Source organism: Sphingomonas carotinifaciens, assembly GCF_009789535.1.
Lineage (GTDB): Bacteria > Pseudomonadota > Alphaproteobacteria > Sphingomonadales > Sphingomonadaceae > Sphingomonas > Sphingomonas carotinifaciens.
This window is the reverse complement of record NZ_WSUT01000005.1, coordinates 1065464-1123134: the sequence shown is the minus strand read 5'-3', so window position 1 is coordinate 1123134 and position 57671 is coordinate 1065464. Positions and strand designations below refer to the sequence as shown.

Below are 57671 nucleotides of genomic sequence, written 5' to 3'. Positions count from 1 at the left end.
CGCCGACGACATGCGCGGTGCAGCGGAGGCCGGGCTGGCGGGCGTGGTGATCGGCGCGAGCCGGGCGGACGGCACGCTGGACACCGATACGCTGGCCGCCTGGGTGGCGCTGGCCCGCGAACTGGGGGCGGCGCGCGGAAGCGCGCTGTCGCTGACGCTGCACCGGGCGTTCGATCTGGTGCCGGACATGGCCGCGGCCTTGGACGATGCCATCGCACTCGGCTTCGACCGGGTGCTGACCTCGGGCGGGGCGGTGAAGGCGGTGGACGGCGCAGCGGCTCTGGCCGCGCTGGTCGAACGATCGGCCGGGCGGATCGGCATCCTGGCGGGCAGCGGCGTGTCCCCCGCCACTGCGCCCGCGATCCTCGCGACCGGGGTGCGCGAACTCCACGCCTCGTGCCGGCGCGCCGTGGCGCAAGGCGACGATACGCTGGTGCGGTTCGGCTTTGCCGCCGCACAGCGCATGGAAACCGACGCGGGCATCGTCGCCACCCTGGCGCAGATGGTGAAGTCCGCTTGAATAATACCAATATATGACTTACGCTTCCCAACGAGCGGTTTGCCACGGCGGTGACCGCCTGCGCGTCGTTCGGCCCGAGGCTTGTCGCCAAGCGCCTGCCGGTCGCCCGCGCACCCCATTCTTGGCCGACAAGGAGCCAGCGCGCCTGCCATGACGGATGATCCGCAGATCGCAACCCGCAGCGAAACGGACACGCTGATGCACGCCGAGGCGGCCGAGGCGAGCGCGGCGGTACGTCGCCTGATCGCCGCCAATGGCGACACGCTGGCCGCGCTCGGCGCCCGGCTGCGCGCAGCACCGCCCGCCGTGGTGGTGACGTGCGCGCGCGGCTCGTCCGACCATGCCGCGACCTATGGCAAATATCTGATCGAAACGCTGGTCGGCGTGCCGGTCGCCTCCGCCGCGCCGTCGGTCGCGTCGGTGTACGAAGCCAGCGTCACCAGCCCGGCGATGCTGTGCATCGCGATCTCGCAAAGCGGGCGCAGCCCCGACCTGCTGGCCAGCGTCGCGGCGCAAAAGGCCGCGGGCGCGCATGTCGTGGCGCTGGTCAACGACACGACCTCGCCACTGGCGGAGGCGGCGGACACGCTGGTGCCGTTGATGGCCGGCCCCGAAAAATCGGTCGCGGCGACCAAGTCGTACATCACCGCGCTCGCCGCGCTGGCGCTACTGGCGGCGGAATGGGCCGGGGACGATACGCTGAAGGCCGCCGTCCGGACATTGCCCGATCGGCTGGCCCAGGCCTGGAGCTGCGACTGGAGTGCTGGCCGCGAGGCCCTGGTCGATGCCACCAACCTGTTCGTCATCGGCCGCGGCTTCGGCCTGGCGATCGCGCAGGAAGCGGCGCTGAAGCTCAAGGAAACCTGTGCGCTGCATGCCGAAGGGTTCAGTGCGGCCGAGGTGCGCCACGGGCCGATGGAGATCGTCGATGCCGGGTTCCCGCTGATTGCCTTTGCCACATCCGACAGCGCGGGCGACGGCGTGCGCGAGGCGGCGGCGGAGTTCACGACGCGCAGCGCCCGCGTGCTGCTCGCCGATGCCAAGGGCGGCGGCACGCTGCCCGCGCTGGCCGACCATCCGGCCATCGAACCCATACTAATGATCCAGAGTTTCTATCGCATGGCCAACGCATTGTCGGTGGCCCGCGGGCTCAACCCCGATGCCCCGCGCCATTTGAGCAAGGTCACCCGCACGCTATGACGCTGCATCGCTTCACCAACGGCCATATCGTCACGGCCAGCGGCGTGTTGACCCGGGCGACGATCGACGTCGAAGGCGGCGTGATCGTCGCGGTCACCGGCGATGTCGGCGACGGCGAGGACGCGACCGACCTTCGGGGCGGCTGGCTGATGCCGGGCTTCATCGACACGCAGGTGAATGGCGGCGGCGGCGTGCTGTTCAACGACGAACCCACGGTGGAGGGCATCGCCGCCATCGCCGCCGCGCACGCACCCTATGGCACCACCGGCCTGATGACGACGCTGATCAGCGACCGGCCAGCGGTGGTGGCGCGCGCGCTGGACGCCACCGATGCGGCGATCGCCGCCGGCGTTCCCGGCGTGCTGGGCACCCATGTCGAGGGGCCGGTGCTGGCGCTGAGCCGCAAGGGCATCCACGATCCCAGCCGTTTCCAGCCGCTGGACGACGAGTTGATGGCGATCCTGACGCAGCGCCGCACCGGCCGCGTCATGGTGACGCTGGCCCCGGAACGGGTGTCGCCCGCGCAGATCGAGGCGCTGGTGGCGGCGGGCGTGCTGGTCTGCATCGGCCATACCGATGCCGACTATGCCACCACGCGCGCCGCGTTCGATGCCGGGGTGACCGGCGTGACGCACCTGTTCAATGCGATGTCGCCGCTCGTCCACCGTGCGCCGGGCGTGGTCGGCGCCGCGCTGGACGACCAGCAGGTCTATTGCGGGATCATCGTCGACGGCTTCCATGTCGATGACGCGGCGCTGCGCATCGCGCTGCGCGCCCGGCCGCTCGACCGGTTCATGCTGGTGTCGGACGCGATGCCCTGCGTGGGCGCCGCTTCCAAGGACTTCGTGCTGCAGGGCAAGCCGATCCATGTCGAGGACGGGCGCTGCGTCGGTGCCGACGGCACGCTGGCCGGCTCCGACCTGGACATGGCGGGCGCGGTGCGCGGCGCGGTGACGCGTCTCGGCCTGTCGCCCGAACAGGCGGCCGCCATGGCGGCGACCAGCCCGGCGGCGTTCCTCGGCCTGACCGCCGAGCGGGGGCAGATCGCCCCCGGCCAGCATGCCGACTGGGTGTGCCTGACCGCGGACCTGACCCCGGCGGGTACCTGGATCGGTGGCGAGCCGATCGCCGCCCCGGCGGCGCTGCCGCTGGACGAACCCGTCGCCTGACCACCCCTTATCGCGTTTCCCGGAGATATCATGGCCACCATCCCCCTGTTTGCGCCGTTGGAGGGCTGGGCCGGCCCCATTCGGGACGTCCCCGACGCGGTCTTTGCCGAGGCGATGCTGGGCGACGGGATCGCGATCGATCCGGTGGCGGGCATGCTGGTCGCGCCGTGCGACGCGAAGGTGGTGACCGTCCAGCCGACCGGCCATGCGATCACGCTGGTGACGCCCGAGGGGGCCGAACTGCTGATCCATATTGGGCTGGACACGGTGGCGCTGGCCGGGCGCGGCTTCGAACCGGTGGTAAAAGCCGGTGACCGCGTGGCGTGTGGGGCGGCGCTGATCCGGTTCGATCTGGACATGGTGGTGCGCGAGGCGCGCGCGGTGGTGACGCCGATCGTGGTGACCAACGGCGAACGCTTCGCGATCGAACACCGCGCGGATGCCGGCATGGTCGCGGTGGGCGATCCGCTGATGACGCTGGTGTCGCGCGCCGACGTGGCCGCCACGACCGCCGCGCAAGGGGGCGCCAGCGCCAGCCGGGTGATCGCGGTGCCGCTGGTCCACGGCATCCATGCCCGTCCCGCCGCGCGCATCGCCGACCTCGCCAAGCGGTTCGCCGCCGAGGTGACGCTGGAAAAGGACGGCACCGGCGCCAGCGCGCGCAGCCCGATCGGCCTGCTGGCGCTGGGGGTCGGGCATGGCGACACGGTGACGATCACCGCCACCGGCCCGGATGCCGAGGATGCGGTGGCCGCGCTCGCCGAACTGATCCTGAGCGGCATCCATGAGGACGCGCCCGCCCCTGCCCCACCGCCGCCGCCGCCCGCGCCCGTCCTGTCCGCGCTTCCCGAAGGCGCGCTGGCGGGGGTGACCGCTGCGCCCGGCCTGGCGATCGGCACCGTCGCCTTGTGGCGCGCGGAGGACCTGTCTCTGCCCGTGGAGGGTGCCGGCATCGCCGCCGAGGAAGCCTGTTTCGACGCGGCACGCCGCGCGCTGGCCGAGGAACTGGCGACGCGCAGCGCAAGCGCGACGGGGCCGGCCCGTGCGATCTTCGAGGCGCATGCCGCGATGCTGGACGACCCTGTGCTGATCGAGGCGACTCTCGCCGGCATCGCGCAGGGGCAGAGCGCCGGCCATGCCTGGCGCGGCGCGATCCGGCCGCAGGCGGATGCCCTGCGCGCCGGTGGCGACCGGCGGCTGGCCGAGCGCGCGGACGACATGCGCGACCTGGAGCGGCAGTTGATCGCGCGTCTGATGGGCGTGGAGGACAGGCGCGCCGAACTGGCACCGGGCACGATCCTGGTCGCCGACGATCTGTTGCCGTCGCAATTGATGGGGCTGGACCTCGACCGGCTGGCGGGACTCGCGGTGGAGCGTGGCGGGCCGACCTCGCACGTCGCGATCCTGGCCGCCTCGCGCGGGCTGCCGGCGCTGGTCGCGATCGGCGCGGGTCTGCGCGATGTGGCGGCGGGAACGCGCGTCGTGCTGGATGCCAGCGGCGGGCTGATCCATGTCGCGCCGTCGGCCGACACGCTGGCATCTGCCGAGACGCGGATCGCAGAGGCGCAGCGCCGCCGGGCCGATGCGCTGGCGCGGGCCGGTGAGGATTGCCGGACGCGCGACGGCACGCGGATCGAGCTGTTCGCCAATTGCGGCTCCGCCGACGATGCGCGGGTCGCGGTGGCGAACGGCGCGGAGGGCTGCGGCCTGCTGCGCACCGAACTGCTGTTCCTGGAACGCGACACCGCGCCCAGCCTGGACGAACAGGTTGCCGATTATCAGGCGGTGGCGACCGCGCTGGACGGCCGGCCGCTGATCGTGCGCCTGCTCGACATCGGTGGCGACAAGCCTGCGCCCTACCTTCCCATCCCGCCAGAGGAAAATCCGGCGCTGGGCCTGCGCGGCATCCGCGTCGGCTTTGCCCATCCCGAAATCCTGGAGGACCAGATCCGCGCGATCCTGTCGGTCGAACCGGTCGGGCAGTGCCGGATCATGGTGCCGATGATTGCGGGCGTCGACGAACTGCGCCGGGTCCGCGCGGTGCTGGAGGGGATCGAGGCGGGCTCCCGCGTCCAACTGGGCGTGATGGTGGAAACGCCCGCCGCCGCCGTCACCGCCGACCTGCTGGCGCGCGAGGCGGATTTCCTGTCGATCGGCACCAACGACCTGACGCAATATGCACTGGCCATGGACCGCGGCAATGCCAGCGTCGCCGGCGCGCTCGACGGGCTGCACCCGGCCGTGCTGCGCCTGATCGGCGAAACGGTGAAGGGCGCGGACGTGCATGGCCGCTGGACCGGCGTGTGCGGCGGCCTGGCCTCCGATCCGCTGGCGGTGCCGATCCTGGTCGGGCTGGGCGTGACCGAGCTGTCCGCCGCGCCCGCCGCCGTGCCCGAGATCAAGGCGCTGGTCGCAGCGCTCGACATGGCGGCCGCCCGCGCGCACGCACAGGCGGCGCTGGCCTGCGCGACCGCCGCCGAGGTGCGCGCGCTCGCACGCAAGTTCGAAGGGGAGTTGGGCGCATGAGGGCCATCCTGGGAGCGTTGCAGCCACTGGGCCGCGCGCTGATGCTGCCGATCGCGGTGCTACCCATCGCCGGGCTGCTGCTGCGTCTCGGTCAGCCCGACCTGCTCGACATCGCGTTCGTCAGCGCGGCGGGCGATGCCATCTTCGCGCATCTGGGCCTCCTGTTCGCGATCGGCGTGGCGACCGGGTTCGCCCGGGACGGCAACGGCGCGGCGACGATGGGCGGCCTGGTCTGCTACCTCGTCGCCACCGCCGGCGCGCAGGCGCTGTTCGTGGTGCCGCCCGACGTGCTGGCCACCGTGCCCGAGGGCTTGCGCGCCACCGTCGAGAAGGCGTGGAAGGCGACCACCGTCGCCAAGTTCGACGTACCCGTCGGCATCATCGCCGGCGCGATCGGCGGCAGCTTCTACAACCGCTTCTCCAACCTGAAGCTGCCCGACTACCTCGCCTTCTTCGGCGGACGCCGCTTCGTCCCCATCGCCTCCGGCTTCGCCGGCCTCGGCCTCGCGCTGATTCTAGGCGTCAGCTACGCCGGCATCAGCGCCGGCATGGACGCCCTGTCGGCGGGGGTGGTCGCGGCGGGTGGCGCGGGGCTGTTCGCCTTCGGGCTGCTCAACCGGCTGCTGCTCGTCACCGGGCTGCACCACATCCTGAACAACGTCGCCTATTTCTCGGTGGGCGAGTTCCAGGGCAAGACCGGCGACCTGACGCGCTTCTTTGCGGGCGATCCCACCGCGGGCGGCTTCATGAGCGGGTTCTTCCCAGTCATGATGTTCGGCCTGCCCGCCGCCTGTCTGGCGATGTATCACGAGGCGTTGCCGGAACGGCGCAAGGCGGTGGGCGGGTTGCTGCTCAGCCTTGCGCTCACCTCGTTCCTGACTGGCGTGACCGAGCCGATCGAGTTTTCGTTCATGTTCCTGGCGCCGGCGCTTTATGCGGTGCATGCGGTGCTGACCGGTACGGCGGAGGCGGTGATGAACGCGCTGGGGGTGAAGCTGGGGTACGGTTTCTCCGCCGGGCTGTTCGACTATGCGCTGAACTTCGGCAAGGCGACCAAGCCATTGATGTTGCTGCCGGTGGGGGCCGCCTATGCCCTCGCTTATTATGCGATCTTCCGCTTCGCCATCCGGCGCTTCGGCTTGCAGACACCGGGCCGGGAGCCGATCGCCGAGGGCGCGGCGACCGCGGTCGCACCGGTCGCGGCCGGCGAGCGCGGCACGGCGTTCGCCCAGGCCCTGGGCGGCGCGGCGAACCTGCGCGACGTGGGCGCGTGCACGACCCGGCTGCGGCTGGTGGTGAACGATCAGGACGTGGTGGACGAGGCGGCGTTGAAGGCACTGGGCGCGCGGGGGATCATCCGCCCGTCCGCCACCGCGCTCCAGGTGGTGGTCGGCCCGATCGCCGACACGGTGGCGTCGGAGATACGCGATGCGCTGGCGGGAGGAGGTGGCGCCATGGCCGTCGCTCCGGTGGCTGAGGCGGAGACCAGCAAGGCCGTGCAACTGACCCCGGCGCTGGTGCACGCGCTGGGCGGCAAGGTCGGTGTCGCCAGCGTCCATGCCGGGCGCGTGCGGGTCGAGGTTGCGGGGGCCGTGGATGACGCGGCGCTGGCGAAGCTCGGCGTGAAGGCGGTGGCGCGCCCGGCGACCGGGGTCGTGCATCTGCTGGGCGATGCCGACCGGTTCGTCGCGGGTTGAGATTTCAAGCCCTCTCCCATCTGGGGAGAGGGCGTAGTCTGATCACTCCACCGTCAGCGTCACCGGGCCGGTGATGCCGGCACCTTCCACCACCAGCAGGATCGTGCGGGCGCCAGAGCCGGCCGGAAGGCGCGCCTCCAGCGGGCCGGCGGTGGTGCTATCCTTGGTGGCGAGACGGCGGCCATCGGCATAGAGTTCGGCACGGCCGGTAATCTCGCGGAAGCGGAGCATGCCGCCCTCTGCCGCGATACGCTTCCACGGAGTGACGGTGATGCGCCAGGCGCGCCAGTTGCCGGCGGGATCGGGCTTGGCGCCATTCCCGGCGCGGGCAAAGGCCCAGCTGTTGTTGTCGCCGTCGGGCGGCGCGGCGTCGGGACCCGGCTTCGTCGCGGAGGCGGGCGAGCGACGCCATTCGCGCAAGGCCTGCCCGCCGAAGCTTTCCGGCCATTGCGCCACCTCGGCCACCGGGCGGCGCGTGATGATCAGGCGCGCGGGCGACAGGCCCTCCGCCTCGGCACGAAGGCTCACGCGGCCGTCCCCCCTGTCCGCGCGAACGATGATCTGGGCAAGGCCGTTGAACAGCGAGCGGGCATTGCCCTTTTCGGGTTCGTGGCTGTTGGGATCGCCATTGCCGATGCCGATGATCTCGGCACCCTCGACCGAAAAGCGCGTCGGCAGGTTGGCGGTGGGTACGTGGCGCCCCCTGGCATCGACCGCATCGATGGTGATCGCCTGCGCATCCTCGCCGTCACCGGCCATGACGCTGCGCGCGGGCGTCAAGCGGAGCGCGACGGGCGGCCCGGCGGTTTCCTGCGCCGCCGTCGCCACCACGCGGCCGCCACGCATCGCGATCGCCTCGACCCGGCCGGGGGCGTAGGGCACGGTCCATTCGTTGCCCATGATCCGGTCGACCTGTTGCGGTTCGAGATCGCGGCCGTTTACGCGCAGGGCCACCGTTTCCGCGTTGCTCGTCACGAACACGCGGATCGGCTGGCCTTCCTTGCCGCCCCAGGTCCAGTGCGGGGCGATCGCGACGACGGGGCGGTCGTCCACCCAATGCGCGGCGTGGATGTCGGTCGCGGTCTTGGGAAAACCGCACAGGTCCATGACCCCGAAGAAGCTGGAGATGGTCGGCCAGGCATAGGGGGTCGGCTCGCCATGATAGTCGAAGCCGGTCCAGACGAAGCCGCCCGCGACGAAGCGACGCTCCATGATCTTGCGCCAGGTATTGCGATGCGTGTCGCCCCAGCTTGCCGCCTCGTCATCATAGGAACTGATGACATGCGCCTTGGGATCGCTGTGGAAGGCGCCGCGCGTTTCGTACGCGCTGGTATCCTCCGAACTGGTCATCGCCCGGTCGGGAAAGAGGCGGTGGAACTGGTCGTAGTCGTTCTGGTAATAGTTGAAGCCGGTCACATCGACGACGCTGGACACGCTGTTTGGTTCGAAGAACGCGCCGTTCATCGCCGCGGTGACCGGGCGGCTGTCGTCCAGCGCCTTCACCTCATGCGCCATGCGGCGGACCATCTCGACGCCGGCCTCCGTCCCCTGCATCGGTTCCTCGTTGAACACCGACCAGAGGATGATCGAGGGATGGTTGCGGTCGCGCCGGACCAGCCAGCGCAGTTGCGCCATATAGTCGGGCGCGGGGTTGAACTGCCGGTTCTCGTCCATGACGAGAAAGCCCATCGCGTCGCACAGGTCGAGAAATTCGGTCGACGGCGCATTGTGCGAGCAGCGGATCGCGTTGCAGCCGATCGCCTTCAGCCGTTCCAGCCGCCAGCGGTGCAGGCTGTCGGGGATCGCGGTGCCGATGCCGGCATGGTCCTGATGCAGGCACACGCCCTTCAGCTTCACCGGCCGGTCGTTGAGGAAGAAGCCTTCGCCTGCGTCGAAGCGGATGGTGCGGAAGCCGATGGGGGTGCGGCGCTCGTCGACGGCCGTGCCGTCCACCAGCACGCGGGTGACGACGGTGTGGAGCGTCGGCGCCTCGACCGACCACAGGACCGGGTTTCCGGCATCCAGCATCAGCGTCGCGACCGCTTCGTCCAGGGGCGTGACGGTGGCGGGCGTCTCGGCACGGGTGAGCAGACGGCCATCGGGGGCGAGCAGTTGCGCCTCCACCGTGACGGTCGCCGCCTCGCGTGCAACGCTGTTCAGCGTGACGGCGACGGGCACCTGCCAGCGCCCGGCACCGCGGCGCGGATCGCAGTGGACGCCGTCGGTCGCGATCGACACGGGCGCGCGGCGGACCAGCCAGGCATGGCGGTAAAGCCCCGCGCCCTCATACCACCAGCCCTCCATCGCGTTCGCATCGACGCGGATGGCGATCGTGTTCAGTTCCTCGCCGAAGCGGGCGAACGGCGTCAGGTCGATATAGATGCTGTTATAGCCCGACCAGTTGTGCGCCACCGTGCTGCCGTTCAGCCAGATCGTCGCATTGGTGGCGATGCCGTCGAAATGCAGTTCGAGGCGCTTGCCCCGATCGGCAGGGTCGAGCGCGAAGCGGCGGCGGTACCAGCCGATGCCGCGACGGCGATAGCCCTGCGAGACGTTGGCGCTTTCCTCGAAGGGTTGCGCGCTGGCCCAGTCGTGCGGCAGGCGGATGCGCGCCCAGTCGCTGTCGTCATGGTCGATCGCCGCGGCACCCTGAGCATTGCCGGCCTTGACGCTGAGATAAGTGGCGTTGTGCGTATCCAGCACGGGATCGCCAATGTCGCCTTCGTGGAACAGCCAGCCGCGCTCCATCCGCGTCTTGTTCGCATCATGGACGGGCAGCGGCGGGGGCAGCGCATTGCCCGGTGCGGGCATCGGCAGGGCACCCGCCTCCCCCATCCGACGATGGCGGGGGGCGGCCCGGACGGGCAGCGCGAGAACGGCACCGGCACTGGCGCCGGTGAGGAGCAGTTGACGGCGATTCAAGAACGGAAACTCCTCGGGCATCGACCCCTACAGGTCGGACAGTTCGGCAACGAAGTCGTAGGCGTCGCCGCGATAATAGGACCGGGTGAACTCGGCCGCGCGACCGTCGCGCAGGAACCCGCGCCGCTCGATCAACAGGCCGGGCTGGCCGGCATCGACGCCCAGCATGCGCGCATGTTCGGGGCCGAAGGGCACGGCGCGGAGCCGCTGGAGCGCGCGCACCGGACGGCTGCCCGCCTGATCCAGCGCGACATACAGCGAGTCGCCGACCGCCTGGACCGAGGGCAGGCAATAGCCGGCGATGGTGGAGAATTCGAGCGCCATGGGCTCGTCATCGGCATAGCGGATGCGCTGGAAGCGATACACGGGCGCGCCCGGCGACAGGCCGAGCGCCATGGATTCCTCCGGGCTGACGGTGCCCGCGGCACGGCTGATCCATTCGCTGGACGCCGCCTTGCCACGCGCGGCCATGTCTTCGGAAAAGGAGGAAAGCTTGGAAAAGCTCTTTTCGACGCGTCCTGCCACAAAGGTGCCGGCGCCGCGGCGACGGGTCAGCAGGCCATCCTCGACCAGGCCGCCGATCGCCTTGCGCACGGTGATGCGCGACACGTCATATTCGGTGGCGAGATCGCGTTCGGCGGGGATCGCATCGCCCTGCACCAGCACGTCGCGGCCGATCGCCTCGCGGATCAGTTGCTGAAGCTGGAGATAGAGCGGAGATGGATTGCCATCGCGGAACCGCCCCACCTCGTCCGAAAAAGCCATTCCCGTCTCCCTTTGTCCCACCGCCCCCACGGCGGGTGTCGTGCGATCGCGATGCGCCGCCATGAAGGGCGAACCTACCGAATGGCACGCCGGGGAACAACTGCTCCGACGGATCCGGCGAGCATTCCAATCCAACACACATTCGCCGAAAGGCTCATGTTGCGCGGCGGATTAATTCGTTTCCCACCAACTACTTATTATTACCTGCCGATTTTAAGTCAATTTGATGAATTTTTGTAGCGCATATGGTATATTTTGGTTATACCGTAGGTCGGATCCCTGACCGCCAAGAACCGGCAGGGAGAGCCGCCAGCCATGCGGCGATAGATCGGGGAGCAGCGCGGCTGGGCGCCTCTCCATGGAAGGGGAATGACGATGCGGTTGCGCCACTGGATCCTGATGACGACGGCCATGACCGGACTGGCCGCCACGGCCGCGCAAGGCCAGGAGGCGCCGACAACACCGCCCAGCACCACCGCCCCGAGCAACGCCGCATCCGGCCAGGACCCGGCGGCCCAGGATGGCACCGCGGGCGAGGACGGCGAAATCGTCGTCACCGGCTATGCGCGCAGCCTTCGCCAGGCGATCGAGGTGAAGCGCAACGCGAACGCCGTGGTGGACGCCATCTCGGCCGAGGACATCGGCAAGTTTCCCGACCGCAACGTCGCGGAATCGCTGGCGCACATCCCCGGCGTGTCGATCGACCGCCGCTTCGGCGAGGGTGAGAAGGTCGCCATTCTCGGCACCGACCCGGCCCTGAACCGCATGCTGCTCGACGGGCACGGGCTGGCATCGGCCGACTGGGGCGGCAACGACAACGACCCCAGCAGCCGGACCTTCAACTATTCGCTGCTCGCCCCCGAACTGGTCGACCGGCTGGAAGTATACAAGTCGCCGGAGCCGCGGATCGAGGAAGGCAGCCTGGGCGGCACGGTGATCGTGCGCACCCGCCGGCCGCTGGAACTGGAGGCCAATTCGATCTTCGCGTCGGGCGGCTATCTGTACAACGACCGCGCGGACAAGGGGAATATCCGCGGCTCGGGCCTGTATAGCTGGCGCAACGATGCCGAGACCTTCGGCGTGCTGATCGCGGCGACCTATGACAAGCAGAACATGGTGCGCGCCGGTGTCGAATTCTTCGGCTACGACAATATCGCGCCCAATGTCGACGGCACGCGCAACAGCCCGTTCGTCAACCGCGACGCGACCACCGGCGCGCTGTCCCTGAAGAACCCGAACGCGACGATCAACGGCGGCACGATCCAAGATCTCTATGCCGCTGCCTCGCCCTTCGGCATCAACTACGCCTATTTCCAGCAGCAGCGCCAGCGCGCCAGCATCGCCGGCACGGTGCAGTATCGCCCGGCCGAAAACCTGACGCTGACGCTGAACGGCCTGCACATCGACGGCAACTACAACAATTACAGCCAGGCGATGTACACCATCCCCGGCGCATGGACCGGTGACGTGCTGCAATCCGCGACCGTATCCAACGGCGTGGTGACGCAGGCCAGCTTCGGCGCAGCGAACAGCCAGAGCGCGCAGCTCGATACCCTGGTCCGCCGCACCAAGCTGAAGACCGACAATCTGAACTTCTTCGCCGATTGGGAAGGCGATGACGGCGCCAAGGTGTCGTTCGCCGGCGGCTGGAGCAAGGCGACAGGCGGGCGCAATCCCGAATATCTGTTCAACGTGCAGACCCGCCTGCCGTTCAGCTACGCGATCACGCCGACATCGGCGGAGGTCAATTTTACCGGCGACCTGACCAACCCGGCGAATTATTTCACCAACCCCAACAACAACCCGGCGCAGATCGAGGGCCGCCCCGTCATCATAAACGGGACGCAGCTGAACGCCGCGCAGATCGGCGGGCTGGATTACAGCGTCACCACCGACCGCGACATCTTTGGCGGCTTCGACGGCACGGTGCCGCTGGGCGGCGTGTTCACCGAGCTGCTGATCGGCGCGCGCGTGACCGATCACGTCAACCGCATCAACGCCCGCGGCATCAACACCTACAAGACCAGTTCGCAAACCGCCGCGCAGCTCGGGGTCACCACAGGGGTCACCCCCGGCGGCGTCTTCGACGGCAGCGGCGGATCGGGCAGCGCGACCCAGTTCCTGAATCTCCCCGAACAGTCGGTGATCGACATTCTCGCCAATTCGATCAACAGCCCGCTGGTCACCAAGATCGGCGCATCGACCAGGGTGAAGGAGACGGTGGCCGCGTCCTACATCCAGGCGAATTTCGATCAGGGCGGACTGCGCGGCAATATCGGCGGGCGGCTGGTCTATACCCGCGACGTATCCAACTACGCCACGACGCTGAGCAACGTGGTCAATCCCCAGCCGGTGCCGACGCGCGTCTCGACCGATTACCTGAAGTTCCTGCCGAGCGTGAACCTGATCTACACGATCACGCCGGAAGTGATCGTGCGCGGGTCCGTGGCCAAGGTGATCTCGCGGCCGCGTTATCAGGACCTGGCGGCGGCGACCTCGCTCAACGACGTGACGCTGGACGGCGGCGGCGGCAACCCGAACCTGCGGCCGTACCAGTCGACCAATTACGAAGTAACCGCGGAATGGTATCCGCGTGCCGGTGCGCTGCTGTCGCTGGAACTGTTCCGCCGCGACATCGACAACTATATCATCAACACGCGCACCAATGCCGTCTACTTCAATTCGCTGCGCAACCAGTTGACGACGTACAACGTCAACCAGCCGATCAACGGCGGCAAGGCCAAGGTGAACGGCGTGCTGGTCAACGGTCAGGCCGAAATCTGGGGCGGGTTCGGCCTGCAGGCGAACTATTCGTACCAGGACAGCTCGACCTCGACGATCGCCGGGATCAACGGGGCGCTCAACCTGCCCTATCTGTCCAAGCATACCGTGAACGTGATCCCCTATTTCGAGAGCGGACCGTTCCAGGCGCGGGTCAGCTACAATTATCGCACCTCCTATTTCCGCACGATCGGGCGGCTGGGATCGGAGGAGATGGTGGCGCCCTACAGCCAGCTCGACGCGTCCGCCTCGCTCAACCTGACCAAGAACATCACGTTGACGGTCAATGCGCAGAACCTGCTGGACGAGACGTATCTGCAATATAGCGGCACGCGCGACCGGCCCTCGGCCTTCTACAAGAACGGGCGCACCTTTGTCGGCAGCGTATCGTTCCGCATGTAACCCCTCGGGTTTCCCCCGCATGTAACCTGTTGTGCCGGCCGCGTTTTCCCGACGCGGCCGGCATCGGTTTTTTTGGGTCAGGGGCATGGACGTACCCGCGCGTCTTCTGCATGATACCTCCTAATACCAAAACGGAACCAAGGGGCAGGCATGCGGGCGGCGACGACGGCATCGATCGGATCGGGGATCGGATTGGGACTGGTGCTGGCGCTTACCGCCCCCGCCGCGGCGCAGACGCCGTTGAATTTGCTGCCGATGCCCCAGACCATCGTCCGTGGTTCGGGCAGCATCACCATATCCGCCGGCTCCACGGTTTCGGCACAGACACCGCAGGCGCAGGCCGCGGCGCGCCTGCTGGTCGATCATGTCCGCACCGTACGCGGGATCGCGCTGGCGCCGGCCGAGGGTGACGCCCGGATCATATTCGCGCAGGACGATGCGGTTGCGGGGGCGGAGGCGTATCGGCTGGTGGTGCAACCGGGGGGTATCCGCATCACCGCGTCCCGGGCCGCCGGCTTCGTCCACGGCGCGATGACGCTCGCCCAGTTGCTCAGCCCCGACACTGCGATGGGCAAGCCGGTGCGCGTGCCCGCCGTCACCATCGATGACGCGCCGCGCTTCGCCTGGCGCGGGCTCCTGGTCGATCCGGTGCGCCACTTCCAGCCGATCGCCGAGATCAAGCGCATCGTCGACCAGATGGCGGCGGTGAAGCTCAACACCCTGCATTTGCACCTGACCGACGACCAGGGATGGCGGTTCGAGGTGAAGCGATACCCGAAGCTGACCGAGATCGGTGCCTGGCGCCAGCCGCCCTCCACCGGCGGCCCGGCGCCCGCGACGCGCCATGGCGGCTTCTACACGCAGGACGCGTTGCGCGACCTGGTCGCCTATGCCGCCGATCGCGGCATCACGATCGTGCCGGAGATCGACCTGCCCGGCCACGCCCAGGCACTGGTCGCCGCCTATCCGGAGATCGGCGTGCTGGGCAATCGCCCGCCGGTCAGCAACGAATGGGGTGTGATGCCCTATCTGTTGAACCCCAATCCGGCGGGGATGGCGTTCATCCGCAACGTGCTGGACGAGCTGATCGACGTGTTTCCCGGCACCTATATCCATCTCGGCGGCGACGAGGCGGTGAAGGACCAGTGGGAACGCTCGCCCGAGGTGCAGGCGCAGATGCGCGCGCTGAACATCACCACCGAAAACGGCCTGCAAAGCTGGGTGATCGACGAGTTCGGCAAATATCTGGCGACCAAGGGCCGCCGGCTGATCGGCTGGGACGAGATATTGGAGGGTGGCCTGCCGCCGTCCGCGACGGTGATGTCGTGGCGCGGCGAAAAGGGCGCGGTAGAGGCGGTCCGCCAGGATCACGACGTGGTGCTGTCCCCGGCGCCGATCCTGTATCTGGACAGCATGCAGAGCCGCCAGTCCACCGAGCCGCCGGGCCGCTGGTCGGAGATCAAGACGCTGGCCGACGTCTATGCCTATGATCCGATGCCGGCGGGCATTCCGGCGGACAAGGCGCACCATGTGCTGGGCGTGCAGATGAACGGGTGGAGCGAATATTTCGTCACCCCCTGGCAGGTGCAGCATGCGGTGTTCCCACGCATTGCCGCGATCGCGGAAAATGGCTGGATCCAGCGACAGCGCGACTTCCCCGGCTTCGTGGCACGGCTGGTGCCGCAGATGCAGCGCTGGACGCGCGCCGGGGTCGAGGTCGCGGACAGCGCGCTTGCGGTGGAATACCGGCTGGTGGACAGCCCCGGACAGGCGCTGCGCGCGAACAATGTCCGCGTGACGCTGGAGCAACAGGCGCCGCAGGGCACGATCCGCTACACGCTCGACGGCACCGAGCCGGGTGCGCGGTCGAGGCGCTACACGGGTGCGCTGACGATGAAGCCGGGTTCGACGATCCGCGCCGCGCCCTTTGCCGCCGACGGCCAGCGGCTGGCCGCCCCCCGCGACTTCGCCACCGCGCGCGCGGCGCTGTTGACGCGGACGAGTTCGGAAATGGTCGCCTGCCCGAACGGCAAGCTGAACCTGCGCGTCGCGCTGACTCCGGATGCGACCGCCAACGGGCCGGCCTACAACGTCAACATCTTCGACAATTGCACCGCCTATCCGCAGGCGCCGGTCGACCTCGCCCGCGGCTACACAATCGAGGTGGCGCGCCTTGCCCGGCATTACGGGCTGGCGCATGATTTCGACCAGGTCCGCCGACACTATAACGTCACCCCGCATGGCGAGTTGCTGGTGCTGGTCGGCTGCCGCGCCGCGGCGGACGGCGGCACCGCGCCAAAACCGATCATCGCCGGCAGCTTCCCCCTGCCCGACCCCGCCACCGCGCCGCAGCGCATGCGCTTTTCAGGACAATTCCCCATGATGGACGCCACCCAGAGCGACAAGGGAGACAAGGACATCTGCCTGCAATTCACCGCGCCGACCAGCGATCCGATCTATACCGTCGAACGCATGACGCTGACGGAGGCGCAGTGATGCGCGGCTGGATGCTCGCCCTGCCGCTGCTGCTCGCCTCCACCGCGGCGGTGGCGGCGCCCAAGTCGGTGGTGTCGCTGAACGAGGGTTGGACGGTGCGGATCGACCCGGCGGATGCCGCCGCGGCCAAGGCGCACCCGCGCGAGGCAAAGTGGCTGCCGGCGCGCGTGCCGGGGACGGTGCAGCAGGACCTGATCGCCGCCCGGCGCGTGCCCGATCCGTTCAAGGGACTGAACGAGGCGGCGATCCAGTGGGTCGGCCGCACCGGCTGGCAATATGTCCGCACGCTGGAGGTGAGCGCCGACATGGCGGCGCGCGACCATCTGGATCTGGTGTTCGAGGGGCTGGATACCTTTGCCACCGTGTCGGTGAACGGGCAGGCGGTGCTGAAGGCCGATAACGCGCACCGCACCTGGCGCGTCGATGCCAAGCCGTGGCTGAAGCCGGGGCGCAACACCATCACCATCCGTTTCGCCCCGCCGATCGCGACGCTGCAGCCCAGGGTGCTGGCCGAGGCGAACCCCCTGCCCGGCGAATATGACAGCTTCTTCGGCGACGAGCCCAAGGGCAAGCAGACCTCGCCCTATATCCGCAAGGCGAAATATCATTATGGCTGGGACTGGGGCCCCCGCATCTTGAACGTCGGCCCGTCGGGTCCGGTGAAGCTGGAGGCGTGGGACGATGCACGCGTCGCGCAGTTCCGGGTCAACCAGATCGCGCTGAACGACGCGGAGGCGCGGCTGGCCGCCGATTTCGAGGTGGTGGCGGACACCGCCGGCCCCGCCACGGTGCGCGCCAGCCTGACCGGGCCGAACGGCGCGGCCGTCAATGCCGAACAGGTGGTGACGCTGGCCCCCGGCACCAACCGGATCAGCGTGCCGCTGATCATCGCCAATCCGCAGCGCTGGCAACCGGTGGGATATGGCGCACAGGCCCTGTACCGCGTCACCGGCACGCTGGTCGAGAACGGACAGGCCAGCGACAGCGCCCAGCGCCGCATCGGCCTGCGCACCGTGGAACTGATCCGGAAAGACGGCAGCTTCGGCTTCAAGGTGAACGGCACGCCGATCTTCGCCAAGGGCGCGAACCTGATCCCGTTCGACAGCTTCCCGTCGCGCGTGACCGCCGAGGGCATGCGCCGGATGCTGGCCGACGCCAAGGCGGTCAACATGAACATGATCCGCATCTGGGGCGGCGGCTATTACCTGCCCGATGCGTTCTTCGACGCCGCCGACGAGCTTGGTCTGATGATCTGGTCCGACTTCATGTTCGGCGGGTCGGTGACGCCGCCGGACAAGGAATTCCGCGAAAGCGTCCGGATCGAGGCGGAGGAGCAGGTGGCGCGCGTATCCGGCCATCCCTCCATCGTGCTGTGGGCGGGCGGCAACGAGGTGCTGGCCGGCTGGGAGAACTGGTCCGACCGCAAGGCGTTCAAGAAGCGGGTCGGCCCGGACGAACAGGAGCGGATCGGCGCGGGCATGGCGGTGCTGTTCGACCGCGTGCTGCGTCAGGCGGTGCGCGATTTCGATCCCGGCGTGCCGTACTGGCCGGGTTCGCCCTCCACCGATTACGAGGGTCCGGTGGATACCGATGCCGATGGCGACCGGCATTTCTGGGACGTGTGGTCGGGGTCGAAGCCGGTCGAGCGATATCTGGACAGTTGCCCGCGCTTCATGTCCGAATATGGGTTTCAGGGCACGCCCGACCTGTCGACGATCAAGGATTTCGCCGGCACGCTGGACCTGACGTTCGACAGCCCGGTGATGAAGGCGCACCAGAAGTTCCTGGCGGGCGAGGGCAATGCGCGCCTGATGCATTATATCCGCGAGCGTCTGGGCGAGCCGAAGAACTTCGCCGACTTCGCCTATCTGGCACAGGTCAATCAGGCGCAGGCGATCACCATGGCCGCGCTTCATCACCGCGCCTGCCGGCCGGTAACGATGGGTTCGCTATACTGGCAGTTGAACGATGTGTGGCCGGTCGTGTCCTGGTCCAGCATCGATTATAACGGCCAGTGGAAGCTGCTGCATCACGAGGCGAAGCGCTTCTTCGCACCGCAGGCGATCGTGGCCGAGCGCAAGGACGCGGCCACGCGCATCGCGCTCGTCTCCGACGCCACCACCCCGATTGCGGCACGCTGGCGGGTGCGCGGCTTCGGGCTGGACGGGCGCATGCTGGGCGAGCGGACCGGGGACGCGACGCTGGCCCCGCTCTCGGCGGCCGAGGCCGCGGTGGTGCCGGATGCCGACCTGTTCGCGGGTGCCGCGCCCGAGGCGAGCTACGGCGTTGCCGAACTGCTGGTCGGCGATCAGGTGGTCAGCCGCCGCATCGTCGAGCGGGTGCAGCCCAAGGCGATCGCCTGGCCCGATCCGGGCCTTTCCGTCCGCTGGCAGGGGCGCGAGGTGACGATCACCGCCACCAATCTCGCCCGCGCAGTGATGCTCGATTTCGGCGCGGTGGCGGCGCAGCCGTCCGATGACGGGTTCGACCTGTTGCCGGGGGAAAGCCGCACGCTGACCGTCGCGTCCGATGCCTCGCCCGCCACACTGAAAAAGGCGCTTACGCTGCGCACTCTGGGGAACCGCAAATGATCTGGCTGCTGCTCGCAACCGCAGACCCCGTCGCGACCGCGATCGCGACGATGTCGATCGAGGAAAAGGCCGCGCAGTTGCAAAGCACCGCGCCCGCCGATGCCGAGGCCGGGTTGCCCGCCTATGACTGGTGGAACGAGGGGCTGCACGGACTGGCGCGCAACGGCCATGCCACCGTCTTTCCCCAGGCGATCGGCATGGCCGCGACCTGGGACACCGCGCTGGTGAACAGGATCGGCGACGTGGTGGCGACCGAGGCGCGCGCGAAGTTCAACGCCAGGCCCGCCGGGGCCGATCGCCGCATCTATGAAGGGCTGACCATCTGGTCGCCCAACATCAACATCTTCCGCGATCCGCGCTGGGGCCGGGGGCAGGAAACGTATGGCGAGGACCCGTATCTGACGGGCAGGCTTGGCGTCGCCTTCGTGCAAGGATTGCAGGGGCCGGACCCCGTCCATCCCAAGGTGATCGCCACGCCCAAGCATCTGGCGGTGCACAGCGGCCCGGAGGCCGGGCGCGACGGTTTCGATGTCGACCCCTCCCCGCAGGATGTCGAGGCGACCTATCTGCCCGCCTTCCGCATGGCGGTGATCGACGGCAAGGCACGCTCGCTGATGTGCGCGTACAACTCGATCCACGGCACGCCGGCCTGCGCGAGTGGCGACCTGCTGAACGTGCGGGTGCGCCGCGACTGGGGGTTCCGGGGCTTTACCGTGTCGGACTGCGACGCGGTGGCCAACATCCACATGTTCCACCATTACCGTCTGGACGGCGCCGGTGCATCGGCGGCGGCGATCAAGGGCGGCAACGACCTGAACTGCGGCAACGCCTATGCCGCGCTGCCCGAGGCGGTCCGCCGCGGCCTCGTCACCGAGGCGGAGGTCGATACCGCGCTCACCCGCGCGCTGGAGGCCCGCCGCGCGCTCGGCATCGCGTTCGGCGCGACCAGCCCGTGGAGCCGGATCAAGCCGAGCGAGATCGGCACCCCCGCCCACCGCGCGCTGGCGCTGGAGGCGGCGCGCAAGAGCATCGTGCTGCTCAAGAACGAGGGCGATCGCCTGCCGCTGAAGCCCGACACCAGACTGGCGGTGATCGGCGCCAATGCCGACGATCTGGGCGTGCTGCAGGCCAATTATCACGGCACCACGGCGCATCCCGTCACCCCGCTGGAGGGTATTCGCGCCAGGTTCCGCCAGGTCGCCTATGCGCAAGGGTCGGTGCTGGCCGATGGCGCGCCGGTGGTGCTGCCCGAAACCGCGCTGAAGGACCTGACCGCGACCTACAGCGTCGGCGGCCGCGTGGTGAAGACGGAGCGCGCGCGCAAGATCGACCTGGACATCACCCGTGTGCCCCCGGTCGAAGGCCTGCCGGCGACCGGCTGGGTCGGCCGCTGGACGGGGATGATCACTCCGCCGGGGCCGGGTGCGTATCGACTGATGCTGGATCAGGCGCAGTGCTGGAAGGATTGCCGGACGCACGACACCGCGCGCCTGTCGATCGGCGGGCGCGTGCTGCATGATGGCGCGGTTCCCAAGGGGCGCGTCGAGATCGCCTGGGACAGCGACGGCAGCCCGCAGCCCTTCGACCTGATGCTGGACCACGCCAGCGAGGACGAGAGCTTCCGCCTGCTCTGGCTGCCGCCGGAGGCGCCGATGATCGCCGAGGCCGTGAAGGCGGCCGAGAGCGCGGACGTCGCGGTGGTGGTCGGCGGCCTGTCCCCCGATCTGGAGGGCGAGGCGCTTCAGGTGCAGGTGCCCGGCTTCGTCGGCGGCGACCGTACCGACATCATGATCCCGCCGGCGCAGCAACGGCTGCTCGCCGCGCTGAAGGCGACGGGCAAGCCGATCGTGCTGGTGCTGGCCAGCGGCAGCGCGGTCGCGGTGGACCCGACGGTGGCGGCATCGGTGCTGACCGTCTGGTATCCGGGCGAGGCCGGTGGCACCGCGCTGGCCGAGGTGCTGGCGGGCACCACCAACCCGTCGGGCCGCCTGCCCGTCACCGTCTACAAGACGACGACCGACCTGCCCGCATTCGTCGATTACGGGATGAAGGAGCGCACCTATCGCTACTTCACCGGCACGCCGCTCTGGGGCTTCGGCCACGGCCTGTCCTATACCCGCTTCGGCTATGACGGCGTGCAGGCGCCGGCCAGCGTCGCTGCGGGTCAGGACCTGACCGTCACCGCGCGCGTCACCAATGCCGGCGCGCGCGACGGCGAGGAGGTGGTGCAGGCCTATCTGGTGCCGCCCGCACAAAGGCCGGGATCGATGACCGCGCCGGTACTGCAACGCCAGCTCGTCGGCTTCACCCACGTCGCGCCCCGGCCCGGCAAGACGGTCACCGCGCGCTTCACGCTCGATCCGCGCGCGATGAGCGTGGTCGATCGCGACGGGCGCCGCCATGTCGTGCCGGGCGACTATCGCCTGTGGATCGGTGGTGGTCAGCCGGACACCGCGCCCGGCCAGTGGGTGTCGTTCAGCGTGACGGGTGCGGACACGGAGTTGCCCAAGTGATCGTCGACCGTCGCCAGTTCGTCGCGGGCGCGGGCGCGCTCGCCGCCGCACCCGCCTTCGCCGCCGCGCCTGCGCTGCCGTCCAGGCGCCCGGCACCCGGCCAGCGCCGCTTCACCAGCCCCGCGGTCGAGCGCGAGATCGCGCGCGTGTCGAAGCGGATCGGCGATCCCAAGCTGCGCTGGATGTTCGGCAACTGCTACCCGAACACGCTCGACACCACGGTGAAGATGGGCACCGCGAACGGCGGCCCCGACGCGTTCGTCATCACCGGCGACATCAACGCGCTGTGGCTGCGCGATTCCTCGGCACAGGTGCGCCCCTATCTGCATCTGGCGCGCGAGGATGCGAAGCTGGCCGAGCTGTTCCGCGGCCTGATCGCGCGGCAGGCGCGCTGCATCCTGATCGATCCCTATGCCAACGCCTTCATGGAGGACCCGACCGCACCGTCCAACCTCGAATGGTCGCAAAAGGACCGGACCGAGATGAAGCCGGGCGTCGCGGAGCGGAAGTGGGAGATCGACTCGCTCTGCTACCCGATGCGCCTCGCCTATGAATATTGGCAGGCGACCCGCGACAAGCGGCCGTTCGACGCGACGTGGAGCGAGGGCGCGCGCGCCACGATCCGCACCTTTCGCGAACAGCAGCGCAAGGACAATCGCGGGCCGTACAGCTTCCTGCGCACCTCCGACCGCAATACCGAGACGATGCCGCTGGAGGGCTGGGGCAACCCGATGCGCCCGGTCGGCCTGATCGCCTCGGGCTTCCGCCCGTCCGACGATGCGACCCAATATCTCTTCCTGATCCCGTCCAACTGGTTCGCGGTGACGACCTTGCGCGAAATGGCGGTGGTCGCGAACGAGGCGCGCGGCGACGCCGCGCTTGCCCGTGACGCCACCGCGCTCGCCGACGAGGTGGAGGCGGCGCTGCGCCAGTGGGGCACGATGCGCCTGCGCGACGGGTCGGATGTCTGGGCGTATGAGGTCGACGGCTTCGGCAACGCGCTCTTCATGGACGACGCCAACGTCCCTTCGCTGTCCGCGCTCGGCTATCTCGGCTGCGTGCCGATGGACGATCCGCTGTGGCGGCGGACCGAGGCGGCGGCGTGGAGCGATGCCAACCCTTATTTCTTCCGCGGCACGGCCGGGGAAGGCATTGGCGGGCCGCATGTCGGGCTCGGCTGGATCTGGCCCATGTCGCTGATCATGCGCGCCATGTCGACGAACGACGCAGCGACCATCCGCGCCTGCCTGAAGACGCTGCGCGATACCGATGCGAACACCGGCTTCATGCACGAGGCGTTCTTTCAGGACGATCCCTCGAAGTTCACCCGCCACTGGTTCGCCTGGACCAACGGCCTGTTCGGCCAGCTGATCGTGACGCTGGCCCGCACCAACCCCGCGATCCTGAGCGAAGCGCTGTGATCGCCTGCGCCCTTTCCCTTTATCAGCAGGACCACCGATGATGACCACGCCCGGTACCGTCTCCCGCCGCAGCCTGCTCGCCTCCGCCGCGGCGCTGGGCATGCCCCTGCCCGCGCTTGCCGCGCGGCCGGCGCGGCCCCGCGCGAACCTGTTCATCGGCACCGGCGGCGACGGCCACACCTATCCCGGCGCCACCCTGCCGTCGGGCATGGTGCAATTGTCGCCCGATACCGATGTGGAGCGCTGGGACACCTGCTCGGGCTATCACCACGGCGACGGCTCGATCATGGGGTTCAGCCATACGCACCTGTCGGGCACCGGCATCGGCGACATGCTGGACGTGCTGGTGGTGCCGACGCGCGGGCCCGTGCAGCTGCTCCCCGGCCCGCTCGGCAACCCCGATGCCGGCTATCGCCAGCGCTTCTCGGCGGAGCATGCCGAACCCGGCTATTACCGGGTCGCGCTGGAATCGGGCGTGCGGGCCGAGCTGACCGTGACCGAGCGGACCGGCTGGCACCGCTACACCTTCCCGGCCGGCGCCGGGCATATCCTGGTCGACCTGTCGCACCTGATCCTCGACAAGTCCGACGCCGCGCCCCTGATCGACGAGGCCAGCCTTGCGGTCGATGCGGACGGCACGCTGACCGGCGGCCGCCGCGTCCATCGCTGGGCCAAGGGCCGGCGCATCCATTTCGCGATGCAGCTGTCGCGCAAGCCCGACCGCATCACCTTCTACGGCGACGATGATGCCGAGCAGCCCGCCGGCGCCGCCGGGGTGCAGGGCAAGCGGGTGAAGGCGGTGCTGCATTATGACGATGCCGGCGCGAAGCCGGTGCTGATCCGCTGCGGCATCTCCGGCGTCGATGTGGACGGCGCGCGCCGCAATCTGGCCGCCGAGGCGCGGCACTGGAACTTCGACACCGTACGCCGCGATGCCGCCAAGACCTGGGCGCGCGAGCTGGACGCGGTCGCGGTGGAGGGCGGCACGCCCGACCAGCGCACGATCATGACCTCGGCGCTCTACCACGCGCTGCTCGCCCCCACCCTCTTCTCCGACGTCGACGGCCGCTATGTCGGCATGGACCGGCAGGTCCACACGCTGCCCGCGGGCGAGCGCGCCTATTCGACCTATTCGCTGTGGGACACCTACCGTGCGCTGCATCCGCTCCTGACCATCGTCGCGCCCGACCGGGTGCAGAGCCTGGTCTCCGACATGATCCGCCAGACCGCCCAAAGCCCGCTGGGGCCGCTCGTCTGGCCGCTTCAGGGCGTGGAGACGGGGACGATGATCGGCTGGCACGCGGTGCCGGTGCTGGCCGAGGCGCAGGCCAAGGGGATCAAGGCCGATTACGCCGCCGCCTGGCCCAACATCGCCAAACGCTCGTTCGACTTCACCATGCGCGACCTCGACAATTCCAAGGGCCGCGACCTGTATGACGCCAAAGGCTATGTGCCCGCCGACAAATGGTTCGAAAGCGTCAGCCGCACGCAGGAATATGCCTATGACGACTGGGCATCCTCCAAAATCGCGCGTGCCGCCGGCCGGACGGCGGAGGCGGACCGCCTGCTCAAGCGGTCGGGCAACTGGCGCAACGTCATCGATCCCGCGATCGGCTTTGCCCGCCCCCGCTTCGACGATGGCACATGGTGGAAGGACTATGATCCGATCCAGCTCGGCCACATGCCCAAACCCTGGTGGCGCGACTATACCGAGGCCAATGGCTGGCAGGCGACCTTCCTGAACCAGCACGACGTCTACGGCCTGATCGCGCACATGGGCGGCGAGCGCGCGTTCGAGGCGAAGCTGGATGCGCTGTTCAACGCGCCCTCCACGCTGCCCGAAAACGCGCCGCCCGACATTTCCGGGCTGGTCGGCCAATATGCGCATGGCAACGAGCCGGACCAGCATGCCGCTTATCTCTACGCCTATGTCGGCGCGCCGTGGAAGACGCAGGGCATGGTCCGCCGCCTGCTGACCGAGATGTACAAGAACGATCCCGACGGCATCATCGGCAACGACGATTGCGGACAGATGAGCGCATGGTTCGTGCTGTCCGCGCTCGGCTTCTACCCGGTCGATCCGGTCGAGGCGGTCTATGTCTTCGGCTCGCCCCTGTTCGAACGCGCGACGCTGACGCTGCCCGGCCGCCGAAAGCTGGTGGTCGAGGCGCCGGGCAACGGACCGACGACGCCCTATGTGAAATCGGTGCAGTGGAACGGCCGCCCCTGGACCAAAAGCTGGATTTCCCATGCCGATCTGGTGAAGGGCGGCCGCCTGACCTTTACGATGAGCGCGACGCCCGAACCCGGCTTCGGCCGTGCGCTTGCCGACCGGCCGCCCTCGTTCGGCCGCACCCCCGCCTGATGCCGGAGCCTCGCATGACCGATCTCACCCGCCGCTCGCTGATCGCCGCCGGTGCCGCCGGGGCGGCCCTGCCCGCCTTGACGCCCGCCTTTGCGCAAACGCCGGCAGGCGCACCGAAACCTTGGGGCGCGACGCCGTCGAAGCGACAGCTCGCCTGGCACATGCGCGAGCAGTACGCTTTCGTCCATTTCTCGATCAACGCCTTCACCGATCGCGAATGGGGTTACGGCGACGAGAGCCCGACGCTGTTCAACCCCAGCGACTTCGATCCCGACCAGATCGTCGCCGCGGCCAAGGCGGGCGGCATGCGCGGCATCATCCTGACCGCCAAGCATCATGACGGCTTCTGCCTGTGGCCGACGAAGCTGACCGAACATTGCATCCGCAACAGCCCGTACAAGAACGGCCGGGGCGACATCGTCGGCGAGATGGAGCGGGCGACGCGGCGTGCCGGCCTCGCCTTCGGCCTGTATCTCTCGCCCTGGGACCGCAACCATCCCGACTATGGCCGGCAGGGCTATATCGACTATTTTCGTGCGCAGATCGTCGAGCTTTGCACGCGCTACGGCGAACTGTTCGAATTCTGGTTCGACGGGGCCAATGGCGGCGACGGCTATTACGGCGGCGCGCGCGAGACGCGCAAGATCGACGCGCCGGCCTATTACAACTGGCCCAGCATGATCGCGCTCGTTCACCAGCATCAGCCGATGGCCTGCACCTTCGATCCGCTCGGCGCCGATGTGCGCTGGGTGGGCAATGAGGACGGCATTGCGGGCGATCCCTGCTGGCCGACCATGCCCAACCACCCTTATGTCCAGTCGGAGGGCAATTCGGGCGTGCGCGGGGCGCCGCTGTGGTGGCCGGCGGAAACCGACGTGTCGATCCGGCCGGGCTGGTTCTACCACGCCGACGAGGATGCCAAGGTCAAGGATCCTCAGCGTCTGCTGCGCCTGTACGACGAATCGGTCGGCCGCGGCACGAACCTGAACCTCAACCTGCCACCCGACCGCACCGGCCAACTGCACGCACACGATGTCGCCGTGCTGAAAAGCTTCGGCGATGCGCAGGCCAGAACCTATGCGACGAATCTTGCACAAGGTGCCGTCGTGCGCGCCAGTCATGAGCGCGGTGCGGCCTTTGCCGCGGCCCGCGTGCTAGACGGCAACCGCGACACCTATTGGTCGTCGCCGGACGGCGTGACCACGCCCAGCCTGACGCTGGACCTGCCGCCGGGCAAGCCGTTCGACGTGATCCGCCTGCGCGAATATCTGCCGCTCGGCGTCCGCGTGACGCGCTTTGCGATCGATCTGGACGAGGGCCAGGGCTGGCGCCAGGTGGCGGAGCACGAGTGCATCTCCGCCCAGCGCATCATCCGCCTGCCCAAGCCCGTCACCGCGCGGCGCCTGCGCCTGCGCATCGTGGAGGCCCCCGCCTGCCCCGCGATCAGCGAGATCGCGCTATTCCGACAGGCGGCGCCGGTACCGGTCGCGCCGGTGCGCTCGTCCGATCCGACGATCCTTGCCAAGCAGGGCTGGCGCATCGTCGCCGCATCGGGGACGGGTGCGGAGGCGTTGATCGACAACGAGGCGGCGACGCGCTGGACCGTCCCCGCCCCCAGCGCGGCGGCCCCGGCGCAGGTGACGATCGACCTGGGCGCCGCACAGATGCTCGCCGGCTTCAGCCTGACGCCGTCGCGCACCGTCGCCAAGGACACCGCACCGCCGCGCGGCTATGTCTGCGAGACGAGCATGGACGGCAAGACGTGGACGCCCGGTGCGGCGGGCGAGTTCGGCAACATCGCCTATGCGCTCGCCACCCAGCGCGTAACCTTCGACACGGCGCGCCGGGCGCGTTTCCTGCGCCTGTCCTTTGCCGCCACCGCCGTGCCCGCGGGCAAGCTGATCGTGGCGGAGGTGGGTGCGTTCACGGTGCGGTGATCCGCACAAGCCCCTCCCACCGCCTCATCCCATCCCCAAACCCGTTCGTGTCGAGTAGAGATCGAGTAGTCCCGCAGGGACGTATCGAGACCTCCTATCGAGACACCGTATCGTGCGCCAATCTGTCTCTCGATACACCGTCTCGATACGCGGCTTTGCCGCTACTCGACGGCTACTCGAGACGAACGGGTAATTGTTTCGATCTGCCATCATCGCCCCCGGAGCCACGCCGCGCGACCAGCCAGCCGGCGAGCAGTGCCACGCCGGCACCGGCCACCACCATCCCGGCGCGGCGCTGTTCCGGCCGGCGGAAACCGCCATCGACCGCGCCGTCATCGGCCGGCGGCGCGAACAGGTTGCCGCCGGTCACCGGCACCGGATCGGCCCTGGCGAAATACCGTCCCATGAAGCCGTTCATCATCGCCGCGCTCAGGTTCGGCGTGGCGAATTGCGTGATCTTCATGAACGCCGCCGGCGCGCCCACCGCCGTCGTGTTGCGCGGCCGGTCGGCAAGGCGCACCACCGCCTTCGCCACGGTGCGCGGATCGAGTACGCCCGGCGGCACCGACGTCTTGCCGCCCGTGTAATTGCCCGCATGCGCGATCGCGGGCGTATCGACAAAGGTCGGATATACGTCGCAGATATGGATGTGGCGATATTCCGAGACTTCGCCGCGCAACGCCTCGGAAAAGCCGCGCAGCCCGAACTTGCTTGCCGCATAGGCCGCGGCCCAGGGTGCGGCCAGGAACCCGCCGATCGAGATCATGTTGACGAAAATGCCGCGCTTCTGCTCCAGAAAGATGGGCAGGACCGCATGCGCATCGTGCATGTGACCGATCAGATTGGCCTCGATCACCTGCCGGTGCGCTTCCATCGGCACCGCGTGATATTGGCCGACCGCGCCGATCCCGACATTGCTGAACCACAGGTCGATACCGCCCAGATGCTCGCGCGCCCGTGTCGCCAGCGCCTGCACCGCCGCGGCATCGGTGACGTCGGTCGGGATCACCAGCGCCTCGCCCCCTGCGGCACGGCATCGCTCGGCCACCAGATCCAGCGCGCCCTTGTTGCGCGCCGCCAGCACCAGCTGCGCACCGCGCGCGGCAAAGGCTTCTGCCGTTGCGGCGCCGATCCCGCTCGACGCACCGGTGATGACGACCTTGGTCGGATGGTTGCGGGTCATGGGCATCCTCCTGAAAACCTGGTCCCAACGCGTCGCCCGCCGGATCGGACCTTTGCCCTGCGCCCGGTTGCCCCTATTTTGCGGCGCTTGCGACGGAAACGGACCGCCCATGCATCATGGGATGGACGAGGGGGACGATGCGCCGGGCGAACACGCCATTGCTGCTATGGATCGCGCAGGAGGTGCTGCCGCACGAACCGGCGCTGCGTCGATGGCTGCGCGGTGCCTTTCCCCAACATCAGGCGGACGACGTGATACAGGAAAGCTATTGCCGCCTCGCCGAACTGGACGGGTTCGCCCATATCGCCGACCCACGACGCTATCTGTTCCAGACCGCCCGCAACGTCGTGCTGGCCGAGATCCGCCGGACGCGCGTGGTGCGGATCGAGGCGGCGGGAACGTTGGCGGATATCGAGCCCGCCTTGATCGCGGACGAGCTGGATCCGGAGCGGATCGTTTCGGGGCGCGGGCTGCTCGGTCATGTCGAGGCGCTGATCGGTGCCCTGCCCGACCGGGCGCGCGCGATCCTGCGGCTGCGCAAGCTGGACGGCCTGTCGCAGCGCGAGATCGCCGAGCGGATGGGCGTGACCGAGACGATCGTGGAAAATGACCTGGCCCGCAGCCTGCGCACCGTGCTGGCGGGGTTGAGCGAGGACGAGCGCGCCGAACTGCCGACGCGCCAACGGATGAGACATGGACGAACGCCCCTCCGCCGCCGCCATTGACGCCGCCGCCGCTGCATGGGTCGCGCGGTTGGACCGCGGCGGGCCGGATGCGGGGCTGGACGCGTGGCTGGACGCCGACCCGCGCCACCGCGGGGCGCTGATCCGTGCGCAGGCGCTGTGGACCTCGCTGTCCGGCCTGCCCGCCGCCGCGGCCGAACCGCCGGTCATGTCGCGCCGTCGCTGGCTGGCGGGCACGGCGGGGCTGGTGGCGGCGGGCATTGCCGGGTTCGGCTGGTGGATACAGCATGATGCGGCGCAGGCATTCGCGACCGCGATCGGCGAGCGGCGCCCGGCGCGGCTGGCGGACGGGTCGACGATGCTGCTCAACACCGACAGCCGGTCGCGCGTGGCGATCGCGGGCGATGCGCGCCGGGTGATGCTGGACAGCGGCGAGGCCTGGTTCCAGGTCGCGCACGACACCACGCGCCCCTTCGTGGTGGAGGCGGGAGCGGTGCGGGTGCAGGCGGTGGGCACCGCCTTTTCCGTGCGCCGACTGGCGGGGCGGGCGCAAGTGGTGGTGAACGAGGGGCGGGTGCGCGTCTGGTCGGTGGACGCGCCGGCGCGCTTCCTCAACCTGACCGCCGGGTCGCGCGCCGTCGTTCGCGACGATCGCGGCGCGGACGAGGCGCAGGTGGCCCCCGCGCGCATCGACGAGGCGCTGGCCTGGCGCCGCGGCGAGATCGTGCTGGACGGCATGACGCTGGGCGATGCCGCGGCCGAGTTCAACCGCTACAACCGCCAGCAATTGTCGGTGGAGGCCGGACTGGCCGATCGCCGCATCGTCGGCTGGTTCCGCACCGACGATGTCGATGGCTTTGCCCGCTCCGCCGCGGCGATGACCGATGCGCGCGTCGAGCGGGACGGGGAGGCGATCCGGCTGCTCCGGGGGAACTGATCCGAATTAATTCGATCCGGTCCGGACGGAAATCGCCCGGCCGTCCATCTACCCTCGCGAGACGCACGCAGATGCGTCGCCAGACCAGAGGGGAGGATCTTCACATGCCGCTTCGTGCCACCTTCACCGCCGCATCGCTGATGGCCATCGTCGTCGCCAGCCCGGCCGCCGCCGCGGCGCAGACCAGGCGTTTCGACATCGCCGCGCAGCCCGCCGCCAGCGGCATCGTCGCCTTTGCGCGGCAGGCGGGCATCCAGGTGCTCGCGCCCGAGGAAGCGACGCGCGGCCGCCGCATCGCCGCGGTGCGCGGCAGCTACGCCGTACCCCAGGCGCTCCGCCGCGTCGCCGGGTCGGCCGGCCTGGCCGTCGCCTCGTTCGACGGACGCACCGCCATCCTCGCCGCCCCCCGCACCGCCGCCACCCGCCCGCAACAGGCCGACCCCGCCGCCCCGCAGGCCGACACCGTCAACCAGCCCGGCGAGGCCCCGACGCAGCAGGCGGACAACGAGCTGGACGCGATCATTGTCACCGGCACGCGCACCCGCGGCCAGACGGTGCTGACCTCCTCCTCCGCGATCACCGTCGCCACGCGCGAGGATCTGGACCGCAAGGCACCCCGATCGACCGCCCAGGCGCTGGAACTGGTTCCCGGCATCTTTGTCGAAGGATCCGGCGGCGAGGTGTCGAACAACTTCTCGGTACGGGGCCTCGCCGGCGGCGGACAGCAATTCGTACAGTTGCAGGAGGACGGCCTGCCCGTCTTCTACATCAATGCGCTGTCCGACACGATCCTGAAGCAGGAAGTCTATATCGACCGGCTGGAGGCGGTGCGCTCGGGCGCGTCGGGCATCCTGACCGTCAACGGCGCGGGCGCCACCATCAACTTCATCACCCGCAAGCCCGATTTCGACAAGGCGGGCGGCACCTTCCAGCTTACCACGTCGAGCTTCGCCACCGCGCGCGTCGACGCCTTCATGACCAAGCCGATCGCCGAGAACACCGCGATCGCGATCGGCGGCTTCTACCGCCGCGACGACGGCATCCGCGATCCCGGCTATGACGCCAATCAGGGCTTCCTGTTCCGCGCCGCCATCTCGCAGCGCTGGGACAGCGGCCGGCTGACCCTGTCCGCCAAGGTGGTGGACGATCACAACATCTTCTACGTGCCGATCCCGGTGACCGGTGTCGGCGATCCGCAATCGATCCCCGGCCTGTCCGCCACCCACGGCCTGTTGCAAAGCCGCGACTTCGGCCAGGTCCGGGTGCGCACCACGCCGACCACGGGCGCGTCGTTCAAGGACATCGACCTGACGGACGGCGTGCATACCAGGGCGCAGTCCTATGGCTACGACCTGACCCAGGATTTCGGACGCGACTTCAACTTCTTCGCGCGTGGCCGCTACACGCGCTTCGGCACCGACTTCAATTCGATCTTTTCCTACGACAATTCCGCCCTGCAACTCGCCTCCGAACGGCTGCGCACCACCGGCACCGGGCTGAATGCGACCAGCGTGCAGACGCTCACCCGCTTCGCGCCGGCGGGCGCCACTGGGCTTGGCCTGCGCTATGTCGATACCGGGCAGATCGTCCGCGGCGATGCCGCGCTGAACGCGCTCAACGGCAACGGCCTGATCGCCGAAAGCGTGATCGGCAACAACCGCGCGTCGGTGAAGGAATTCAACAGCGACACCGGCATCACCTGGCAGACGCCGACCAACTCGCTGACGATCGGCGGGCTGTTCACCCGCTCCAGCCGGTATAACGACGCGGTGGGCGCCGCCACCTTCCTGACCGACGTGCGCAACCGCGCGCGCCGCGTCGACGTGGTGGCCCTCAATGCCGCCAACGGCGTGGTCGGCTCGCTGACCGAAAACGGCTTCCTCAATTACGGCACCTTCGGCGAAGGGCCGAGCCGCGCCAAGTTCACCTCGATCTCCGCCTATGCCACCGACCAGTTGACGCTGTGGGACAAGCTCAGGATCGACGGCGGCATCCGCTTCGAACATTTCGTGTTCAACCGGCTGGGCGGCAACACGGTCGGACAGGTGCCGGTGGCGGGTGCAGGCGTCTTCACCCCCGGTGGCGTGCTGATCGCCGACAACGACACCATCATCGCCAACAACTACATCGCCCAATATGGCGGCGGCAGCTTCGACGGCACCTTTTCGCGCCAGCGCCGCGAATTCAACAAGATCGCCTGGACGCTGGGCGCCAACTATCTGATCACCGACCGTTTCGCCGTCTATGGCCGCTACGCCACCGGCTTCCAGGCGCAGGAACAGAACCGCCCGACCGACCTGCGCTTCGCCGAAGCCGGCCTGCGCTATTCCAGCCGGCTGGTGCAGGCATCGGTGACCGGTTTCTACACCAACTTCCTCGATTACCCGCAATCGCGCGACGTGCAGACGACGGTGAACGGCGTGACGGTGACGCAGCAGCTTACCGCCAATTCCGGCATCAAGGTCTGGGGCGGCGAGTTCGACGTGACCGTGCGGCCGGTCGACTGGTTCCGCGTCCAGGCGGTGGGCGTGATCCAGGAGTCGAAGATCGACATCCGCTCGCTCTCCGCCTTCCAGGGTGGCAACCCGATCGACATCAACCAGATCGCGCAAGGCCTGCGCACCCAGGTGGAAGGGTTCGACGGCAACAAGCCGGAACGGACGCCCGCGATCAACGTCGCGGTCACCCCCGCCATCGTGCTGCCCAACGGTCTGGGCGAGATCTACGGCAGCTGGCGGCGGATCGGGCGCATCTATGCCGATATCTCAAACCAGCTCGAACTGCCCGGCTACAGCCTGTTTTCGGCCGGCGTGATGGTCAATGTCGCGCCGGGCGTCACCTTCAACGCCTCGGTGGAGAATATCGGCAACGCCGTCGGCCTGACCGAGGGCAATCCGCGCGGCGGGTTCAACGAGAATACGGGATCGAACTTCTACTTTGCGCGGCCGATCAACGGGCGGAACGCAGTCGCCAGCCTGCGGTTCGATTTCTGAGCAACGACTGGTCGCCCTCACCCTTCCCATCGGCTTTGCCGATGGGCCCCTTCCCTCTCCCGCCGGGAGAGGGAGGGAGGCGCGTCAGCGCCGGAAGGGTGAGGGTGACCAAGCCAATCAATGGGATATAGCATGATCCGCCTCGTGCTCGCCGCCACGCTTGCCATCACCGCCGCCACCGCGGTCGCGCAGCAAGCCCCCCTGGCGTTTCGCATCGACGAAGGGCGCAACATCAACGCGTTCCTGCGCCAGGGGCCGGTGGCGGCGCATCTGCTGCTCCGCTCGGGCAGCGACCCGCGCATCCTCGTCGCCTTTCCCGCCGGCAACAGCGGCACCGGCCTGTGGTTCGAGAAGACCGCCAGGCCCGTGACATGGCGGCTCGATCAGGCGCCGACCCCGTATTCATCGGACAGGCTTCACGGCCTGCGGGCGGTGGCGAGCATCGATGCCCCCGAACTGCGCTTCCGGCAGGCGGTGCTGTCATCGGTACGCGTGCTGCGCGACTATGAGGCGCTGGGCAAGGCGCCTGCGGAGATACTGGTCGCCGGCCGCGCGGGCACATGGGCGCGGGACCGGCTGGACGGCGCCCCCGGCTATGCGCTGTCGGTATCGGGCCTGCGCGGCACCAGGATCGAGGGAGACCGGGTGAAAGCCGGTCCCGATGGCCGCATCACGCTGGCGATCACCGCCGCCACCGGCGAGACGCCGCTGACCCCGCTCGCCGGCTCCGCCCTCCTGAACGCACAGGCGGGCAGCGACATGCGCGCGCGCAACGCGCTGCAATTCCTGTCCTATCGCGAGAAATATCTGGCGGGATCATGGCGGTTCGACACCTATTTCGGCCGCGACACGCTGATGAGCCTGCGCCTGCTGATGCCGGTGCTGCAACCCGCCGCCGTGGAGGCCGGGCTGGGCGCGGTGCTCGCCCGCCTCGCCGCCAATGGCGAGGTCGCGCATGAGGAGGATATCGGCGAGTTCGCCGTGCTGCGCAACATGCGCGAAGGCCGCGGGCGCGTCGCGACGCCGATCTACGACTATGCGATGATCGATGACGACTTCATGCTCGCCCCCGTCGCCAGTGCCTGGCTGCTCGGGCGCGGCGCCCCGCGTGCGGCGACCTTTCTGAACGGCCGCGATGCCGCCGGTCGGACGCAAGGCGACCGGCTGGTGGCGAACTTCGCCTGGGTGGTGGAGCGTACCGCCGCCTTTGCCGCATCGCCCGGTGTCGACCGCCTTGTCGGATTGAAGGGCGACCGCCTGACCGGGCAATGGCGCGACAGCGAGGAAGGTCTGGGGCGTGGCCGCTACGCCTATGACGTGAATGCGGTGTGGGTGCCCGCTGCGCTGGATGCGATCGCCGCGATCGACCGCGCCGGGCTGCTCAAGTCCTTCGGCACCCCCGCCCAGCGCGCCACCATCGGCAGGGCAGGTGCGCAGGCCGCCGCATGGCACCGCGCCGCGCCACCGTTGTTCGCGGTCACGATCCCGGCGGACCGCGCCGCGCAGGCGGTGGGCGACTATGCCGGACAGGTGGGCGTCCCCGCGCAAGGCGCGCTTGCCGCGCTCGGGACCGCGCCGGTGACGTTCAACGCCCTGTCGCTGATGGCGGATGGCAGGCCCGTGCCGGTGCTGCATTCGGATGACGGCTTTGCGCTCCTTTTCACCGATCCCGATGCGGCGGCGCTCGACCGCTCGCTGACCGCGATGATGCGTCCCTTCCCCGCCGGGTTGATGACGCCGGTCGGCCTGCTCGTCGCCAACCCCGCCTTTGCCGCGCGCGACGTGCAGGCGCGCTTCGGCGCCGGCGCCTATCACGGCACCGTCGTCTGGTCCTGGCAACAGGCGGTGCTGGCCGCAGGGCTGAACCGCCAGATCGCGCGCACCGACCTGCCCGCCGCTGTCCGCGCCAGGGCGGTGGCGGCGCGCGCGCAACTCTGGCGCGCCATCCAGTCGGCGGGCGAGGTGCGCACCTCCGAACTCTGGTCCTGGGCCTACCGGGATGGCGGCTACCGCGTCGCCCCGTTCGGCGCGCCGTCGGGGGACGCAGACGAATCCAACGCCGCGCAACTGTGGAGCACGGTGTTCCTCGCGCTGCAGCCGCCGGCACCGTGACCGCGGCGCGGGTGCTCGACCGCCGCACCCTGCTGGCCCGCGCCGGGCTGCTCGCCGCCGCCGCCGCGATCCCCCGCCCCGCCGGCGCCGCCACGACCCGCATCAACGCGCTCATCGCCCGCATGACGATCGAAGAGAAGGCGGGGCAGCTTTCCTGTTTCAACGACGAGATCCGCCCCGTGGGCGCGGTGTTCAACCCGGTGGTGAATGCGCAAGGGGCTGCGGCGCAACTGGCCGACATCCGCGCCGGGCGCATCGGCATGCTGTTCAACGGCTATGGCGCGCAAGGGGCGATCCGCGCGCAGGAGGCGGCACTGGCCAGCCGGTTGCGCATCCCGCTGCTGTTCGCCGCCGACCTCATCCATGGCTGCCGCACCATTTTTCCCATTCCGCTGGGCGAAGCCGCCGCCTTCGATGGTGACCTGTCGCGGCGCGTTGCCCGCGCCGTCGCGGTGGAGGCGCGCGCGGCGGGGATCCACTGGACCTTCGCCCCGGTGGTCGATGTCGCGCGTGACCAGCGCTGGGGGCGGGTCGCGGAGGGCGCGGGCGAGGATGTGGCGCTGAACGTCGCGCTGGCGGTGGCGCGCGTCCGCGGCTTCCAGGGCGCCGGCCTTTCCGGCGCCGATGCGCTTGCCGCCACGCCCAAGCATTTCGCCGGCTATGCGGAGGTGCGCGGCGGCATGGAATATGGCGCGGTCGACATGAGCGACGCGCAACTGCGCGAGGTGGTGTTGCCGCCCTTCGCCGCCGCCTTTCGCGCCGGGGCCGCGGCGACGATGGCCGCGTTCACCGCCTTCAACGGCATTCCCGCCACCGCCAATCGCCACCTGCTGACCGACATCCTGCGCGAGGATCTGGGCTTCACCGGCGTCTGCGTGTCCGATTATGACGCCGACCGCGAACTGATCGCGCACGGTGTCGCCGCGGACGAAGCGGATGCCGCGCGCCTCGCCATCCTGGCGGGCATCGACATGTCGATGCAGAGCGGGCTGTTCCAGCGTCACCTCCCCGCCCTGGTGGCAAGCGGCGCGGTGCCGATCGCCGTGGTCGACCGCGCCGTCGCCCGCGTGCTGGCGTTGAAGGACGCGTTCGGCCTGTTCGACGATCCCTTTCGCGGGCTCCGCCAGCCCGCCGCCCCGCCGCCCACCGCCCCGCCGCCCACCGCCCTTGCGCGCGAGGCGGCGACGCGCAGCATCGTTCTGCTGCGCAACGAGGGCGCGGTACTGCCACTCGCCCCCGCTACCCGCGTCGCGCTGATCGGCCCGTTTGGGGCCGATCGCACGCATCTGAACGGCCCCTGGTCGTTCGCCGGTCGCGCGGAGGACGGGGTCGACCTCGCCACCGCGATCCGCCCCCTTGTGGTCGAGCCGGGCAGCGGCATCCACCATCCCCTGCCCGGCGGCATCGACCGCGCCGTGGCGGCGGCGCGCGCGGCGGACGTGGTGCTGCTCGCCATCGGGGAGGGCGCGGACATGTCGGGCGAGGGCAACAGCCGCGTCGCGATCACCGTTCCGGCCGCGCAACAGGCCTTGGCCGAAGCGGTGGCCGCCACCGGCAAACCGCTCGTCATCCTGCTGCGTCACGGCCGCGCGCTGGCGCTTGAGGGCGCGGTGCGCGATGCCCCCGCGATCCTTGCTACCTGGTTTCTGGGGGCCCAGACCGGCCACGCGGTTGCCGATATCCTGTTCGGCCGCGCCGAGCCGTCCGGCCGCCTGCCCGTCAGCTTCCCGTTTGCCACCGGCCAGCAACCCTGGAGCTACGACCGCCCCGCCACCGGCCGCCCCGCCCCCGACGACGCTCCCCTCGCCCCCGGCCGCGCCCATTGGCGCGACGCCCCCGACCGCGCGCTCTTCCCCTTCGGCGCCGGCCTCTCCTACACCCGCTTCGCGCTCGACAGGGTGCGCGTGCCCGCCACCATCCCCTACGGCGCACCGGTCCCCGTCTCGGTCCGCGTCCGCAACATCGGCCCCCGCCCCGGCCTCGCCTGCATCCGCCTCGACATCCACGACCGCGTCGCCAGCCGCATCCGCCCCGTCTGGCAGATGAAACGCTGGCTCCGCCTGTCCCTCGCCCCCCGCGCCGCACGGCACGTCACCTTCACCCTGACCCCCGACGACCTCGCCCTCATCACCCCCACCGGCCACCCATCGGTCGAACCAGGCGCATTCGACATCCGCCTGTCGGAGGGCATGGAGGCAACGGCCTTCACCAGTTTCACCGTCACCCCCCACGATGCGCCTATCCTGGAAATTAACGGAGGTTCTTCTGTTCCTTAACGAAGTCTGACACAACGGACCCAAGGAGCAACATGCATCAAGAGGAGCCAGGATCGCGCGTCGAAGCGCTGGAGCGCAAGAACGCGGTGCTGGAGGGCATCAATCGCATCTTCCGCGAGATGCTGGCCATCCGCTCCGACGAGGCACTCGGCCAGCTATGCCTGTCGATCGCCGAGGAGGTGACGGGCGCCACCATCAGCTTCATGGGCGCGATCAACACCGCCACCGACCAGTTGGACGATCTGGCGATCAGTCCGGGCGGATGGGCCGCCTTCTCGATGAACGACCCCGCCTTTTCCCACGGCGTGGCGCCATCGGGCCTGAAGATCCACGGCATCTATGGCCGCGTGCTGCGCGATGGCCGGACCGAGATTGCGAACGATCCCGCCAGCCACCGCGACCGCATCGGCACGCCGCACGGCCACCCGCCGCTCACATCCTTCATGGGCGTGCCGCTGCTGGTCGGCACGCGCGTCGTCGGCATGATCGGGCTGGGCAACCGGCCCGGCGGCTTCGGGCCGGAGGAACGCGAGGTGATGGAGGCGCTCGCCCCCGCCATGTGCCAGGCACTGGTCAGCCGACGCACCGGCCGGGCCCTGGCGACCAGCGAGAGCAAGTTGCGCCGCCTGTTCGACACGATCGACGAGGGCATCGCCCGGATCGAACTGCTGTACGATGCCGATGGCGCCGCCACCGCGCTGCGCTGGCTGGAGGTGAACCGCGCCTTTTCGCAGCATACCACGCTCGGCGACGTCACCGGTCAGGTGGTGAGCGAGGTCATGCCACATTATCCGCGCGCATGGATCGAACGCTATGCGCAGATTTTGCGCACGGGACGCGCCGAACGCTTTGAGCGGCATGTGCCCGAGTTGAACCGCTGGTTCTCCATCTACGCGGCTCCCGCCGCCGATGGCGGCGCCAACGAGGTCGCGCTGGTCTTCACCGACATCACCGGGCGCAAGCAGGCCGAGGCGGCACTGCGCGAAAGCCGCGCGCGTCTGGAAACACTGGTTGCCGGCATTCCGCATCTGGTATGGCGCGCGGAGGATCACGGCGCCTGGACCTGGGCCAGTCCGCAATGGACCGCGATCACCGGCCAGACGGAACCCGACTCGCTGGCATTTGGCTGGCTCGATCGTATCCACCCGGACGACCGGGAGCGTGCATGCGAGGCTTGGGCCCAGGCCGACGCGCGCCGCGCCTATCGTGCCGATTACCGGATCTGGCACGTGGCGGACGATCGCTATCGCTGGTTCCAGACCCGCGCGGTGCCGCGTCGTGCCGAGGACGGCACGATCGTCGAATGGCTCGGCACCTCCACCGACGTGCACGAGTTGCGCCAGCTGCAGGACCGCCAGCAATTGCTGGTCGCCGAGTTGCAGCACCGGGTGCGCAACATGCTGTCGGTCGTCCGCTCGGTCTTTGCCCGCTCGATCGAGATGGGCGGCTCGCCCGAGGAAGGCGCCTCGCACTTTAAGGGGCGGCTGGATGCGCTGGCCCGCACGCAGGTGATCGTGACGCGCAGCGCGAGCGGCCGGGTCGACCTGGAAAACCTGATCCGCGACGAATTGCTCAGCGTCGGCGCGGCCAACGCGCCCAATGTGCGGCTGGATGGCCCCGATGTCGCATTGCCGGCATCGGCCGCGGAATCGCTGGGACTGGCGGTGCACGAACTGACGACCAACGCGATCAAATATGGCGCATTGCGCTGCACCGCCGCGACCCTGTCGATCGGCTGGAACATCCTTGCCGCAGAGGATGGTGAACGCACGCTGGTGCTGACATGGGTTGAGGACGGCGTCGACGACATCACCGATGCGCCCATGCAGGGCTTTGGCCGGGAACTGATCGAGGATGCACTACCCTATCGCCTGGGTGCGCAGACGCGACTGGAATTCGGGCCACGCGGCGTGCGCTGCACGATCGCGATCACATTGCATGAAGAACGGGAGGACGCACATGGCTTCGAATTGCGATGAGGCGCAGGTCGATTTGACGGGCAAGCGCATCCTGATCGTCGAGGACGAATATTACATCGCCTCCGACCTGAAGCGCGCGTTGCAACAGGCGGGTGCCTCTGTCGTCGGCCCGGTCGGCGATCTGCGCCGCGGCCTGGCGCTGGCCGGACAGGAACCACTCGACGCCGCCGTGCTGGACGTCAATCTTCAGGAAAGCGCATCCTTCCCCATCGCCGACGCGCTCGACCGCCGATCGGTGCCGTATATGTTCCTGACCGGCTACGACGCCTGGGCCCTGCCCGCCGCCTATGCCGGCGCGCCCCGCCTCATCAAGCCGATCGGCGTCGACGCGGTACTGAGCGAAGTGCAATCGCTGATCCGCCAGCAGAAATAACGGGCCGAGGCATCAGGCGCCGCGCGGCATCCGCTCCTCCCGTGGAAAACCGCTGGCGCCCCCGCCGACGCTCTGCTAAGCGCGCGCTTCCAGGCACCCGTAGCTCAGCTGGATAGAGCGCTGCCCTCCGAAGGCAGAGGCCACAGGTTCGAATCCTGTCGGGTGCGCCAGCTTCCAAATACCAATCCGGCGAACGCGTGACGAGCCCCGCTCGGGCGCGTGGGAAAGCCATGTCTCCTTCAAAAGCCACGCCCGCCAAACGCATTCGGGGCGGCGCGAGATGATCGCGCCGCCCCGAACGACTTGATGCTTCCGTTGATCGTCAGAGGGTCAGGCGAACCGTCATCTGATATTGGCGGTCGCTCTTGAAGTAGGTGCGCGGCGCTTCCAGGCCTTCGCGGTTGAGGACGAAGGTCGTCTTCGTGGTCGTATCCAACAGGTTCTGGACCTGCAGACCAATCTTGAAGTTGCGATTGACCGTATAGATCAACGAACCGTCCATCTGGCCGACACCCAGGGCATAGACCGGCAGGAACGGGAAGCAGCAGTCACGATTGGTCAGCAGATACTTCGATCGCCAGCTATAGGCGACGCGGGCCGAGATATTGAACAGGTCGTAGAACACGGCCGCATTGACGTTATATTTCGACAACTGCGCCAACGGCAGCGTGTCGTAGATGCCCGTAACGTCAAGCGGCGGGCGGTTACCGTCATTGGCGGCGTTGGCCGGACGCGCATTGGGAATCGTGCCCGGATCGATATAGGTAAAGGTCGCCTGTGTTCCTAGGCCGCGCAGGATGCCCGGCAGGAAGTCGTAGGTCTGCTGGTACGAGAGTTCCGCGCCCTTGATGTTTGCCTTGCCGGGCGCGTTGTCCGGACCGTTTACCGTGACGTCGAACGTCTGGCCATTGTTCGTGAAGGAACGCGTATAGCCGAAATTGTCGAGGATGATGTTGGACAGTTGCTTGTAGAACACTGCACCAGTCAGCGATCCGACCTTGGCGAAATACCATTCCGCGGTAAGGTCAAGCTGCTTGGCATCGATCGGGCGCAGATACGGATTACGCGCAGTCGACTGGAAGCCATAGGTGCCGACACCGTTGGTGTCCGCCGGTACCACCCCGATGAAGTTGCGCAGGTCGTTGAACGCCGGGCGCGAGATCGCCTTGGACGCGGCGAACCGCATCTGGAAGGTCGGACTCACGCGGTACAACAGGTTGAGGCTCGGCAACCACTTGTCGAAGCTTTGCGCCGCAGTATCCGGGAAGGACGCATTGTTCGAGAAGGCGAAGACAGCGGCCTGTTGTGCCGGTGTGATCGTGCAGATCGGGCGAACGTTGTTGTTCGGGTTGGGCGATGCGCAGAAGTCCGCGATGGTCGAGAAGCTGCCGAGGGTCGAGGATATCTGCGGAAAGCGGATGGCGCCCACGGCTTCGTTGCGGCTGTGCACGAAACGCACGCCGATATTGCCCGACAGGTCGGACGACCCGCCCCCAATCCCCTCGACGCCGAAATCGGCACGGACATAGCCCGCCCAAGTCGTCTCGCGATTGCGGTAAACCTCGGTCGGCAGGAAATAGCCCTCGATCAGGTCGGTGCCCCGATCCTGCAACGGTGTGTAACTGCCGCCCGATGCCTTGGTGGCGGCGCGCAGCAGGTTCGTCAGCGCCTCGTGATCCTTCAGCACCGCATCCGAGATGAAGGGCGACGTCGGCGGTGCAACGGCCTGTCCGCGGAAGAAGTTGGAAAAGTTGAAGTTCGAAACCGACCCGGCATATTTGTCGAGCGAGGCGATGCCGCCCGAGGTCCAGGTGTCGGACACCGCGCCCCAGTTGCTGTAGTCGTTGGTGCGCACCGTCTGGGCACGGCGTGCATAGCGTGCCCCGACCCGGACCTTGCGCAGGAACGAATCCTCCGACACGTCATATTGCGCATCGCCGCGGAACGCCCATTCATCGCCGTCGGTGATCGCGCGGTTGTTCATCGCGTTGCGGATGAAGATGTTGGCGGGGTTGCCGAAATAGGCGGCGACATCCTGGCCTGCCGGGGTGATCGGCGTGATCTGCGGGATGCCGCTGCGATTGTCGATAGCGACGCCGGCAAAGGTCGTCACGTCGGCGGTATCGTCCCGGTCGTTCGACTTGCTCAGGACATATTGCGCATCAAAATTCAGGTGCAGGCGATCGGTGGGCGACCATTTCAGGTTCAGCGACTGATCCTGCGTATACCCGTCGGTCTTGAAGAAGCGGTTGGTAAAATAGTTATACTGCCCGCCCCCGGCGCGAACCACCGTGCCGTTGGTGAAAATGCCGTTCGCATCATAGCCGTTCTGGCTGAACACCTGCCCGGCACGTGGTGCAAAAGGATTGTAGCCTTGCGGGAAGATCGCCGTGGCATCGCCATAATAGACGTTGGGCTCGTTGGTGCGATCCAGCCATTCCTGCTTCGACTCGGCGCGCAGGAACTGCCCGGTCAGCAACAGATTGCCCGATGCGTTCTCATATTGCAGGCCGCCCGAATAACCGATGCGCGTGCGGTTGAAGCGCTGCAGACGCGAGCCCGCGCCCAGCGGCGCATAGACGAACGACCGGCCCGCGGGCACGGGGAAATTGTCCCACAATGTCCGCTGAAAGGCTGTGCCGGCGTTGATCACACGGCCCTCGCCGGGATCCTGCTGCGCATTGCCGTTGGTATCGTCGTTGAACCGCGGCAGCAGCGAGGAGAAGAACACCGAGTCCGACCGGCTGCGCTGCTGGTTATAGGTGCCGCTGGCGAGCAGGCCGATCCGCCCGCCATTGCCCAGTTCCCACTGCTTGGAAAACAGCCCGACCACGGCCGGCGCGCTGCGCTCCGCCAGATCGCCGTAATTCACGCTGCCCGACAGGTAGACGAGCGTTTCCCGACTGTCGAACGGCTTGCGTGTGTTGATGTTGACAGTGCCCGAAATGCCGCCCTCGATCAGGTCTGCGGTCAGGTTCTTGAACACCTCGACCGATCCGACGAGCTCGGTCGGCACGTCGTTGAAGCCGATCTCGCGGCCGCCGCCGACGCCGAAGCTGTCGCGCCCGTTGAACTCGCCACGTACATAGCTGAGACCGCGGATGGTGACGCCCGACCCCTCAACCGAGAAGTGGGCGGTGTCGCTGGCGGAGGCGAAGCGCGTGATCGCGACGCCCGCCACGCGCTGCAAGGCCTCGTTCACCGAACGGTCGGGCAGCGCGCCGATATCGTCGGCGGTGATCGCATCGACCACCGTGTCGGAATTGCGCTTGATGTTCTGCGCGCTGGCCAGGCTCTGGCGCACGCCGGTGACGACGATCTCGTCGCGGCCCGTATCCGGCGGCGTTACTGACGCTTCCTGCGAACTGCCCGACGTGCCGGTGGTGTTGCCGGCCTGCTCGGGTGCGGTCGGCGCGGTGCCATCGCTGGCGGCCGGCGTGCCGGAAATCGTGCCCTGCGACCCTGCACCCGCGGGCTTGGCGGCACCGACATCGCTCGCCTGGCCCCAGGCCGGCTGCGATGCGAGCAGCAACGCCAGTGTCGATACACCCACATGCAACACCTGACGCCCAACGCGAGCGTCACGCAAACCGCGACCCGTCATGCAACCCCTCCAATCACGCCCCGACCATCTGCCGGTCTTGCGCCGGCAATGGCATCTCGGCCCGCATGGCCGTGATCGCATCGACTATCTTAGAGCCGAACCGGCCGCAAGACGGATTTCAGAAATTAATATAAGTATTATTCAATCAAAGTAGCCGCCGTTTGCAGCAATTTTGCCATAAGTTAGGATCATGCGATTAACATCCTGAGATCGCTTCAATTATCAGCTGGATTATCTTCAGCATCGAAGCCGACACTGTGTCGGATTCGACACAGGCCAACTGCATTCTTCTACAAAGGATGAGTAATGGCACGACCGGCGCAAATTGAAGAATTATCAATTTACATCAGCAGGATAGCGCCGCAGATGACAGACTGACTTGGGCGTGGGCCAGCATCGATCGAAGGGCCTGGATCCGTCACCCCGGCAGTGCAGGTCACGTCGCCCGCCGCGCGCGCCGCGCGATCAACATGGGGCTGTCATTCGCCGGACCATCCCATGGCGCCATGCGGTGAGCAAATCGCCGACGATGGACAAGCCAAGGCTTGCCCGCCCGCGCCTCAGTGCGCCCGCGCGCTCCCGGTCAGCCAGGCGCGCGCCTTGCGCTGTGCTTCGGCGATTTCACGGGCGCTCATGTCCATCGCGATTTCGGCGCGCGCGACCTGTGCCGGCACGAAGCCGCTGATCGCTGCCAGATTGAACCATTTATGCGCTTCGACCAAGTCGAGCAGCGTGCCGCCCGATCCGGTCGAGCAGGCAACCCCGCGATCATACAGCGCGACACCGTCGCGCACCCCCTGTTCCACCCCATTTGCCATCATGACGAAAATCCCTGTCCATCCACTCGACCGGTGCGTTCGGTCGATTCGTTCGATGGACAGGGTTTGGGGCCGATTCGATCGATATCTGGTTAACGCGTTAACCCTGATCGACAGGCACGTTGTCGATCAGGCGGGTGCTGCCCATGCGCGCCGCCGCCAGCAGGCGCCGGGGCCGATCCGCCGCCGGCTCGACCGCCAGCGTCTCGGCATCGGCCAAGGCGACATAATCCACCTCGAAGCCCGCGGCGGTCAGCGTGGTGCGCGCATCGTCCAGCACCGCGACGACATCCTCGCCGCGCGCGATGGCGCGGGCCGCCACCCCCAGTGCGCGGGGCAGCGCTACCGCCTTGGCACGCTCGTCCGCATCCAGATAGATGTTGCGCGACGACAAAGCGAGCCCGTCATCCTCGCGCTGGGTCGGTACGCCGACGATCTCGATCCCCATGTCCAGGTCCGCGACCATGCGGCGGATGACCGCGATCTGCTGGAAATCCTTTTCGCCGAAATAGGCGGCGTCCGGGCGCACCTGGTTGAACAGCTTGGTGACCACGGTCGCCACGCCGTCGAAATGGCCGGGCCGCGCCGCGCCGTCAAAGCCTTCCGACACGCCCGAGACGTGGATCGTGGTGGCGAACCCGTCCGGATACATGGTGTCGACGCCGGGCATCCACACCGCATCGCAACCCGCCTCGGTCAGCATGCGGATGTCGGCCATCTCACGCCGGGGATAGCGGCCCAGATCCTCGTTCGGGCCGAACTGGCGCGGATTGACGAAGATCGACGCGACGACCTTCGTGCCCGGCCGCTTGGCCGCCTCGATCAGCGAGACATGTCCCGCATGCAGGGCCCCCATGGTGGGCACCAGCACGACGCGGGAGCCCTCCGACCGATATTCCGCCACGGCTGCGGCAAGCGCGTCCCGTTCGCGAATGACTTGCACTGATTTTACCCCTCGTTCCCCAGGCCGGGGGCTTCTATGTAGGGTGGCAACAGGGATCAATAAGGAAGCGACGAGTTGCCCGAGCGGCCCCCGCATACCCATGTCATCGTCTTCGCCAATGAAAAGGGCGGAACCGGCAAGTCGACCACCGCGGTCCACGTCGCGATCGCGCTTGCCGCAAAGGGCGCCCGCGTCGCGTGCTTCGACCTCGATCATCGCCAGCGCACCGTCGGCCGCTATCTGGACAATCGTGCCGAGACCATCCGGCGCAGCGGCATCGCGCTGCCCATGCCCAAACATGCGACGCACAGCAGCCAGACCGAGGAAGGGTTCGAGGAGACCTGGTTCCGGCTGTGCCAGGATGCCGATTTCCTGATCGTCGACACGCCCGGCCGCGACGATCCGTTCGCACGCACCGCGGCGGCCCTGTCCAACACGCTGGTCACGCCGATGAACGACAGCTTTGTCGATTTCGACCTGATCGGGCAGGTCCATCCGGAAACCTTTCAGGTGACCCGTCCCTCCTTCTATTCCGAACTGATCTGGGACGCGCGCAAGCAGCGCGCACGGCAGGACGGCACCACCATCGACTGGGTCGTGCTGCGCAATCGCCTGCAACATATCGAGGCGCGCAACATGCGCCGCGTGTCGGATGCGTTGACGCAGCTCGCCAAGCGGGTCGGCTTCCGCATCATCCCGGGCCTTGGCGAACGGGTCATCTACCGCGAGATGTTTCCGGCAGGCCTGACCATGATCGACGCCAAGGAATTTGGCCAGATGGGCCTTGCCCATGTCGCCGCGCGCCAGGAACTGCGCGAGATGATGGCGGCGCTGCAACTGCCCGAGGCCGATGCGCCGGACGCGGCCGCGTGAAGCGGATCCCAGCATGAAGTGGATCCCGGCATGAAATGGATTATCGTCGCGCTGGTGATCTGGCTGGCGTGGCGTTTCCTGGCCAAGCCCAAGCCGAAGCGCAAGGCCGCGAGCATGAGCGATGAAACCGCGGCACGCGCCCTGCTCGGTCTGGACGCCGCCGCCGGGCCGGATGCCATTCGCGCCGCGCACCGCCGGCTGGTGGCCGATACCCATCCCGATCGCGGCGGCTCGGCAGAGCTGACCCGCCGGATCAACGCCGCGCGCGACCTGTTGCTCAAGGCGCGTAGCTGACCCCTGCCCCCTTTGCGGACCCGAGATGACCCAGCCGATCCACCCCACCGCGCTTCGCGAATACGACATCCGTGGCACCGTGGGGCAGACGCTGGACGAGGGCGCCGCCTATGCGATCGGCCGTGCCTTCGCCACGCGGGTGCGCCGCGCCGGGGGAGCCCGCGTTGCGGTCGGCTATGACGGGCGCCTGTCCTCGCCCGCGCTGGAGGCGGCGCTGGTCGACGGGCTGACCGCGTCGGGCGTGGATGTGGTGCGCATCGGCATGGGGCCCACCCCGATGCTGTACCATGCGGAGGCGACGCTAGAAGTGGAAGCCGCCATACAGGTAACCGGCAGCCACAATCCCGCCCAGGACAACGGCTTCAAGATGGTGCTTCAACATCATCCCTTTTACGGCGAGGACATTCAGGATCTCGCGCGGATCGCCGCGACGCAAAGCTGGGATCAGGGGCGGGTTGGGACGGTGACGGACACGCCGACCATCGAGGCCTATCTCAGCCGTCTGACGGCGGGATATGCCGGGGGGCGCTTCCGCATCGGCTGGGACGCGGGGAACGGGGCCTCCGGTCCGGTGGTCGAGCGACTGGCGCGGCTTCTTCCCGGTGAGCATCATCTGCTTTTCACCGATGTCGACGGAAGTTTTCCCAATCATCATCCCGATCCTACCGAAGAAGCCAATCTTACGCATCTGAAACGACTCGTCATCGACAAAAAGCTCGATTTCGGATTTGCTTTCGATGGCGATGGCGACCGGATCGGCGCCGTCGACGGGCAGGGTCGCGTGCTTTGGGGCGACCAGTTGCTCGCCATTCTCGCGGTGCCGACGCTGGCCGAACATCCCGGGGCGCCGATCGTCGCCGACGTGAAGGCCAGCCAGACCCTGTTCGACCGCATCGCCGAACTGGGCGGCCAGCCGGTCATGGCCCCCACCGGCCACAGCCTGATGAAGGTCGCGATGGCGCGGACCGGCGCACCGCTGGGCGGCGAGATGTCGGGCCATCTGTTCTTTGCGCGAGACTGGTACGGCTTTGACGATGCGCATTACGCCGCGATCCGCCTGATCCGCGCCATTCATCTGTCCGGCGGCTCGCTGGACGCGCTGCGCGACGCGATGCCGGTGCGCGTCGCCACCCCCGAATTGCGGCTGCCGGTCGAGGAGGCCCGCAAGTTCGCGGTTGCCGATGCCATTGTCGACGCAGTCGTCGCGGAGGGCGCACGGGTGGATCGCACCGACGGCGCCCGCGTGACGACACCCGACGGCTGGTGGCTGCTCCGCGCCTCCAACACCCAGGCCGCGCTCACCATTCGTGCAGAAGCCGCGGACCAGGCGGGCCTCGACCGGCTGCTCGCAACCATCGACCGCCACCTCGCGGCGCACGACCTGCGGCGTTGAGGCCTGCCAGCGGCCATCGCGCACGCGCTGACCATTAAGGCTCGCATTTCCGCCCTTGCGCGCCCACATAGCGGGCATGCGCGCCCGCCAGCAGCCCGACATCATCCGAGTCATCGATCTGGAGACCACCGGCTCCGCCCCGCCCACCCATGCCGTGTGCGAGGTCGGCTGGCAGGACGTGGCCCTGGGCGCCGATGGCCGCTGGGAGCTTTATGGCGAGGGTGGCAGCATCCTGGTCAATCCCGGCCGCCCGATCCCGCCGATCACCCAGGCGATCCATCATATCCTGGACGAACAGGTCGCCGACGCGCCCTGGTGGCACGATGTCGCACGCCAGGTGCTCGATCCCTGGCCGCGCCGCCTGGCGCTTGCCGCGCACCGCGCCGATTTCGAGCAGCAATATTGCACGCCCGCCTTTACCCGTTCGGCCGACTGGATCTGCACCTGGAAATGCGCGCTGCGCCTGTGGCCGGACAGCCCCAGCTTCTCCAATCAGGTGCTGCGCTACTGGCGCAAGCCCGACGGGCTGGAGCATGAACGCGGCCTGCCCATCCACCGCGCCTTTCCGGACGCCTATGTCACCGCTTTCCACCTGCGGGACCAGTTGAACGAGGCAAGCCTTGCGCAACTGCTCGAATGGTCGCGCCAGCCCGGCCTGCTGCCCCGTGTCCGCTACGGCCCGGACCGCGGCAAGGACTGGCGCGAGATCGAGGAGGAATCGCTCGTCGGCTTCCTGTCGGACCGCGATCCCGACGTCCGCTTCACCGCGGAAACCGAGATGGCCCGGCGCCGCGGCGGCGGCCATATCGGCCGGCCCAGCGCGCAGGAATTGCTGCTGTAACGTCTTTTGAATAGCAACACCCTGTAATAGCGGCATTTTTACGCGAAACGACGCGGACGACTCCCTCTGGCGCCGGACAAAGCCTTGGCGTAAGGCCGGGCCCATGTTGGGGGCCTCCAAAGGGATCGCACGCAAGGGATTGATGGGCCGCTTCCTGATCGGAAGCATGGCGCTCGGCTTTGCCGCGCTTATCGCGATCGGCTTCGCGGCCTTTTTCACGCTGAACAATGCGCAGCGTCATACCAGCGCGCTGATCCATTCCTACCAGGTGGAAAGCACGATCGCCGATATCGGCCGGCTGGTCGAACAGGCCGAAACCTCGCGCCGCGGCTATATGCTGTCGGGCCGCGCCTCCTTTCTCACCACCCATGCCAGGGCCGCCGGCGCGATCCCGGTCGCCGTCGATCGCTTCGCCGCGCTGACGCGGGACAATCCGCGCCAGCAGGAACTGGTCGCCGGCGTACGCGGCAATCTCCGTACCCTGCTGGCCGAGCATGCGCGCACCAATGCCCTTGTCCGTGCCGGCCGGGGCAGCGCGGCGCTTGCCCGGTTCCGTGCGCAGACGGGCGCGCACATCGTCCTTGCGCTGCGGGAGAACTTCGCCGCGATGAATGCGGACGAGCGCCGCCTCCTCGCCTACCGCGCCACCGAGCGCGCATCGAGCGAGCGGGTCTTCTACATCGTGCTGGTCGCCGGCGTGGTGGTGTTCGTGCTGGTCGCGCTCGCCTCGCTGCTCACCATCCTGCGCTATACCCGCGACCTGGCCGCCTCGCGCGACGAGCTCGGCCTGCTCAACGAAACGCTGGAAGATCAGGTGGAGGAGCGCACCGCCGATCTCGCCCTCGCCAACGAGGAAATCCAGCGCTTCGCCTATATCGTCAGCCACGACCTGCGCTCGCCCCTCGTCAACGTCATGGGCTTCACCGCCGAGCTTTCCGCCGCCACCGCCCCCCTCGCCGAACTCGTCACCCGCGCCGAGGCGGAAGCCCCGCATATCGTGACGGAAGACGCCCGCCTCGCCGCGCGCGAGGATCTGCCGGAATCGATCCGTTTCATCCGCACCTCGACGGCCAAGATGGACCGCCTCATCAACGCGATCCTGAAGCTCAGCCGCGAAGGGCGCCGCACCATCGCGCCCGAACCGCTCGACCCCGCCGCGCTGGTCGACACCATTATCGCCTCGATCCAGCACGTCATCGACGAACGCGGCGTCACCGTCACCGTGCGCCGGCCGATGCCGCGCATCGTCACCGACCGGCTGGCGATCGAGCAGATCCTGTCCAACCTGATCGAGAACGCGACCAAGTACCTCCAACCCGGCCGCGCCGGTCAGGTCACCGTGTCCGCGGTTCGCGACCGGGCCCGCGTCATCATCTCGGTGGCGGACAATGGCCGCGGCATCGATCCGCGCGACCATCAGCGGATCTTCGACCTGTTCCGCCGCTCCGGCCAGCAGGATCAGCCGGGCGAGGGCATCGGCCTCGCCCATGTCCGCGCGCTCGCCTATCGCCTGGGCGGCACCATCGCGGTCGAGTCGCAACTCGGCCAGGGCGCTACCTTCCACCTTTCGCTTCCCTCCACCCTCCATCAGGACGTGCCCGCCTCATGAACGACCATCGCACCGTCGGCATCATCATGATCGAGGATGACGAGGGCCATGCCCGCCTCATCGAAAAGAACATCCGCCGCGCCGGCATCCTGAACGATCTGAAGCATTTCACCGACGGCACCACCGCGCTTCAGCATCTGTTCGAGGCCGCCGACGGCCCCGCCAAGAACGGCCCGGCGCTGGTCCTGCTCGACCTCAACCTGCCCGACATGAGCGGCACCGACATCCTCGCCCGCATCAAGGCGGAGGACAGCCCGCTCAAGCGCACCCCCGTCGTCGTGCTGACCACCACCGACGACAAGGTGGAGATCCAGCGCTGCTACGATCTGGGCTGCAACGTCTACATCACCAAGCCGGTGAACTATGAGAGCTTCGCGCAGGCGATCCGCCAGCTCGGCCTGTTCCTGTCGGTGATCCAGGTGCCGGAGATCGAGGACTGAGCGTGACCGACGGCGCCCCCCGCATCCTCTATATCGACGACGACGCCGGACTGTGCCGGCTGGCGAGCCGCGTGCTGCGCCGCCACGGCTATCAGGTGACGAGCGCGCCGGACGGCGCCACCGGGCTGGCGGAGGCCGCGGCCGCGTCGTTCGACCTGATCGCGGTCGACCATTACATGCCGGGGATGGACGGGCTGGAAACGCTGCAGCGCATCCGCGAACTGCCCGCCCCCCCGCCGGTCGTCTATGTCACCGGGTCGGACGAAGGCCGCATCGCGGTCGCCGCGCTGAAGGCGGGGGCCGCCGATTATGTGGTGAAGACGGTGGGCGAGGATTTCTTCGACCTGCTGTCCGCCAGCTTCGCCCAGGTGCTGGACCGCGCCGCGCTGGAACGCGACAAGGCCCGGGCCGAGGCCGATCTGCGCGCCTCCAACGCCCGGCTGGAGGCGTTGCTCGGCGAGGTGAACCACCGCGTCGCCAACTCGCTGCAACTCGTCTCCGCGATGGTGGGGTTGCAGGCGGGTGTGCTCGCCGACCAACAGGCGCGCGACGCGCTGGCCGATACGCAGCGGCGCATCCAGGCGATCGCGCAGGTGCACCGCCGCCTCTACACCGCCAACGACGTCGAAAGCGTCGACATGCGCGACTATCTCGGCGCACTGGTCGACGAACTGGCGGAAACCTGGTCGACCGACAGCGCCCCGCGCGCGCTACGCCTCGCGGCGGAGCCGATCCGCCTGCCGACCGACAAGGCGGTGTCGCTGGGCGTGATCGTGACGGAACTCGTCACCAACGCCTGCAAATACGCCTATCCCGCCGACGCCTCGGGCGAAGTCCGCGTCCACCTCACCCGCGACGGCGACGACGGCTTCCTGCTGATCGTCGAGGACGATGGCTGCGGCCTGTCGATCGGCGCCGCGCCCCGGGGCACCGGCCTCGGCACCCGCCTGATGCGCGCCATGGCGCAAAGCCTGCACAGCAGCCTCGAATACGACCCCGCCCACCGCGGCGCCCGCGCCATGCTGAAGGCCAGCATCGCTTAATTCCTATACCCCTCTCCCCCCTGGGGAGAGGGAGGGGCCCATCGCGAAGCGATGGGAGGGTGAGGGGCCGCCGCACAGCGCCACATCAGAACGTGATCGTTTTACCGTGATCCGCACGCCATGAGTCACGACAACCCGCGCCGAACCCCCTCCAGCACTACCCCGAACACCGCATGCGATGCCGCGCTGTATGCATGCGTCACAGCCGGCGTATCCTGCGGCGCCGGCCCCCAGCCAAAGGCCGGCACCCCGACGTCATCGATTGCCAGCATCGTCGCCATCCCGAACGGCACGCCGAAGCCGCGCGCGATGCGCGGATCGCCCGCCACCAGCGCGCCATAGGCGACGCCGATCGCCGCACCCGTCGCATAATGGACCAGCGTTCCCGCCGTTTCGCGCCGCTTCTGCGTCACCGGGTCGCCGGTTACCAACCGGCTGGCGCTGTCCGCCGCCTTCACCGTCGCGGGATCGTCGTTGCTGCCGCCGCCCATCAGCGGCGACACGCCGCGCTGGAACGCGTCCATCGCCGCGGCCGCCACCAGCCCACCGGCCAACCCGATCCCCATCGCCTGCCAAAGCCTTGCCATCGCACCCGTTCCTTGTCGCCGCTCCGGCAACAGAACGTCCCCGGCCCTGCCATGTTCAAAGGGGCCGGGGCGAAAACATCGGCTCGGCGTCTACACGTCCAGATTGGCGACGTTCAGCGCATTGTCCTGGATGAACTCGCGCCGCGGCTCGACCACCTCGCCCATCAGGCGCGAGAAGACCTCGTCCGCCGCCGCCACATCGTCGCTGGTCACGCGCAGCATCGAGCGGTTGGACGGGTCCAGCGTCGTTTCCCAAAGCTGCTCGGCATTCATCTCGCCCAGCCCCTTGTAGCGCTGGATCGCCAGGCCTTTGCGCCCCGCCGCCAGGATCGCGTCGAGCAACTGGCTGGGCCGTGCCACGCGCGTCTGGCCGCGGGTCAGCGTGGTGGTCGCCTGCCCGTCTTCGTCGGTCGGCACCGCATCGACCGGCGCCTCGGCACCCGCGGCGCCCCGCATCGGCACCAGCTTGGCCGCCTGCGCGAAGCTGTCCGCCTGCTCGGCCGCCAGTGTATGCAGCTTGCGCGCCTCGGCGGAGACCAGGAAGGTCGCCTCGACGATGTGGTGGTCGGTCACCCCGCGCCACAGCCGCTCGAAATGGACGCCGCCCTCTTCGGTCAGGCGCGCGCTCCACGTCGCCTCGCTGTCGCCCGCATCCAGGCGGCGGGTCACCTCGGCGATCGCATTCTCGCGGCCGCTGCGGTCCAGCATCGGGTCGAGGGCCCCTGCCAGCGCCAGTACCTCGACGATCGCGGGGTCGTAGCGCCGCGGCACGTAGCGCATCAGCGTGCGCATCCGCCGCGCATGATCGGCCAGCGCCTTCAGGTCCTGGCCCGAGCGCGTGCCCGTGGCCCCTTCCAGCATCATCGTGCCCACGCCGCCCTCGACCAGATATTCGTCCAGCGCCGCCTCGTCCTTCAGATAGACCTCCGACCGCCCCTTGGTCGCCTTGTAGAGCGGCGGCTGCGCGATGAAGAGGTGCCCGCGCTCGATCAGCTCGGGCATCTGGCGATAGAAGAAGGTCAGCAGCAGCGTGCGGATATGCGCGCCGTCGACATCGGCATCGGTCATGATGACGACCTTGTGATAGCGCAGCTTGTCGGCGTTGAAATCCTCGCGGCCGATGCCGGTGCCCATCGCCTGGATCAGCGTACCGATCTCCTTGGACGAGATCATCCGGTCGAAGCGCGCCCGCTCGGTATTCAGGATCTTGCCGCGAAGCGGCAGGATCGCCTGGAAATGCCGGTCGCGGCCCTGCTTGGCCGATCCGCCTGCAGAATCACCCTCCACCAGGAACAGCTCGGACTTGGCCGGGTCCTTTTCCTGGCAGTCGGCCAGCTTGCCGGGCAGGCTGGCGATATCCATCACGCCCTTGCGCCGGGTCAGTTCGCGCGCCTTCTTGGCCGCTTCGCGCGCCGCGGCGGCATCGATCACCTTGGCGATGATCGATCGGGCATGGGCGGGATTCTCCTCCAGCCATTCCGCCAGCTTGTCCGCCATCAGGCTTTCCAGCGGCGCGCGCACTTCGGACGAGACCAGCTTATCCTTGGTCTGCGAACTGAACTTCGGATCGGGCAGCTTGACCGAGACGATCGCGGTCAATCCTTCGCGCATGTCGTCGCCGGTCAGCGACACCTTTTCCTTCTTCAAAAGGCCGGACTTGTCGGCATAGGCATTGAGCGTGCGGGTCAGCGCGGCGCGGAACGCGGCGATATGCGTGCCGCCGTCGCGCTGCGGGATGTTGTTGGTGAACGCCAGGACGTTCTCGTAATAGCTGTCGTTCCACTCCAGCGCGACGTCCATGCCGATATAGTCGCGCTGGCCGGTGATCGCGATCGGCTCGGGGATCAGCGCCGCCTTGGTGCGGTCCAGCCACTTCACGAACGCGGCGATCCCGCCCTCGTAGAACAGCTCCACCGTCTTCGGCTCGTCATGGCGCGCATCGGTCAGGAACAGGCGCACCCCGGAATTGAGGAACGCCAGCTCGCGGTAGCGATGCTCCAGCTTCTCGAAGTCGAACTCGGTGATCTTGAAGGTCGAGGGTGAGGGCAGGAAGGTGACCCGCGTGCCCTTCTGCCCCGGCTCGGCCTTGCCGACCACCTTGAGCGGTGCCACCGCATCGCCGTGTGCGAAGCGCATGTAATGCTCCTCGCCGTCGCGCCAGATCGTCAGGTCCAGGAATTCGGACAGCGCGTTCACCACCGACACGCCCACGCCGTGCAGGCCGCCCGACACCTTGTAGGCATTGTCGTCGCTGGTGTTCTCGAACTTACCCCCCGCGTGAAGCTGGGTCATGATGACCTCGGCCGCCGACACGCCCTCTTCGGGGTGGATGCCGGTCGGGATGCCGCGGCCGTTATCGGTGACGCTGACCGACCCGTCGGGGTTCAGCGTGATGTCGATCCGGTCGCAATGTCCCGCCAGCGCCTCGTCGATCGCGTTGTCGCTGACCTCGAACACCATGTGGTGCAGGCCCGATCCATCGTCGGTATCGCCGATATACATGCCCGGCCGCTTGCGCACCGCGTCGAGGCCCTTCAGCACCTTGATCGAGGAGGCGCCGTATTCACTGTTCTGGGGGGTGTCTGCCATGCCAAGCATATAGGGTCTGACGCCTTCGAACGGAAGCAAAATGGCGGTACGTTGCGCGCCTGCAACAAGGGACGATGCGCAGCGTTTACCCGCGCATGACCGACCCCGCCGACCTGCCCCCGCTCCCCTCCCCCGAACGCATCCAGGAACTGCTCTTCGACGCCGCCCGCATCGGCCGCGACGACGTCATCCCCGCCCTCCTGCGCGCCGGTGCCGATATCGAGGGGCAAGACGCCCGCGGCTACACCGCGCTGGTCCTCGCCAGCTACAATGGCCAGCTTTCCACCACAGACTTGCTGCTCGACGAGGGCGCCGCCCCCGACGGGGCCAGCGACGCGCAGGGCAATTCCGCGCTGATGGGCGTCGCGTTCAAGGGCCATGTCGATATCGCCCGCCTGCTGCTCGACCGCGGCGCCGATCCCAATCGCCGCAACCGCGCCGGGCAGACCGCGATCATGACCGCCGCACTGTTCAATCAGACCGCGATCATCGCCCTGCTGCTGGAACGCGGCGCCGATCCGAATGCCACCGACCATGCCGGCAACACCGCCGCCGCGGTCGCCCGGATGCAGGGCAATACCACGCTGGCGGAAATGCTTACTGCCTCATAACGCGATCCGCGTCGCGTCCGCGCCCACGCCCTCGAACAAGGCGGCCTCGGTCCCCGTCATCCACACCTGCCCGCGCCCCTCCAGCCGCGCGAACAGCGCGGCGCGCCGGCCGGGATCGAGATGCGCGGCCACCTCGTCCAGCAACAGCACCGGCGCCGCGCCGCGCCGCGCGGCGGCCAGCTCGGCGTGCGCCAGTACGATGCCCAGCAGCAGCGCCTTCTGCTCGCCGGTCGAACACAGCGCCGCCGCCTGTCCCTTGCCGGCATGGGTGACGATCAGGTCGGCGCGGTGCGGCCCGACCAGCGTGCGCCCCGCCGCGGCATCGCGCCGCCGCCCGGTCATCAACGCATGTGCAAAGGCATCCGCCTCCACCGCCTCGCCGTCCAGCGCCAGCGTCGCGCGCGCGAACAGGTCCGCGGGACCCTCCCTCAGCGTCGCGTCCAGCGCGGTCACCGCCGCATGCCGCGCACCGTCCAGCGCCACGCCATGCTCCACCATCCGCTGCTCCAGCGCCGACAGCCAGCTCGGATCGACCGGCGCATCCTCCCCCAGCAACCGGTTGCGCTCGCGCATCGCCGCCTCGTAGCGCGTCGCGTGCATCCCGTGCGCCGGACTGAGCGCCAGCACCAGCCGGTCCAGGAAGCGCCGCCGCTCGCCCGCCGCCTCCACGAACAATCGGTCCATTGCCGGGGTCAGCCACAGCACGCCCAGCCACTCCGCCAGCGCGTTCGCGCTCGCCGCCGCCCCCTGCACGCGCACCACCCGCCGCTCCGGCGCGGACGCCAGCGCGCCCGTCGCCACCTCCACCCCGTCGGCCAGCGTCGCGGCCACGCCGAAGCCCCCCGCCCCGCCCTGCCGCGCCATCGCCGACAGCGCCGCCCGCCGCAGACCCTTCCCCGGCGCCAGCAGCGACACCGCCTCCAGCACGTTGGTCTTCCCCGCCCCGTTCTCGCCCGTCAGCACGACGAACCCCGTCCCCGGCGCCAGCACAAGGTCGCCGTGATTGCGGAAATCGGTCAGGACGAGGCGGGTCAGCATGCGGTCACCCGGCCCATAACGCGCGCCGCGCCGAAACGGCAAAGGGGCCACCGTCGCCGGCAGCCCCCTTTGTCACGATGGCGGTCGATCAGACGCGCATCGGCATCAGCACGTACAGCGCTGGCGCCGTGTCGCTTTCGCGGATCAGCGTCGGGGCCGCCGCATCGGCCAGATGCACCTCCACCAGATCGCTGTCGATCTGTCCCAGGATGTCGAGCAGGTAGCGGCTGTTGAAGCCGATCTCGAACGGGGTGGAGGTATAGTCGCCCGGCACTTCCTCCGCCGCCGTGCCGTTTTCCGGGCTGGTGACGGACAGGGTGATCCGGTCGCGGTCCAGCGCCATCTTCACCGCACGCGTCTTTTCGGTCGCGATGGTCGACACGCGGTCGACGCCCTCCATGAAGCTCTTGGGGTCCAGCTTCAGGATCTTGTCGTTCGCGGTCGGGATGACGCGGCTGTAATCGGGGAAGGTACCGTCGATCAGCTTGGAGGTCAGGATCGCCTGCCCCAGGTCGAACCGGATCTTGGTGCCCGACAGCGACACGCCGACCGACCCGTCCACCTCGTCGAGCAGCTTGCGCAGTTCGGCGACGCATTTGCGCGGCACGATCACGTCGGGCATGCCGTCCGCGCCCTGCGGCTGCGGCATGGTGACGCGGGCCAGCCGGTGGCCGTCCGTGGCGGCGGCCTTCAGCACCGGCTCGCCGCGATCCTCGGCGACGTGCAGGAAGATACCGTTCAGGTAATAGCGCGTCTCCTCGGTCGAGATCGCGAAGCGCGTCTTGTCGATGATCTGCTTGCAGGTTTCCACCGGCAGCTCGAACTGCGTCGGCAATTCGCCCTCGGCGATGACGGGAAAGTCATCGCGCGGCAGCGTGCCCAGCGAGAAGCGTGCGCGCCCCGCCACGATCGACATGCGCCCGTCCGCCGCGGTCAACTGCACCTGCGACCCTTCGGGCAGCTTGCGGGCGATGTCGAACAGCGTGTGCGCCGACACCGTGGTGGAACCGGGCTGGTCGACCGCCGCCATGACGCTTTCGTTGATCTGCAGGTCCAGGTCGGTCGCCATCATGCGCAGCTGGCCCTCGGCCGTCGCTTCCAGCAGCACGTTCGACAGGATGGGGATGGTGTTGCGGCGCTCCACCAC

At 68.4% G+C, this 57671-nt stretch carries 37 protein-coding genes and 1 tRNA gene (2 of these 38 running past the window's edge); 28 read left to right on the top strand and 10 right to left on the bottom strand.

What is annotated here, in order from left to right:
* From GQR91_RS07260 to nagE, 5 genes are all read left to right on the top strand, one after another.
* A protein-coding gene (locus GQR91_RS07260) for a copper homeostasis protein CutC (protein ID WP_149682256.1) crosses the window boundary here: on the top strand, positions 1 to 520 show its 3' portion. Its footprint begins 224 nt before the window's first position; 520 of the gene's 744 nt are visible here — the last part of the coding sequence; its start codon lies beyond the left edge, outside the window; the stop codon is at positions 518 to 520.
* 150 nt (positions 521 to 670) lie between these two features.
* Positions 671 to 1720, top strand: coding sequence for an SIS domain-containing protein (locus GQR91_RS07255; RefSeq protein WP_149682257.1), 1050 nt, complete (start codon positions 671 to 673; stop codon positions 1718 to 1720).
* Positions 1717 to 2889 carry an N-acetylglucosamine-6-phosphate deacetylase gene (gene nagA / locus GQR91_RS07250; RefSeq protein ID WP_149682258.1) on the top strand — a complete coding sequence of 391 codons (1173 nt, stop codon included), beginning with the start codon at positions 1717 to 1719 and terminating at the stop codon, positions 2887 to 2889. Before GQR91_RS07255 ends, nagA begins: the two co-directional genes overlap by 4 nt.
* 30 nt (positions 2890 to 2919) lie before the next feature.
* Positions 2920 to 5415, top strand: a complete 2496-nt coding sequence (gene ptsP / locus GQR91_RS07245; RefSeq protein WP_149682259.1) for a phosphoenolpyruvate--protein phosphotransferase — start codon at positions 2920 to 2922, stop codon at positions 5413 to 5415.
* Entirely contained in the window at positions 5412 to 7112 is a 1701-nt protein-coding gene (gene nagE, locus GQR91_RS07240) for an N-acetylglucosamine-specific PTS transporter subunit IIBC (protein WP_174236635.1), read from the top strand. The genes ptsP and nagE overlap by 4 nt, the downstream gene beginning before the upstream one ends.
* A 42-nt stretch (positions 7113 to 7154) precedes the next feature.
* Here the strand turns inward: nagE and galA are convergent, their stop codons facing one another.
* Both galA and GQR91_RS07230 read right to left on the bottom strand, forming a co-directional pair.
* Positions 7155 to 10055: a beta-galactosidase GalA gene (gene galA / locus GQR91_RS07235; RefSeq protein WP_162853760.1), complete on the bottom strand. Its 2901-nt coding sequence runs from the start codon at positions 10053 to 10055 to the stop codon at positions 7155 to 7157.
* Between the two features lie 6 nt (positions 10056 to 10061).
* Positions 10062 to 10799, bottom strand: a complete 738-nt coding sequence (locus tag GQR91_RS07230) for a GntR family transcriptional regulator (RefSeq protein ID WP_112382252.1) — start codon at positions 10797 to 10799, stop codon at positions 10062 to 10064.
* Positions 10800 to 11168: 369 nt separating this feature from the next.
* Here GQR91_RS07230 and GQR91_RS07225 point away from each other — a divergent pair, with 369 nt between their 5' ends.
* The 7 genes from GQR91_RS07225 to GQR91_RS07195 all read left to right on the top strand — a co-directional run bounded on the left by GQR91_RS07225 (position 11169) and on the right by GQR91_RS07195 (position 27305).
* Positions 11169 to 13982 (top strand): TonB-dependent receptor, encoded by a 2814-nt coding sequence (locus tag GQR91_RS07225; protein ID WP_235904004.1) that lies wholly within the window; start codon positions 11169 to 11171, stop codon positions 13980 to 13982.
* A 150-nt stretch (positions 13983 to 14132) separates the two neighbouring features.
* Positions 14133 to 16478, top strand: coding sequence for a beta-N-acetylhexosaminidase (locus GQR91_RS07220; protein WP_149682260.1), 2346 nt, complete (start codon positions 14133 to 14135; stop codon positions 16476 to 16478).
* Positions 16478 to 19069: a beta-mannosidase gene (locus GQR91_RS07215; protein ID WP_149682261.1), complete on the top strand. Its 2592-nt coding sequence runs from the start codon at positions 16478 to 16480 to the stop codon at positions 19067 to 19069. The genes GQR91_RS07220 and GQR91_RS07215 overlap by 1 nt, the downstream gene beginning before the upstream one ends.
* The gene (locus GQR91_RS07210; RefSeq protein WP_149682262.1) at positions 19066 to 21582 is read left to right on the top strand and encodes a glycoside hydrolase family 3 C-terminal domain-containing protein; all 2517 of its coding nucleotides are present in this window, start codon (positions 19066 to 19068) and stop codon (positions 21580 to 21582) included. The genes GQR91_RS07215 and GQR91_RS07210 overlap by 4 nt, the downstream gene beginning before the upstream one ends.
* On the top strand, positions 21582 to 23003 hold the full coding sequence (locus tag GQR91_RS07205; RefSeq protein WP_149682388.1) for a glycoside hydrolase family 125 protein: 1422 nt from the start codon (positions 21582 to 21584) through the stop codon (positions 23001 to 23003). Before GQR91_RS07210 ends, GQR91_RS07205 begins: the two co-directional genes overlap by 1 nt.
* A gap of 37 nt (positions 23004 to 23040) precedes the next feature.
* Positions 23041 to 25368 (top strand): GH92 family glycosyl hydrolase, encoded by a 2328-nt coding sequence (locus tag GQR91_RS07200; RefSeq protein WP_149682263.1) that lies wholly within the window; start codon positions 23041 to 23043, stop codon positions 25366 to 25368.
* A gap of 14 nt (positions 25369 to 25382) precedes the next feature.
* Complete coding sequence (locus GQR91_RS07195; protein ID WP_149682264.1) at positions 25383 to 27305, top strand: alpha-L-fucosidase; 1923 nt, start codon at positions 25383 to 25385, stop codon at positions 27303 to 27305.
* Positions 27306 to 27477: 172 nt separating this feature from the next.
* Here GQR91_RS07195 and GQR91_RS07190 read toward each other — a convergent pair whose 3' ends face one another.
* Positions 27478 to 28488, bottom strand: coding sequence for an SDR family oxidoreductase (locus GQR91_RS07190; RefSeq protein WP_149682265.1), 1011 nt, complete (start codon positions 28486 to 28488; stop codon positions 27478 to 27480).
* Positions 28489 to 28625: 137 nt separating this feature from the next.
* Here GQR91_RS07190 and GQR91_RS07185 point away from each other — a divergent pair, with 137 nt between their 5' ends.
* From GQR91_RS07185 to GQR91_RS07150, 8 genes are all read left to right on the top strand, one after another.
* Positions 28626 to 29213 carry an RNA polymerase sigma factor gene (locus tag GQR91_RS07185; protein WP_149682266.1) on the top strand — a complete coding sequence of 196 codons (588 nt, stop codon included), beginning with the start codon at positions 28626 to 28628 and terminating at the stop codon, positions 29211 to 29213.
* Positions 29182 to 30108 (top strand): FecR family protein, encoded by a 927-nt coding sequence (locus GQR91_RS07180; protein ID WP_149682267.1) that lies wholly within the window; start codon positions 29182 to 29184, stop codon positions 30106 to 30108. Before GQR91_RS07185 ends, GQR91_RS07180 begins: the two co-directional genes overlap by 32 nt.
* Positions 30109 to 30212: 104 nt before the next feature.
* Positions 30213 to 33101: a TonB-dependent siderophore receptor gene (locus tag GQR91_RS07175; protein ID WP_160146759.1), complete on the top strand. Its 2889-nt coding sequence runs from the start codon at positions 30213 to 30215 to the stop codon at positions 33099 to 33101.
* A gap of 132 nt (positions 33102 to 33233) precedes the next feature.
* Entirely contained in the window at positions 33234 to 35213 is a 1980-nt protein-coding gene (locus tag GQR91_RS07170; protein ID WP_174236636.1) for a hypothetical protein, read from the top strand.
* Entirely contained in the window at positions 35210 to 37489 is a 2280-nt protein-coding gene (locus tag GQR91_RS07165) for a glycoside hydrolase family 3 N-terminal domain-containing protein (RefSeq protein WP_235904007.1), read from the top strand. The genes GQR91_RS07170 and GQR91_RS07165 overlap by 4 nt, the downstream gene beginning before the upstream one ends.
* Positions 37490 to 37521: 32 nt before the next feature.
* The gene (locus GQR91_RS07160) at positions 37522 to 39468 is read left to right on the top strand and encodes a GAF domain-containing protein (RefSeq protein ID WP_149682270.1); all 1947 of its coding nucleotides are present in this window, start codon (positions 37522 to 37524) and stop codon (positions 39466 to 39468) included.
* Positions 39449 to 39841 (top strand): response regulator, encoded by a 393-nt coding sequence (locus GQR91_RS07155; RefSeq protein WP_149682271.1) that lies wholly within the window; start codon positions 39449 to 39451, stop codon positions 39839 to 39841. Before GQR91_RS07160 ends, GQR91_RS07155 begins: the two co-directional genes overlap by 20 nt.
* 93 nt (positions 39842 to 39934) lie before the next feature.
* A tRNA-Arg gene (locus GQR91_RS07150) sits at positions 39935 to 40011 on the top strand.
* 152 nt (positions 40012 to 40163) lie between these two features.
* Here GQR91_RS07150 and GQR91_RS07145 read toward each other — a convergent pair.
* From GQR91_RS07145 to panC, 3 genes are all read right to left on the bottom strand, one after another.
* Positions 40164 to 43394 (bottom strand): TonB-dependent receptor, encoded by a 3231-nt coding sequence (locus GQR91_RS07145; protein WP_160146760.1) that lies wholly within the window; start codon positions 43392 to 43394, stop codon positions 40164 to 40166.
* Between the two features lie 611 nt (positions 43395 to 44005).
* Positions 44006 to 44266 carry a hypothetical protein gene (locus tag GQR91_RS07140; protein ID WP_112381916.1) on the bottom strand — a complete coding sequence of 87 codons (261 nt, stop codon included), beginning with the start codon at positions 44264 to 44266 and terminating at the stop codon, positions 44006 to 44008.
* Positions 44267 to 44363: 97 nt separating this feature from the next.
* Complete coding sequence (panC, locus tag GQR91_RS07135; protein WP_149682273.1) at positions 44364 to 45206, bottom strand: pantoate--beta-alanine ligase; 843 nt, start codon at positions 45204 to 45206, stop codon at positions 44364 to 44366.
* Positions 45207 to 45281: 75 nt separating this feature from the next.
* Between panC and GQR91_RS07130 the strand changes: the two genes are divergently transcribed.
* From GQR91_RS07130 to GQR91_RS07100, 7 genes are all read left to right on the top strand, one after another.
* A complete protein-coding gene (locus tag GQR91_RS07130) occupies positions 45282 to 46079 on the top strand; it encodes a division plane positioning ATPase MipZ (RefSeq protein WP_112381914.1) in 798 nt (265 codons plus the stop codon).
* A 30-nt stretch (positions 46080 to 46109) separates the two neighbouring features.
* Positions 46110 to 46373: a J domain-containing protein gene (locus GQR91_RS07125; protein ID WP_149682274.1), complete on the top strand. Its 264-nt coding sequence runs from the start codon at positions 46110 to 46112 to the stop codon at positions 46371 to 46373.
* A gap of 25 nt (positions 46374 to 46398) precedes the next feature.
* Positions 46399 to 47766 (top strand): phosphoglucomutase/phosphomannomutase PgmG, encoded by a 1368-nt coding sequence (gene pgmG, locus GQR91_RS07120; RefSeq protein WP_149682275.1) that lies wholly within the window; start codon positions 46399 to 46401, stop codon positions 47764 to 47766.
* Positions 47767 to 47842: 76 nt separating this feature from the next.
* Positions 47843 to 48607: an exonuclease domain-containing protein gene (locus tag GQR91_RS07115; RefSeq protein ID WP_112381911.1), complete on the top strand. Its 765-nt coding sequence runs from the start codon at positions 47843 to 47845 to the stop codon at positions 48605 to 48607.
* A 103-nt stretch (positions 48608 to 48710) separates the two neighbouring features.
* Positions 48711 to 50216: a sensor histidine kinase gene (locus GQR91_RS07110; RefSeq protein ID WP_149682276.1), complete on the top strand. Its 1506-nt coding sequence runs from the start codon at positions 48711 to 48713 to the stop codon at positions 50214 to 50216.
* Entirely contained in the window at positions 50213 to 50656 is a 444-nt protein-coding gene (locus tag GQR91_RS07105) for a response regulator (RefSeq protein WP_112381909.1), read from the top strand. The genes GQR91_RS07110 and GQR91_RS07105 overlap by 4 nt, the downstream gene beginning before the upstream one ends.
* Before the next feature lie 2 nt (positions 50657 to 50658).
* Entirely contained in the window at positions 50659 to 51699 is a 1041-nt protein-coding gene (locus tag GQR91_RS07100) for a sensor histidine kinase (RefSeq protein WP_375781572.1), read from the top strand.
* Positions 51700 to 51824: 125 nt separating this feature from the next.
* Here the strand turns inward: GQR91_RS07100 and GQR91_RS07095 are convergent, their stop codons facing one another.
* Positions 51825 to 52286, bottom strand: a complete 462-nt coding sequence (locus GQR91_RS07095) for a DUF1440 domain-containing protein (protein ID WP_149682278.1) — start codon at positions 52284 to 52286, stop codon at positions 51825 to 51827.
* Between the two features lie 90 nt (positions 52287 to 52376).
* Positions 52377 to 54884, bottom strand: a complete 2508-nt coding sequence (gene gyrB, locus GQR91_RS07090; RefSeq protein ID WP_375781573.1) for a DNA topoisomerase (ATP-hydrolyzing) subunit B — start codon at positions 54882 to 54884, stop codon at positions 52377 to 52379.
* A gap of 65 nt (positions 54885 to 54949) precedes the next feature.
* On the opposite strand from gyrB, the gene GQR91_RS07085 reads away from it, so the two are divergent.
* On the top strand, positions 54950 to 55486 hold the full coding sequence (locus GQR91_RS07085) for an ankyrin repeat domain-containing protein (RefSeq protein ID WP_249042522.1): 537 nt from the start codon (positions 54950 to 54952) through the stop codon (positions 55484 to 55486).
* On the opposite strand, the gene recF is transcribed toward GQR91_RS07085, so the two are convergent.
* Both recF and dnaN read right to left on the bottom strand, forming a co-directional pair.
* On the bottom strand, positions 55481 to 56524 hold the full coding sequence (gene recF, locus GQR91_RS07080; protein WP_149682280.1) for a DNA replication/repair protein RecF: 1044 nt from the start codon (positions 56522 to 56524) through the stop codon (positions 55481 to 55483). The genes GQR91_RS07085 and recF overlap by 6 nt on opposite strands.
* Positions 56525 to 56612: 88 nt before the next feature.
* On the bottom strand, positions 56613 to 57671 hold the 3' portion of the coding sequence (gene dnaN / locus GQR91_RS07075; RefSeq protein WP_112381905.1) for a DNA polymerase III subunit beta. 57 nt of this gene lie beyond the right edge of the window; 1059 of the gene's 1116 nt are visible here — the last part of the coding sequence; its start codon lies off the right edge, out of view; its stop codon occupies positions 56613 to 56615.

Bases quoted from the DNA above. Each gene is read 5' to 3' on its own strand.
- gyrB (WP_375781573.1), bottom strand. From the start codon at position 54,884: ATGCTTGGCATGGCAGACACCCCCCAGAACAGTGAATACGGCGCCTCC.
- GQR91_RS07085 (WP_249042522.1), top strand. From the start codon at position 54,950: ATGCGCAGCGTTTACCCGCGCATGACCGACCCCGCCGACCTGCCCCCG.
- pgmG (WP_149682275.1), top strand. From the start codon at position 46,399: ATGACCCAGCCGATCCACCCCACCGCGCTTCGCGAATACGACATCCGT.
- GQR91_RS07125 (WP_149682274.1), top strand. From the start codon at position 46,110: ATGAAATGGATTATCGTCGCGCTGGTGATCTGGCTGGCGTGGCGTTTC.
- nagA (WP_149682258.1), top strand. From the start codon at position 1,717: ATGACGCTGCATCGCTTCACCAACGGCCATATCGTCACGGCCAGCGGC.
- GQR91_RS07155 (WP_149682271.1), top strand. From the start codon at position 39,449: ATGGCTTCGAATTGCGATGAGGCGCAGGTCGATTTGACGGGCAAGCGC.
- GQR91_RS07110 (WP_149682276.1), top strand. From the start codon at position 48,711: ATGTTGGGGGCCTCCAAAGGGATCGCACGCAAGGGATTGATGGGCCGC.
- GQR91_RS07200 (WP_149682263.1), top strand. From the start codon at position 23,041: ATGATGACCACGCCCGGTACCGTCTCCCGCCGCAGCCTGCTCGCCTCC.
- GQR91_RS07095 (WP_149682278.1), bottom strand. From the start codon at position 52,286: ATGGCAAGGCTTTGGCAGGCGATGGGGATCGGGTTGGCCGGTGGGCTG.
- GQR91_RS07195 (WP_149682264.1), top strand. From the start codon at position 25,383: ATGACCGATCTCACCCGCCGCTCGCTGATCGCCGCCGGTGCCGCCGGG.
- GQR91_RS07225 (WP_235904004.1), top strand. From the start codon at position 11,169: ATGACGATGCGGTTGCGCCACTGGATCCTGATGACGACGGCCATGACC.
- GQR91_RS07220 (WP_149682260.1), top strand. From the start codon at position 14,133: ATGCGGGCGGCGACGACGGCATCGATCGGATCGGGGATCGGATTGGGA.
- GQR91_RS07215 (WP_149682261.1), top strand. From the start codon at position 16,478: ATGCGCGGCTGGATGCTCGCCCTGCCGCTGCTGCTCGCCTCCACCGCG.
- GQR91_RS07160 (WP_149682270.1), top strand. From the start codon at position 37,522: ATGCATCAAGAGGAGCCAGGATCGCGCGTCGAAGCGCTGGAGCGCAAG.
- GQR91_RS07180 (WP_149682267.1), top strand. From the start codon at position 29,182: ATGGACGAACGCCCCTCCGCCGCCGCCATTGACGCCGCCGCCGCTGCA.
- recF (WP_149682280.1), bottom strand. From the start codon at position 56,524: ATGCTGACCCGCCTCGTCCTGACCGATTTCCGCAATCACGGCGACCTT.
- GQR91_RS07230 (WP_112382252.1), bottom strand. From the start codon at position 10,799: ATGGCTTTTTCGGACGAGGTGGGGCGGTTCCGCGATGGCAATCCATCT.
- GQR91_RS07255 (WP_149682257.1), top strand. From the start codon at position 671: ATGACGGATGATCCGCAGATCGCAACCCGCAGCGAAACGGACACGCTG.
- ptsP (WP_149682259.1), top strand. From the start codon at position 2,920: ATGGCCACCATCCCCCTGTTTGCGCCGTTGGAGGGCTGGGCCGGCCCC.
- GQR91_RS07170 (WP_174236636.1), top strand. From the start codon at position 33,234: ATGATCCGCCTCGTGCTCGCCGCCACGCTTGCCATCACCGCCGCCACC.
- GQR91_RS07175 (WP_160146759.1), top strand. From the start codon at position 30,213: ATGCCGCTTCGTGCCACCTTCACCGCCGCATCGCTGATGGCCATCGTC.
- GQR91_RS07185 (WP_149682266.1), top strand. From the start codon at position 28,626: ATGCGCCGGGCGAACACGCCATTGCTGCTATGGATCGCGCAGGAGGTG.
- GQR91_RS07105 (WP_112381909.1), top strand. From the start codon at position 50,213: ATGAACGACCATCGCACCGTCGGCATCATCATGATCGAGGATGACGAG.
- GQR91_RS07190 (WP_149682265.1), bottom strand. From the start codon at position 28,488: ATGACCCGCAACCATCCGACCAAGGTCGTCATCACCGGTGCGTCGAGC.
- galA (WP_162853760.1), bottom strand. From the start codon at position 10,055: ATGCCCGAGGAGTTTCCGTTCTTGAATCGCCGTCAACTGCTCCTCACC.
- GQR91_RS07210 (WP_149682262.1), top strand. From the start codon at position 19,066: ATGATCTGGCTGCTGCTCGCAACCGCAGACCCCGTCGCGACCGCGATC.
- nagE (WP_174236635.1), top strand. From the start codon at position 5,412: ATGAGGGCCATCCTGGGAGCGTTGCAGCCACTGGGCCGCGCGCTGATG.
- GQR91_RS07140 (WP_112381916.1), bottom strand. From the start codon at position 44,266: ATGATGGCAAATGGGGTGGAACAGGGGGTGCGCGACGGTGTCGCGCTG.
- GQR91_RS07115 (WP_112381911.1), top strand. From the start codon at position 47,843: ATGCGCGCCCGCCAGCAGCCCGACATCATCCGAGTCATCGATCTGGAG.